The sequence below is a fragment of the Flaviaestuariibacter flavus genome (genome assembly GCF_004337505.1).
GTDB lineage: Bacteria > Bacteroidota > Bacteroidia > Chitinophagales > Chitinophagaceae > Flavisolibacter > Flavisolibacter flavus.
Genome location: NZ_SJZI01000042.1, coordinates 544,388 through 602,058 on the forward strand (window position 1 = coordinate 544,388; position 57,671 = coordinate 602,058).

42 protein-coding genes and 1 tRNA gene (1 of these 43 cut by a window edge) are annotated in these 57,671 nt (G+C 59.1%); 24 read left to right on the forward strand and 19 right to left on the reverse strand.

Annotated features, from left to right (window positions below; translation table 11 throughout):
• Positions 1-164: 164 nt before the first annotated feature.
• Positions 165-1,535: a trigger factor gene (gene tig / locus EPD60_RS10205; protein ID WP_131449350.1), complete on the reverse strand. Its 1,371-nt coding sequence runs from the start codon at positions 1,533-1,535 to the stop codon at positions 165-167.
• 144 nt (positions 1,536-1,679) lie between these two features.
• A tRNA-Leu gene (locus tag EPD60_RS10210) sits at positions 1,680-1,761 on the reverse strand.
• 388 nt (positions 1,762-2,149) lie between these two features.
• Between EPD60_RS10210 and EPD60_RS10215 the strand changes: the two genes are divergently transcribed.
• From EPD60_RS10215 to EPD60_RS10235, 5 genes are all read left to right on the forward strand, one after another.
• A complete protein-coding gene (locus tag EPD60_RS10215) occupies positions 2,150-4,378 on the forward strand; it encodes a RelA/SpoT family protein (RefSeq protein ID WP_131449351.1) in 2,229 nt (742 codons plus the stop codon).
• 92 nt (positions 4,379-4,470) lie between these two features.
• Positions 4,471-9,606: a T9SS type B sorting domain-containing protein gene (locus EPD60_RS10220; protein WP_131449352.1), complete on the forward strand. Its 5,136-nt coding sequence runs from the start codon at positions 4,471-4,473 to the stop codon at positions 9,604-9,606.
• Between the two features lie 201 nt (positions 9,607-9,807).
• Entirely contained in the window at positions 9,808-11,076 is a 1,269-nt protein-coding gene (locus tag EPD60_RS10225) for an adenylosuccinate synthase (RefSeq protein WP_131449353.1), read from the forward strand.
• A gap of 85 nt (positions 11,077-11,161) precedes the next feature.
• A complete protein-coding gene (locus EPD60_RS16975; protein ID WP_165871501.1) occupies positions 11,162-11,500 on the forward strand; it encodes a hypothetical protein in 339 nt (112 codons plus the stop codon).
• Between the two features lie 9 nt (positions 11,501-11,509).
• Positions 11,510-12,766: an anthranilate synthase component I family protein gene (locus EPD60_RS10235; protein WP_243647806.1), complete on the forward strand. Its 1,257-nt coding sequence runs from the start codon at positions 11,510-11,512 to the stop codon at positions 12,764-12,766.
• A gap of 91 nt (positions 12,767-12,857) precedes the next feature.
• On the opposite strand, the gene EPD60_RS10240 is transcribed toward EPD60_RS10235, so the two are convergent.
• From EPD60_RS10240 to rny, 4 genes are all read right to left on the reverse strand, one after another.
• A complete protein-coding gene (locus EPD60_RS10240) occupies positions 12,858-13,865 on the reverse strand; it encodes a lytic transglycosylase domain-containing protein (RefSeq protein ID WP_131449354.1) in 1,008 nt (335 codons plus the stop codon).
• 220 nt (positions 13,866-14,085) lie between these two features.
• Positions 14,086-14,316: a Sec-independent protein translocase subunit TatA/TatB gene (locus EPD60_RS10245; protein WP_131449355.1), complete on the reverse strand. Its 231-nt coding sequence runs from the start codon at positions 14,314-14,316 to the stop codon at positions 14,086-14,088.
• A 153-nt stretch (positions 14,317-14,469) separates the two neighbouring features.
• The gene (gene rplS, locus EPD60_RS10250) at positions 14,470-14,847 is read right to left on the reverse strand and encodes a 50S ribosomal protein L19 (RefSeq protein ID WP_131449356.1); all 378 of its coding nucleotides are present in this window, start codon (positions 14,845-14,847) and stop codon (positions 14,470-14,472) included.
• Between the two features lie 206 nt (positions 14,848-15,053).
• Positions 15,054-16,613: a ribonuclease Y gene (gene rny / locus EPD60_RS10255; protein ID WP_131449357.1), complete on the reverse strand. Its 1,560-nt coding sequence runs from the start codon at positions 16,611-16,613 to the stop codon at positions 15,054-15,056.
• Positions 16,614-16,813: 200 nt separating this feature from the next.
• Between rny and EPD60_RS10260 the strand changes: the two genes are divergently transcribed.
• A complete protein-coding gene (locus EPD60_RS10260; protein ID WP_207896602.1) occupies positions 16,814-17,953 on the forward strand; it encodes a TlpA disulfide reductase family protein in 1,140 nt (379 codons plus the stop codon).
• A 167-nt stretch (positions 17,954-18,120) separates the two neighbouring features.
• On the forward strand, positions 18,121-19,245 hold the full coding sequence (locus EPD60_RS10265) for a TlpA disulfide reductase family protein (RefSeq protein ID WP_165871502.1): 1,125 nt from the start codon (positions 18,121-18,123) through the stop codon (positions 19,243-19,245).
• A 225-nt stretch (positions 19,246-19,470) separates the two neighbouring features.
• On the opposite strand, the gene EPD60_RS10270 is transcribed toward EPD60_RS10265, so the two are convergent.
• The 3 genes from EPD60_RS10270 to pheT are packed head-to-tail and all read right to left on the reverse strand — an operon-like array spanning position 19,471 to position 22,481.
• On the reverse strand, positions 19,471-19,764 hold the full coding sequence (locus tag EPD60_RS10270; RefSeq protein ID WP_131449360.1) for a cell division protein ZapA: 294 nt from the start codon (positions 19,762-19,764) through the stop codon (positions 19,471-19,473).
• A gap of 6 nt (positions 19,765-19,770) precedes the next feature.
• Positions 19,771-20,058 (reverse strand): hypothetical protein, encoded by a 288-nt coding sequence (locus tag EPD60_RS10275; protein ID WP_131449361.1) that lies wholly within the window; start codon positions 20,056-20,058, stop codon positions 19,771-19,773.
• The gene (pheT, locus tag EPD60_RS10280) at positions 20,058-22,481 is read right to left on the reverse strand and encodes a phenylalanine--tRNA ligase subunit beta (protein WP_131449362.1); all 2,424 of its coding nucleotides are present in this window, start codon (positions 22,479-22,481) and stop codon (positions 20,058-20,060) included. Before pheT ends, EPD60_RS10275 begins: the two co-directional genes overlap by 1 nt.
• Positions 22,482-22,657: 176 nt before the next feature.
• On the opposite strand from pheT, the gene EPD60_RS10285 reads away from it, so the two are divergent.
• From EPD60_RS10285 to EPD60_RS10325, 9 genes are all read left to right on the forward strand, one after another.
• Entirely contained in the window at positions 22,658-24,115 is a 1,458-nt protein-coding gene (locus EPD60_RS10285; RefSeq protein WP_131449363.1) for a CoA-acylating methylmalonate-semialdehyde dehydrogenase, read from the forward strand.
• A 145-nt stretch (positions 24,116-24,260) separates the two neighbouring features.
• On the forward strand, positions 24,261-25,616 hold the full coding sequence (locus EPD60_RS10290) for an aminotransferase class III-fold pyridoxal phosphate-dependent enzyme (protein WP_131449364.1): 1,356 nt from the start codon (positions 24,261-24,263) through the stop codon (positions 25,614-25,616).
• Between the two features lie 133 nt (positions 25,617-25,749).
• The gene (locus EPD60_RS10295; protein WP_131449365.1) at positions 25,750-27,255 is read left to right on the forward strand and encodes an NCS1 family nucleobase:cation symporter-1; all 1,506 of its coding nucleotides are present in this window, start codon (positions 25,750-25,752) and stop codon (positions 27,253-27,255) included.
• On the forward strand, positions 27,239-28,621 hold the full coding sequence (hydA, locus tag EPD60_RS10300) for a dihydropyrimidinase (RefSeq protein ID WP_131449366.1): 1,383 nt from the start codon (positions 27,239-27,241) through the stop codon (positions 28,619-28,621). The genes EPD60_RS10295 and hydA overlap by 17 nt, the downstream gene beginning before the upstream one ends.
• A 63-nt stretch (positions 28,622-28,684) precedes the next feature.
• Positions 28,685-29,551: a nitrilase-related carbon-nitrogen hydrolase gene (locus EPD60_RS10305; protein ID WP_207896604.1), complete on the forward strand. Its 867-nt coding sequence runs from the start codon at positions 28,685-28,687 to the stop codon at positions 29,549-29,551.
• An 83-nt stretch (positions 29,552-29,634) separates the two neighbouring features.
• Entirely contained in the window at positions 29,635-31,017 is a 1,383-nt protein-coding gene (locus EPD60_RS10310; RefSeq protein WP_131449367.1) for an NAD(P)-dependent oxidoreductase, read from the forward strand.
• A 70-nt stretch (positions 31,018-31,087) separates the two neighbouring features.
• On the forward strand, positions 31,088-32,356 hold the full coding sequence (gene preA / locus EPD60_RS10315; RefSeq protein WP_131449368.1) for an NAD-dependent dihydropyrimidine dehydrogenase subunit PreA: 1,269 nt from the start codon (positions 31,088-31,090) through the stop codon (positions 32,354-32,356).
• A gap of 421 nt (positions 32,357-32,777) precedes the next feature.
• Positions 32,778-34,337 carry a replicative DNA helicase gene (gene dnaB / locus EPD60_RS10320; RefSeq protein ID WP_131449369.1) on the forward strand — a complete coding sequence of 520 codons (1,560 nt, stop codon included), beginning with the start codon at positions 32,778-32,780 and terminating at the stop codon, positions 34,335-34,337.
• A 2-nt stretch (positions 34,338-34,339) separates the two neighbouring features.
• Positions 34,340-35,032, forward strand: a complete 693-nt coding sequence (locus tag EPD60_RS10325) for an RsmE family RNA methyltransferase (protein WP_131449370.1) — start codon at positions 34,340-34,342, stop codon at positions 35,030-35,032.
• Positions 35,033-35,125: 93 nt separating this feature from the next.
• On the opposite strand, the gene EPD60_RS10330 is transcribed toward EPD60_RS10325, so the two are convergent.
• Both EPD60_RS10330 and EPD60_RS10335 read right to left on the reverse strand, forming a co-directional pair.
• Positions 35,126-35,899: a TerC family protein gene (locus EPD60_RS10330; RefSeq protein ID WP_131449371.1), complete on the reverse strand. Its 774-nt coding sequence runs from the start codon at positions 35,897-35,899 to the stop codon at positions 35,126-35,128.
• Positions 35,900-35,983: 84 nt separating this feature from the next.
• Complete coding sequence (locus EPD60_RS10335; protein ID WP_131449372.1) at positions 35,984-37,027, reverse strand: quinone-dependent dihydroorotate dehydrogenase; 1,044 nt, start codon at positions 37,025-37,027, stop codon at positions 35,984-35,986.
• Between the two features lie 207 nt (positions 37,028-37,234).
• On the opposite strand from EPD60_RS10335, the gene EPD60_RS10340 reads away from it, so the two are divergent.
• The 3 genes from EPD60_RS10340 (at position 37,235) to EPD60_RS10350 (ending at position 41,432) form a co-directional block, all read left to right on the forward strand.
• The gene (locus EPD60_RS10340; protein WP_131449373.1) at positions 37,235-38,410 is read left to right on the forward strand and encodes an acetyl-CoA C-acyltransferase; all 1,176 of its coding nucleotides are present in this window, start codon (positions 37,235-37,237) and stop codon (positions 38,408-38,410) included.
• A 144-nt stretch (positions 38,411-38,554) separates the two neighbouring features.
• Entirely contained in the window at positions 38,555-38,950 is a 396-nt protein-coding gene (locus EPD60_RS10345; protein WP_131449374.1) for a response regulator, read from the forward strand.
• A 91-nt stretch (positions 38,951-39,041) separates the two neighbouring features.
• Entirely contained in the window at positions 39,042-41,432 is a 2,391-nt protein-coding gene (locus EPD60_RS10350; RefSeq protein ID WP_131449375.1) for a TonB-dependent receptor, read from the forward strand.
• A gap of 68 nt (positions 41,433-41,500) precedes the next feature.
• Here the strand turns inward: EPD60_RS10350 and EPD60_RS10355 are convergent, their stop codons facing one another.
• The 3 genes from EPD60_RS10355 to EPD60_RS10365 all read right to left on the reverse strand — a co-directional run bounded on the left by EPD60_RS10355 (position 41,501) and on the right by EPD60_RS10365 (position 45,581).
• The gene (locus tag EPD60_RS10355; protein WP_131449376.1) at positions 41,501-41,920 is read right to left on the reverse strand and encodes a hypothetical protein; all 420 of its coding nucleotides are present in this window, start codon (positions 41,918-41,920) and stop codon (positions 41,501-41,503) included.
• An 88-nt stretch (positions 41,921-42,008) separates the two neighbouring features.
• Positions 42,009-43,838, reverse strand: coding sequence for an ABC transporter ATP-binding protein (locus EPD60_RS10360; protein ID WP_131449377.1), 1,830 nt, complete (start codon positions 43,836-43,838; stop codon positions 42,009-42,011).
• A gap of 195 nt (positions 43,839-44,033) precedes the next feature.
• Entirely contained in the window at positions 44,034-45,581 is a 1,548-nt protein-coding gene (locus EPD60_RS10365) for a YifB family Mg chelatase-like AAA ATPase (protein ID WP_131449378.1), read from the reverse strand.
• A gap of 235 nt (positions 45,582-45,816) precedes the next feature.
• On the opposite strand from EPD60_RS10365, the gene EPD60_RS10370 reads away from it, so the two are divergent.
• From EPD60_RS10370 to EPD60_RS10385, 4 genes are all read left to right on the forward strand, one after another.
• Positions 45,817-47,748 carry a T9SS type B sorting domain-containing protein gene (locus tag EPD60_RS10370; protein WP_131449379.1) on the forward strand — a complete coding sequence of 644 codons (1,932 nt, stop codon included), beginning with the start codon at positions 45,817-45,819 and terminating at the stop codon, positions 47,746-47,748.
• Positions 47,749-47,801: 53 nt separating this feature from the next.
• Positions 47,802-48,557 (forward strand): 7-carboxy-7-deazaguanine synthase QueE, encoded by a 756-nt coding sequence (locus tag EPD60_RS10375; RefSeq protein ID WP_131449380.1) that lies wholly within the window; start codon positions 47,802-47,804, stop codon positions 48,555-48,557.
• 198 nt (positions 48,558-48,755) lie between these two features.
• Positions 48,756-51,293 carry a T9SS type B sorting domain-containing protein gene (locus tag EPD60_RS10380; RefSeq protein ID WP_165871504.1) on the forward strand — a complete coding sequence of 846 codons (2,538 nt, stop codon included), beginning with the start codon at positions 48,756-48,758 and terminating at the stop codon, positions 51,291-51,293.
• Positions 51,294-51,373: 80 nt separating this feature from the next.
• Positions 51,374-54,028 carry a T9SS type B sorting domain-containing protein gene (locus tag EPD60_RS10385; RefSeq protein WP_131449382.1) on the forward strand — a complete coding sequence of 885 codons (2,655 nt, stop codon included), beginning with the start codon at positions 51,374-51,376 and terminating at the stop codon, positions 54,026-54,028.
• Positions 54,029-54,033: 5 nt separating this feature from the next.
• Here EPD60_RS10385 and EPD60_RS10390 read toward each other — a convergent pair whose 3' ends face one another.
• From EPD60_RS10390 to EPD60_RS10400, 3 genes are read right to left on the reverse strand one after another with little or no spacing between them, the layout of a single operon-like run.
• Positions 54,034-54,306: a hypothetical protein gene (locus EPD60_RS10390; protein WP_131449383.1), complete on the reverse strand. Its 273-nt coding sequence runs from the start codon at positions 54,304-54,306 to the stop codon at positions 54,034-54,036.
• Between the two features lie 35 nt (positions 54,307-54,341).
• Complete coding sequence (locus EPD60_RS10395; protein WP_131449384.1) at positions 54,342-54,968, reverse strand: CatA-like O-acetyltransferase; 627 nt, start codon at positions 54,966-54,968, stop codon at positions 54,342-54,344.
• A 26-nt stretch (positions 54,969-54,994) separates the two neighbouring features.
• The gene (locus EPD60_RS10400; protein WP_131449385.1) at positions 54,995-55,678 is read right to left on the reverse strand and encodes an HAD family hydrolase; all 684 of its coding nucleotides are present in this window, start codon (positions 55,676-55,678) and stop codon (positions 54,995-54,997) included.
• 180 nt (positions 55,679-55,858) lie between these two features.
• Between EPD60_RS10400 and EPD60_RS10405 the strand changes: the two genes are divergently transcribed.
• Positions 55,859-56,431 (forward strand): alpha-ketoglutarate-dependent dioxygenase AlkB, encoded by a 573-nt coding sequence (locus tag EPD60_RS10405; RefSeq protein ID WP_207896606.1) that lies wholly within the window; start codon positions 55,859-55,861, stop codon positions 56,429-56,431.
• Between the two features lie 47 nt (positions 56,432-56,478).
• On the opposite strand, the gene EPD60_RS10410 is transcribed toward EPD60_RS10405, so the two are convergent.
• Positions 56,479-56,880, reverse strand: a complete 402-nt coding sequence (locus EPD60_RS10410) for an energy transducer TonB (protein ID WP_131449386.1) — start codon at positions 56,878-56,880, stop codon at positions 56,479-56,481.
• 142 nt (positions 56,881-57,022) lie between these two features.
• On the reverse strand, positions 57,023-57,671 hold the 3' portion of the coding sequence (rlmN, locus tag EPD60_RS10415; protein ID WP_131449387.1) for a dual-specificity RNA methyltransferase RlmN. The gene runs 416 nt beyond the window's last position; 649 of the gene's 1,065 nt are visible here — the last part of the coding sequence; its start codon lies off the right edge, out of view; its stop codon occupies positions 57,023-57,025.

Genomic DNA, 57,671 nt, shown 5'->3' on the forward strand with positions numbered 1-57,671 from the left:
GAATCCGGACATTCTGTCCGGATTCCGCCCGCGCAATCTCAGATCTCAGATCTCAGATGTCAGATCTCGGATCGGGCTGGCGCCGGCAACAAAAAACGGAAGCCCACGGCTTCCGTTTTTTGTTATTGCAAAAGATCCGAGATCTTACATCTGAGATCGAAAGATTAATGGTGCGCGTGGTTGTGCTCCTGGTTCATCTTCACGAAGTCTTCGCGGGAGATGGGCGTATCCTGGGCATTCGAATTCGACTCGATCCACTGGAAGATCTTCTCGGTCTGGATGCGGTTCCAGGCGTCTTCCACGTACTTGCGGTCCTTCATCATGCGGTCGATATAGGTCGTAACCCATTCGGCTTCCTCGTCGATGGCGTTCACGCCCATGTAGCCGAGGAGCTGCTGCTTGGAGAAGGCGCGGAGGTCTTCCGGCTTCACCTCGATGCTGGCATCGGTGGCAATTTTGTCAGTGATCAGGCTCCACTTGAGCTGGTTGAGGAATTGGGGAAATTCGGCTTCCACCTGCTCGTCGGTCTTGGGCGTATTGTTTTCGCCCTGCGTCTTGAGCCAGCGCTTCAGGAACTCCTGCGGGAAATCCACCCGGGTGTTGTCGAGCAGCACGTGGTACAGGCTGTGGTGCAGCTGGTTACGGCTCTCGGTGGCCCACTGGCCTTCCAGCTCCGTCTTTACACGGGCGCGGAATTCTTCTTCGGTGGTGATGTTGTCGTTGGGGAACAGCTGGGCGAAGAACTCGGCGTTCAGCTCACGCTTCTCGATAAAGCCCACTTTGGTGATCTCGAGGTTGAAGAAGCGGTCCTTACCCGAGTCGATGCCCAGGTCGGAGAGGATCCACTCCGCTTCGGGTGCGCCAAAGGCTTCATCGAAGGCGATGTGGAGGGTGTCGCCTTTTTTCTTGCCCATCAGGTTGGGGCGGAACGACTCCTTGAAGTAGCGTACCAGCACCGAGTTGTCCTTCCTGATGCCGCCGGCGATGGCGTTGCCTGCCGCGTCGGTTTCGGTGAAGGTGAGGTTGAGCACGTTCTCGTCCGACTCAACAGCCTCGGGCTCGGTCATATTGCCGTAGCGCTGCTGCATGCGCTCTACTTCCTCGTTTACCATAGCGTCGTCAACGGTGATGGTATAGCGCTTTACGGCAGTCGACTTCAGGTCGGGGAGCTGGATGGCCGGCTTGAGGCCCATTTCGAATACGAATTCGTAGTCGGCGGGCTTGTTCATATCAATCTGCTGCAGGTCCATCTGCACCGGGATCGGGTTGGCGAAGATGTCGACCTTGGAGGAGGTCAGGTATTGATTCACCTGCTGGTCTACCTGGCGCAGCACTTCGTCTACGAACAGGGAGGATCCGTACATTTTCTTCACGAGGCCGGCAGGTACCATGCCCTTGCGGAAGCCGGGGATATTGGCTTTCTTGCTATGTTCTTTGAGGGCTTTCTCGAAAGCCGGCAGGTAGTCTTCTTTTTTGATGGTGACGTGCAGCTGCTGGTGCAGGGGCGCCACTTCGGATTGAGTAATCGTTGCCATTGTTTATTTAATCTGTTGAATAATGAATATCGAATATCAAATAACGAATATCGACAGGCCATCCCTGAAAGGAGGACTCCGAAGGACGCCGGGGCCTCACTTCGTTATTCGATATTCCTTGCTCGATATTCGATATTCAAGGAGTGCGGGTGGAGGGACTCGAACCCCCATGCCTCGCGGCGTCAGATCCTAAGTCTGATACGTCTACCAATTTCGCCACACCCGCGTAAGGGCGGCAAAGGTAAGGGAAACCGGACCTATTAAGGTTTTACCGGTTTTAAAAGGTTCTAAAAGGTTGGGTAGGGAAGCGGCGGGCGGAGCGGACATCCCTGACAGAAATAAGGTTTTGAAGGGGAAGAAGCGTTTTTCACCGCGAAGAAAAGGAGTAAAAGAAGCGTTACGCTAAGGATAACGGTCCGCCTGACGGCGGGGCTTTTGTTTGTGACGATACAGACAATAAAAACTTAGCGTAAACCTTAGCACCTTTTTTTCTTCGCGGTGAAAAACGCTTCTTCTACTTAATATGCCTTCCGGCGACGTACCGGCCATTACAAAACGTTTAAAACTCGCTCAAAACCTTCAAAACCAACTGCTTTCCCGTAAATTCGTGAGGTATGGAAACCGTAGCGCAGGCACCGAAATACAACCTGAACGAAGAACAGGAGAAACGGCTGATACTCAGGGAGTACCGGGCCCTGTTGCGTTGCCTTAAGGGACGCATCAAGCCGGGCGACCGCAAGATGATCCGCCAGGCCTTCGAGATGGCCGCCGAGGCCCACAAAACAATGCGCCGCAAAAGCGGTGAGCCCTATATCCTCCACCCGCTGGCCGTGGCCCGCATCTGCGTGGAGGAGATCGGCCTCGGGGTGCGCTCCACCATCTGCTCCCTTCTTCACGACACCGTGGAGGATACCGATATCACCCTCGAAGACGTACAGCGCGAGTTCGGCTCGGAGATCGCCCGCATCGTGGACGGACTTACCAAGATCTCCACCGTGGTGGACGTAAACGCCTCGCAGCAGGCCGAGAACTTCCGCAAGATCCTGCTGACCCTCACCGACGACCCGCGCGTCATCATCATCAAGCTCGCCGACCGCCTGCATAACATGCGCACGCTCGACTCGATGAAGCCCGAAAAGCAGCTCAAGATCGCCTCCGAAACCGTATACGTGTATGCGCCGCTGGCGCACCGGATGGGCCTCTACAATATCAAGACGGAGATGGAAGACCTCTCCATGAAATACCTGGAGCCCGAAACCTACCGTTCCCTTGCCCGCAAGCTTGCTGAAACGAAGCGCGAGCGCACCCGCTATATCAATGAATTCATCAAGCCGCTGCAGGACAAGCTTGAATCCTCCGGCTTCGACTTCGAGATCTTTGGCCGTCCCAAGAGCATCCACTCCATCTGGAACAAGATGAAGAAAAAGGGCGTCGCCTTCGAGGAAGTGTACGACCTGTTCGCCATCCGCGTCATCCTCAACTCGGCCCCGGAAAAGGAAAAAGAAGAGTGCTGGAAGGTATACTCGATGATCACCGACGAGTACACGCCCTCTCCCGAGCGCCTCCGCGACTGGCTCTCCAACCCCAAAAGCAACGGTTACGAGGCCCTGCACACCACGGTGATGGGCCCGCAGGGCAAGTGGGTGGAAGTGCAGATCCGCACGAAGCGGATGAACGAGATCGCCGAGAAAGGCCTCGCCGCCCACTACAAATACAAGGAAGGGCAGGCCGACGAGAGCCGCTTCGACAAGTGGTTTAACCAGATCCGCGAGGTGCTCAACTCCAACGACACCGATTCGGTGGACTTCCTCCAGGACTTCAAAACGAGCTTCCTGGCCGAGGAGATCTATATCTATACCCCGAAAGGGGAGGTGAAGATGCTGCCCACCGGCGCCACGGCCCTCGACTTCGCCTTTGCCGTGCACTCCATGGTCGGCGCCCGCACCATCGGCGCCAAGGTCAACCACAAGCTGGTGCCCATCTCGCACAAGCTCCGCTCCGGCGACCAGGTGGAGATCATTACCTCCAACAAGCAAAAGCCCAACGAGGGCTGGCTTGAATTCGTGGTGACGGCCAAGGCCCGCACCAAGATCAAGGATGCGCTCAAGGAAGAGAAGCGCACCATCGCCGAAGACGGCAAATACACGCTGCAGAAGAAGCTGGAAGGCATGGGTGCCTCGTTCCAGCCGCATAATATCGAGGAGATCACCAACTTCTATAAGCTGCCCTCTTCGCTGGAGCTTTTTTACCAGATCGCCATCAAGGCCATCGACCTCAAGGAGCTCAAAGACTTCAAGCAGACGGGCGACCGCCTCGACGCGCCCAAGCCGGTGCGGATACAGGAACTGAAACCCGAGGTGCCGTATTCGCCCAAGAAAGACACGGAACTGATCATCTTCGGGGAGAGCTCCGACAAGATCGTGTACAACCTGGCCAACTGCTGCAAGCCCATCCCGGGCGACGATGTGTTCGGCTTCGTGACCACGGGCAAAGGCCTTACGATCCACCGCACCAATTGCCCCAATGCCGCCAAGCTGATGGCCAACTACGGGCACCGCATCGTAAAGACCCGCTGGGCCAAGAACAAGGAGATCGCCTTTCTTACCGGTCTGCGCATCGTAGGCCTCGACGATGTGGGTGTCGTGTCGAAGATCACCAACCTGATCTCGGGCGAGCTGCGGATCAATATCGCCGCCATCACCATCGAGGCGCGCGAAGGCATCTTTGAAGGGTCGATCAAGCTGTTCGTGCACGACAAGGATGAGCTGGATGCGCTGGTAGACAAGCTGAAGGCTCTGCAGGGAATTCAGTCGGTAGACCGGTTCGACACCGAAAATGTGTGATCAGCCGCTGAATTGCGGTGGACCGGCCGAAAATGGCCATTCCCGGGCTTAATTATCTTAACTTGTAGCCAATTTTTCCAAACTTGGCTGCTATGAAGATGACGCGCTTACTGCTTGTCCTGGTCACTCTTGTATTCACCGTACGCGCGTCCGCGCAGGTTCCGGGATTCAGCTTTACCTGTTCCCGCGATACCACAATCCAGGATTGTGGTGCCCAGGTCTGCTTCAACCTGAAGGCGCGGGTGCCGGATGTGCGCTCCACCTCGAGCTATACGGTCAACCCGGTATCCAGCACAGGCGGCTGTTTTGCCCCCGTGGTGGCGCCGAATGATCCGGCGGGGACGCCTACGAGCATCACCGTTGATGACCGGTACTCTTCAAAAATTAATCTTCCGTTCACTTTTACCTTTTACGGGATCAACTATAGCAGCTTGGTTGCCAGTGGCAACGGCTACCTCTCATTCGACCCCAACAACAACCTGGCGGGCACCTTCAGCCATTATGGCATTATCCAGTCGGGCACGGGCCTCGGCGCCAATACCGGCACCCCCCAGGATCTGCCCAGTTCGCGTTACGACCCTTCGGTCATCATGGGCGTTTACCACGACCTCGACCCGGGCGTTTCCGCGTCGCCTACGAAAAAGATCCAATACCAGGTGTACGGGGTGGCACCTTACCGCCGTTTTGTGCTGAGCTTTTATAAGATACCGCTTTACCAGACTACCGGCAGCACCTGCAACCAGAGCTTCGAAAACACGAGCCAGATCACGCTGTACGAATCCACCAATATTATCGAAGTGTCGGTATACAGTCAGCAGATCTGTACTGCCTGGAACCAGGGCCGCGCTATGATCGGCATCCAGGACCATAATGGCGGTGCCGGTATCATGCCCCCGGGACGCCGCGCTTCAGATGCACCGTGGGGTTCTGCCAACATGAACGAAACCTGGCGCTTTGTGCCGGCCTCCGGCAGCACCAGCCTGCTGAAGCGGGTGGAAGTGCTTAACTCGGCCAACGTCGTGCTGGCCACCGGAACGCGCGGAACGGCAGTAAACGGGGTGGTCCCGGTGACCTTCCCCAACCTGTGCGTTGGCGGCGGCATCACCCGCCTCGTTGTTCGCGCGGCCTACCAGAAGTACGGCGCGCCCACCCAGGAAATCTATACGTACGACACCGTTCGGGTCATTGCCGGCTTCAACGCTACAGCCACGCCTACTCATGCCACCTGCGCCACGCCCGGCTCCATCAAGGTAGACATACCGGCCGGCGAGGGCGTACCTCCCTTCAGCTACTCGATCAACAATGGCGCCTACGGGTCGTCGAATACGTTCACCGGCCTTAACCCCGGCACCTACTCCGTTATCGCCCGCGATGCCAACTGTGCCGACACCATGACGGTAACGGTCCTGCCCCCGGCCGGCCTTTCCGGGACAACTGCTACGGTGCCTTCCGGCTGCAATCCCTCCGGCAGTATTACCGTTACGCCCACCTCCGGTACGGCCCCCTATACCTACGCCCTCGATGGAAGCCCCACGTTCCAATCGTCTAATATTTTCACCGCGGTCGCGGCCGGGGCGCATACCGTAACCATCAAGGACGCGCAAGGCTGCACGGGTACCGTGAATGTAACCGTGGGCACACGCGCCGCGCTGGGAGGCTCCGGTACAGCCCAGCCTTCGGGCTGTACCCCTTCGGGATCTGTTACGATCACCCCCGCCGGTGGCACCGCTCCCTTCAGCTTCTCCATCAACGGAGGCAGCACCTGGCAGTCTGCCGGCCAGTTCAACCTGCTTGGGGCAGGTACTTATAATGTGCGGATCAAAGACTCCACCGGTTGCACCTTCGATGTAAACGGGGTCATAGTGCCGGGTACCACGCTGACTGCTTCAGCCGTCACCACCAATTCCAATTGCACGCCTTCGGGTACCATCACGGTAAGCGTGACGCCTCCCGGCCTCGGCACACCGCCTTATACCTACCAGCTGGGTACCACGGGCACTCCTCAAAACGGCAACACGTTCGGCCCGCTGGCCGCCGGCACCTATACCGTTATTGTTCGCGATGCCACCGGTTGCCAGGTGTCGGTAACGGCTACCATCGACAGCAATCCCCCCGTAACGCTGAACGCAATTTCAACGCCTTCCGGTTGCAACCCGCCCAGCGGCACCATTACCGCAACGGCAAACGGCGTGGCCCCGTATACGTTTAAGCTTGACGGTGTGCGCACCCAGGCTTCCGGCCTTTTCACCGGTGTTACGTCGGGGCAGCATACGGTTGAGGTGACCGACGCCGGTGGCTGTGTAGCTACTTTCGATATCGTTGTAGGCGCTACACCCGCCGTGGATGCATCCGCTACCAGCACGCCTTCGGGTTGTACGCCCGCCGACGGTTCCATCACGGTCTCTGCTACCGGTGGTACCGGCACATTTACGTACAAATTATTGCCGAATACGACTCAGCCCGGCAACACCTTCACCGGGCTTGCCGCCGGCAACTATACCGTAGTGGTAGAAGACGCCGTAGGCTGTACCGATACGGTGGCCGTCAGCGTTGGCGCCACGCCGCTGCCGGCCGGCACGGCCAGCACCACGCTGTCGGGCTGCACGCCCTCGGGTACCATCACCATCAATATGAACCAGGGCACCGGGCCCTATAGCTACCGACTCGGAACCGCGGGCACGCCGCAGGCCTCCAATACCTTTAATGGCCAGGCAGCGGGCACCTACACGATTACGGTCACCGACGCCAAAGGCTGTACGGTAGACATCCAGGCTACGGTGGGGCAGCACCCGGCGCTTACGGCCATCGGTAATACGACCCCTTCCGGCTGTACGCCTCCCAGCGGCTCCATTACCATCACGGTTCCCGCCGGCGCCGGCCTTGCTCCGTTTACATATGACCTGGACGCCCTCGGCCCGGTAGCCAGCAACTCCTTTACCGGTGTCACTGCCGGTGCCCACCAGGTAGTGGTGCGCGATGCCGCCGGCTGTTCTTTCCCCGTGGATGTGGTGGTAGGCGCCCCGGCGCCGCTTACCGCAGCGGCGGCAACGACCCCGTCGGGTTGTGCACCGTCGGGAACCATCACGGTTACCGTGACACCGGGCATTGGCCAGGCACCCTTCCAGTACCGCCTTGGCGGCGCCGGAACCCCGCAGGCCTCCAACGTCTTCAATAATATCGGTGCAGGCACCTATACGGTAACCGTGCTGGATGCCGCGGGGTGTACTGTGGATGTGACCGCCGTTGTGGATCCGGCCCAGCCGCTCCTGGCAACCGTGCGTACCCACAGCCCGAGCTGCGACGCAGCTGCCAACGGCTCGGCCGTGCTGCTGCCGCAAAACGGGATCGCGCCCTTCCAGTTTCGCATCAACGGCGGCGCCTGGCAGGCTTCCGACTCCTTCCCCAACCTGGCGGCAGGCATCTATAACCTGCAGTTCCAGGATGCATCGGGTTGCATCTCGCCGCAGTTTCCCGCAACGGTAGCCGCAGGCGCGCCGATTACGGCTGTGGCCACACAAAACAATGTGGCCTGTTTCGGGGGCAGCAACGGCAGCGCCACGCTGACGCTCTCGGGCAATGCTACGGCGCCTTTCCTGTTTTCGACCGACAACTTCAGCACCTCCCAGGCCGGTAATACAATTACCGGTCTCCCGGCAGGGGCGGCCACCATCTGGTTCCGCGACGCCCAGGGCTGCAGCAACAGTATCCAGGTGACGATTACGCAGCCCGCCGCTCTGTCGGCAGGCACCACGCAGCTGGTGCAGCCGAAATGCTTCGGCGCCGCCAACGGAACGGTGACCCTTTCTGCCAGCGGTGGTACTGCACCGTACCAGTACTCCTTCAACGGAAGCGCCTTCGGCCCGGCGGCCCAGTTTACTTCGGCGGCAGGCACTTTCAATGGCGCCATCCGCGATGCGAATAACTGTAGCGTCACGGTGAACGGAATTGTGCTTACGGAGCCCGCCCGTCTCGTGATCGATTCGGTGGTGAGTGAACCGGCAACCTGCGTTGCAGACGGCCGTCTCCGCGTGTTTGCCTCGGGCGGCACTACCCCCTTCCAGTACCAGCTCAACACGGGCAGCTACGGTGCCAGCAACAGCTTCACCACGGCGGCCGGCACTTATAGTGTTTCCGTACAGGATGCCAACAACTGCGCTGCTTCCCGCCCTGGTAACGTGGTAACTCAGATCAGCAACCTGCAGTATGTTTCACCCGGCCCCGACACGATCTGCCAGGGCAGCAAGACGACGCTGGCACCAGTGACCAATGCCACCGGTTTCGTTTGGACCGGCCCGGCCATCGTGCCCAACAACACGCAGCAGTCGTCGATCGACGTGCGTCCCGTCCGCGATACATTCTACATCCTCAACTACACCCTGGGCTCCTGCTCGGGCCGCGACTCGATCCCGGTAACCGTGCGACCGGCGCCGGTGCCCGATGCCGGTACTGCTACAGAGATCTGCTTCGGCCAGGACGGACAGCTGAACGCTGCCACGGGCTTCAGCGCCTACCACTGGGCGCCGAGCACCTACCTCACCGATGCCAACATCCGCAACCCCCGCGTCATCCGCCCCAACGCCAGCATCACCTACCAGCTGCATGTGGTGGATGCCAACGGCTGTGCCTCGCTGGTTCCGGATACGGTAACCCAGCTTGTAACACCCCCGATCATTGTGCGGTTCAGCCCGCCCGATACGGTGGCTTATATCGGCGATACGCTGCGCATTATTGCGAGCGCCGCCGCCAACCATTTCGAATGGTTTACAAGCATGGGCACCACACCGGTGAACATCGTCAACCCGAACGTGCCCAATGCCCTGCTGCTGGTAGAGAAAACCGAGACCTTCCGCATCCGTGCCTGGACCGACCAGGGCTGCTCGGGTGAAGGCTTTTTCTACCTCCGTGCTTACCGCGGGCCCGAGATCTATGTGCCGGATGCCTTTACGCCCAACCGCGACGGCAAGAACGACCTGCTGCGCCCGGTATGCGTTGGCCTGCAGACACTCAACTATTTCCGCGTATTCAACCGCTGGGGCCAGCTGATGTACGAATACAAAGGCGAGCGCCGCGGCCCCGAGGTGTACAACCTGAGGCAGTCGAATATCGGCTGGGATGGCCGGCAGAACGGCAAGGAGCTCGTTACGGGAACTTATGTGTGGGTTGCCGAAGGTGTGACCAAAGAAGGCAAGCGCGTTTCCCGCAAGGGCGTAGTGACCCTGATCCAATAAATTGTATGCACCGCATAAAAAGCAAACGCCTCCAACCGGGGGCGTTTTTTTATGAATCCGCTGTATGGATCCCGACCAGGACCAGTACGGTCGGGCTCTTCACTTTGATCCGGGAAACCCGAACCACAGAACCCTAAAACCTCAGAACCTTAGAACCTTTTTTCTTCCCTTACATTTGCCGCGAACCAAGTATACATTGTTATGGTAGACGTTATCCTGGGCTTGCAATGGGGCGACGAGGGCAAGGGAAAGATCGTGGATTATTTCGCGTCGCAATATGATATCGTTGCGCGTTTCCAGGGCGGACCCAACGCGGGACATACCCTCTACGTAGGTCCTTCGAAGCAAAAGATCGTATTGCACCAGATTCCTTCCGGCGTGTTTCACCAGGGCGCCATCAACCTGATTGGCAACGGTGTCGTACTCGACCCGGTAACCCTGTCGAAGGAGTGTGCAACGGTGTCGGGCTTCGGCGTCGACCTGCGCAAGAATCTTTTTATTTCCGAGCGCACGCACCTGATCCTGCCCACGCACCGGGCCCTCGACAAGGCCGCCGAGCTGCAGAAGGGCGAAGCCAAGATCGGCTCCACGCTGAAAGGTATCGGACCCGCCTATATGGACAAGACCGGCCGCAACGGCTTGCGTGTCGGCGACCTGCTGCATAAGAGCTTTACCACATCCTATATCAAGCTGCGGCTTAAGCACCAGAAGCTGCTCGATACCTATCATTTCAACGAAGACATTACGGCCTGGGAAGAAGAATTCTTCGAAGCCATCGAGCTCCTGCGCGGACTCAACATCGTCAACGGCGAATATTTCATCAACGAGCAGATGGCGCGCGGCAAAAAAGTGCTGGCAGAGGGCGCCCAGGGCTCGATGCTCGATATCGATTTCGGCACCTTCCCCTTCGTTACTTCCAGCAGCACCACCTCGGCCGGCGTTTGCTCGGGCCTTGGTGTGGCGCCGCAGCGCATCCGCGAGGTGATCGGTGTGTCGAAGGCCTACTGCACCCGCGTGGGCAGCGGACCGTTCCCCACCGAGCTGCACGACGAAACAGGAGAGGAGCTGCGCCGCATCGGATCCGAGTTTGGCGCCACCACCGGCCGCCCGCGCCGCTGCGGCTGGATGGACCTCGTGGCCCTGCGCTATGCCTGCATGATCAACGGCGTGACGCAGGTGGTGATGACGAAGGCCGACGTGCTCGATGCCTTCCCGACCCTGCAGGTATGCACCGCCTACAAGATCGACAATGCCGCTACCGACAAGGTGCCCTTCCAGATGACGCGCGTGCCCGTGGAGCCCGTCTACCAAAGCATCCGCGGCTGGAATACCGACAGCACCGCCTGTACCACCGCCGACAGCCTGCCCGAAGAAATGCGTTCGTATATCGGCTTTATCAATGAGCAGCTGGGCACGCCGGTAAAGTATGTATCCAACGGCCCGGGACGCGAGCAGATCGTGCACTTATAAGGACTGTCCGGCACACAAAAAAATTGACAAAATTTGGCGGATTAAAAACTTCGCCGAAAATTTACAGCGTTAATCTAACCAGACTATGACCGTAGTATTAGAGAAGGAAGCGACCCTATCCGGAACCGATTGGATCGAGCAGGTACTGGCCCAGGCCAAGCGCGCCGCCACGCCTAAGGACGAGGAAGAAGAGGAGGAGGAAGACCTCGACGAAGAGCTGGATGGCGAAGAAGACGACGAAGAGTGGGATCCGGACTTCGAAGAGTTTGACCTGCCCAAATCGAAGAAGGGCGGCGGCAAAAAAGAAGAGGAAAGCGAGGAGGAAGAAGACTTTAAGATCGAAGACGACGAGGAGTTCAAAGACCTCTTCAGCGGCGGCGGTGGCGGCGGCAACGACTTCGACGATGAGGACGATGACTTCTAACCCGCACGATTGATACACCGCACGTATGCACTGGCCGCCGGCGCGGCCATCAAGGATAAAATGTTGAACTGGCTCCGGCGGTTCAACATTTTTTGTTTTCTGGACAGCCACGGCTATCCCGGGCGCAGCTTCGACTGGCTGGCGGGCGCGGGCGCACGCCACCGCGTTGGTGCCGCCGATGGCCCGGCCGCCCTCGATGCGCTTGCAGCTTCGGAGCGCTGGGCCTTTGGCCATCTTGCCTTCGAGCTGCGCCATGCGGCCTATGGCCTTGCCGGCGGTCCGCAAGATCCCATCGGGTTTCCGCCCCTGCATTTCTTTATACCGGAAGTGGTGCTTTATGCCCGCGGCGATACCTTGCATATCGAGGCGGCAGACCCCGATACGGTATGGAAGGCCTTGCAGGAAACGCCGGTTCCCGCTGCTGGCCCGGGAGCTTCCATACAGATGGAGGCAACACTCAGCCGCGCCGCTTACCTCGACCGCATCGGCGCCCTCCTGCAGCACATCCGCCGCGGCGACTGCTACGAGATCAATTTCTGCCAGGAGTTTCATGCGCAGGCCCCTGGCCTCGACCCGCTGCCGGTATACCGGAAGCTGGCGGCACTTTCGCCCACTCCTTTTGGCGGCTACTACCGGCTTGATGACCGCTACCTGCTCTGCGCTTCGCCCGAGCGCTTTTTGCGCAAGCAGGGGAGCGAGCTTATTGCCCAGCCGATCAAAGGCACCGCCCGGCGCAACCCGGGCGATAAAGCGGCCGACGCTGCGCTACGCGAGGGGCTATACCTCAGCCCGAAAGAGCGGGCCGAAAATGTGATGGTGGTAGACCTCATGCGCAACGACCTGTCGCACGTGTGCCATGATGTAGTGGTGCCCGAGCTTTTCGGGCTCTACACCTTCCCGCAGGTACACCAGATGATCTCCACCGTAAGTGGCCGCCTGCATCCCGGCACCGGCTTCTCAGCCGTGCTTGATGCTACCTTCCCGATGGGCTCGATGACCGGGGCGCCAAAGCAGCGGGTGCTGGAGCTGATCCGCCGGTACGAACCGACCGCGCGGGGGCTTTTTTCCGGCTCGCTCGGTTATTTCCACGAGGGCGATTTTGATTTCAACGTGGTCATCCGCAGCCTGCTCTACAATGCCGATACGGGGGCACTTTCCTACCAGGTTGGCTCTGGCATAACGGCTTATTGCGAAGCGGCCGCTGAGTGGGAGGAATGCCGGCTTAAGGCCCTGGCGCTCGAGCGGGCCATGCAGGATATTGAATAACGAATTCCAGGCTTCAGCAACCCAAATGAAAAATGCCCCACGATCGTGGGGCATTTTTCGGGTTATCCGTGGTGGTATCAGGGTTGGTAGGTTAACGGGCCGATCCGAGCATCATTTTCACCGACTGCTCGAGGATGGCGTTGCGGCTTTCCGTGAAACGGCTCATTTTGTCGGCCGGCAGGCGCAGTTCGTAAGAACCGTTCTGCGAAAGCTGCTTGTCGAAGTTGGGATTGAGGCGGTTGAAATCACCCAGGTCCATTTCCAGGTTGCCGGCAATGGCGATAGCGGCAAACTTGCCCGATACGGTGGCATTCTGAACACCGGGGAGGACGGGAGCCGCATCGGTGGTAGCCGCGGTATAGGTGGCGCGCTCGTTCTGGGTCATCGTGGTCACACCACCGTCGCCTTCCATGATATAATGGGTGGCGATGAACTTCTTCACGTGGTTGCGGCTTTCCGCAGGCAGGTAATACTGGAGATCCCAGAAGTTACGGCTGCCGGCCTTGCTGATGGCTTTGTTTACGTTACCCGGACCGCCGTTGTAGGCAGCAACTACCAGTAGCCAGTCGTTAAACACGCTGTACAGGTCGTTGAGGTAGCGGGCGGCGGCATTAGTGCTCTTTTTGTAATCGCGGCGCTCGTCGTTTTTCTTCGATACGCGGAGACCAAGCTCGCGGGCGGTCTGGGGCATCAGCTGCCAGGGACCGGCCGCGCCTACCCAGGAGGTAGCGGAGGTCTTCAGGTCGGACTCAATTACAGAGAGGTACTTCAGCTCGGAGGGCAGGTTATGCGCGGCCAGCACGCTTTCGATCAGGTCGAAGTAAGGCTTGCCCCAGCTCTTCATATTGTTGAGGCGGGTAGCCTGGCTTTCCATATAGTCCTGAACGAAGGAAACGGCTTTGGGGTTGAGCTTTACATTGAAAATTCCGTTTTCGGAGCTCTGGCCCTCGAAGAGGTCTTTAAAGCCGGCTTTGGTGGCGCTTACCTTTACCGTGTCGGAAAGGTCTCGGTCCAGGCCGCTCGCACCTTTCCCGATTCCCGCGAAGGAGTAGAGGAAGGCAATAAGAGGCAGGGTGGTCAACAATAACAGCTTTTTCATCGCACGTGTTTTAGGATTAATCAAATCGCACAAAGGCCTGGAAACGCTCCTTTATTGTTAGCTCTGGTAAGGGTTGACCCGTAGGTCAAATGCGAAGCAAATATACCACCCTCTGGCGAGGAAACACCCCAAAAACTGTTAGAATTGCGTTAAGGGAAACAAAAAGCCGGCGTGCCAAAAAGGCGCCACCGGCTTGTATAAAATGTTAAAAGAGAGCGGCTTAGGCCTGGCCCGATGTATTCGATGCGGGCGTGTTTGCAGCGGAAGCGGCAGTGCGGTCCTTCTCGGAAATTCCTTCTTCGATCTCCCGGCGCACATTGCTTTTTGCGTCGTTGAACTCGCGAACGCCCCGTCCGAGGCCGCGCATCAGTTCAGGAATTTTCTTGCCGCCGAACAGCAGCAGCACGATAATCAGGATCACAATGATCTCATTAAAGCCCAGGGGTCCCATATGATGGATTTATTAGTGGAAAAATCAGACTTCAAAATTAGGACAAATCAGCACCCAATCTCCGTTTCGGCCGGCTATTCGGGCAAAAGTCCCGGTCAAACCATAAAAAAAGCGGAAGAACGAGTCTTCCGCTTATAGTTACGTTGAAAAAGCTTAGGCAGATTGGGGTTGAACCACGGCGCGCTTCTTTTCCTGGATACGGGCGCTCTTACCGCTACGCTCACGCTGGTAGAACAGCTTGGCGCGACGAACACGGCCGGCCTTGTTCAGCACGATCGAGTCGATGTTGGGAGAGTTGACCGGGAAAAGACGCTCCACGCCTACGCCGTCAGAGATCTTGCGCACGGTGAACGAAGCGGTGGCACCCGTGCCCTGACGCTTGATCACATCACCCTTGAAGGACTGGATACGCTCCTTGTTACCTTCAATGATCTTGTAGTTAACGGTAATATTGTCACCCGCTTTGAACTTCGGGAATTCTTTCGTAGCCGTGAGCTGCTCGTGTACAAAGGCAATAGCGGCGGAGTTCATAACTTGAAATTTAAGGAGTGCAAAGGTAAGGGGAAAAATCTAAATATGTGTTGATTGGCGGGGATTTTTTGGATTTATGTCTGATGTCCGATGTCCGAGGTCTGATTTAGACATTGGTCTCTGTAAGATCTGACATCGGACATCTGAGATCCGAGATCGAAAAAGCCCCCGCGAACGGAGGCTTTAAGCTATTGTATGCCAGCTGATTAGCGGGCAACATTTACCGCGCGCTTCTCGCGGATCACCGTTACCTTGATCTGGCCCGGGTAGGTCATTTCGTTCTGGATCTTCTGGGCGATCTCGAAGGAAAGCTTTTCGCTTTCGTTGTCGGTCACCTTGTCGGCTTCCACGATCACGCGGAGCTCGCGGCCGGCCTGGATGGCATAAGCCTTCTCCACACCATTATAATTCTGGGCGAGATTTTCGAGCTCCTTGATCCGCTGCAGGTACTGCTGCATGATCTCGCGGCGGGCGCCGGGGCGGGCGCCGGAGATGGCGTCGCAGGCCTGAACGATGGGGGAGATCACGTACTGCATCTCCATTTCGTCGTGGTGGGCGCCGATGGCGTTCACGATGGCGGGGTTCTCACCATACTTCTCGGCCAGCTTGGCACCAAGGAGGGCGTGGCTCAGCTCGCTTTCCTCGTCGGGCACCTTGCCGATATCGTGCAGGAGGCCGGCGCGCTTGGCCAGCTTGGGATTGAGACCGAGTTCGGCGGCCATGATACCGCAAAGGTTGGCCACCTCGCGGCTATGCATCAGCAGGTTCTGGCCATAGGAGGAGCGGAAGCGCATCTTACCCACCATCCGCACCAGCTCCTTGTGGAGGCCGTGGATGCCGAGCTCGATCACGGTACGCTCACCGATCTCCATCACCTGCTCTTCGAGCTGGCGTTTGGTCTTTTCCACCACTTCCTCGATGCGGGCGGGGTGAATGCGGCCGTCGGTAACAAGGCGCTGCAGCGACAGGCGCGCGATCTCGCGGCGCAGCGGGTCGAAGCAGGAAAGGATGATGGCTTCCGGGGTGTCGTCCACGATGAGGTCGACGCCGGTGGCGGCTTCGATGGCGCGGATGTTCCGGCCTTCGCGGCCGATGATCTGGCCCTTGATCTCGTCGGTTTCGAGGCTGAATACGGTAATGGCGTTTTCGATGGCCTGCTCGGCGGCGGTACGCTGGATCGTCTGGATGATGATCTTGCGGGCTTCCTTATTCGCTTTTTGCTTTGCTTCGTCGATGATCTCCTGCTGGAGGCCGAGGGCCTGGGAGTGCGCCTCGTTCTTGAGGGTCTCGATGAGCTGGGCCTTCGCCTCTTCGGCAGTCAGGTTGGCCAGCTTTTCCAGGCGGCGGGTGTGCTCTTCCTGGTGCTTGTCGAACTCGGCCTGCTTGTTGGCCACCACCTCAAGCTGGCGGTTGAGGTTCTGCTTGATGGTGTCGTTTTCCTTGATCTGGCGCTCCAGCTGCTCGGTCTTCTGGCCCAGCTGCTGCTCTTTTTGCTTGATGCGCGATTCGGCGTCAACGAGTTTGCGGTTACGCTCGTTCACTTCCTTGTCGTGCTCCGAGCGGAGCTGCACGAAGCGCTCCTTGGCGGCTACTTCCTTTTCTTTCCGGATCGTTTCGGCCCGGAGTTCGGCTTCCTTGATGAGGCTCTGGGCATGGAGGTCGGCCTCCTGGATTTTCTTGCTCGTGTCTTTCGCAAAAATGATCTTGCCCACCACGACGCCCACAACGAGGGCGACGACGGCTGCGATGATTATGCTGAGGTCCATGGTTTTTTGTTTAGATGTAGGTGTATGTGAATGATCCCCGGCGACGGGGAGGGGGACGAAGATACGGACAGCGGTGCAATTGTAAATCAGGTCGGTGCGCACGCGCAACTGCCGCTGAAATCCGTAACTTCCGGCTGGAACAACTGCCGTTTATCCTACTTTTTTAATAGACTTTGATGTTCCCCCCTAAACTTTGCACCATGAAACCGATGAAATACTTTTTCCTGGCGCTGCTGCCGCTGTCGGCCGCCGCGCAGCCCGGAGCGCTCAAGCTCAAGGGCAGCATCGTCAACACCCCGCCGGTGAAAAAGGTGGTGGTGGCTTTCCGCACGGGCACCGAAACGGTGCGCGACACCATCCTGGTAGATAATGGCTCCTACAAGTATAAGCGCTCCCTGGCCGAGCCGGTGATGGCCAACGTATCGTACCTCTCCGACAGCCTGCTGGTGCGCCGCGGCCGCGGCGGGATGAAGGTCTATGGCTTCCCGGTATTCCTCCAGCCCGGGGCCGACATCAGCATCACCACGCGCGACTCGGTGCAGAACAACCTCATCAAAGGCTCAAAGGGGCAGGACGAATACGTGAAGCTCCAGGCGGCTATGAAACCTTACGAGCAGCAGCAGGAAGCGTTTTATGAGCAGTACAGCGAGGCGATGAAAGCGAATAACAAGGAAGCCGCTGCCCGTTTTGAAAAGAGTGCCGACTCGGTTGATGAAGTGATGCGTACCGAGGTGTACGGCAAGTTTCTCGCCCGGAACCCGCGCTCGCCGCTGGCGCTCTATGCCCTGCGCGAATATGCCGGCTATTACATGGATCCCGCGCGCGTGGGCCCGGTGTATGAAAGCCTGCCTGTAGCAACAAAAGCACTTCCCTCGGGCATGGCCTTCGCCACGGAGCTGGAGACGGCCCGCAAGTCGGCTATCGGCAGCATGGCCATGGACTTTACCCAGAACGACACCCTCGACCATCCCGTGGCCCTCTCGTCCTTCCGCGGCAAGTACGTGCTGGTCGACTTCTGGGCTTCCTGGTGCGGCCCCTGCCGCCGCGAGAATCCCAACGTGGTAAAGGCCTTCAATACCTATAAAGACAAGAACTTCACCATCCTCGGCGTGTCGCTCGACCGCCCGGGCCAGAAGGAATCCTGGCTGAAGGCCATCAACAAGGACGGGCTCACCTGGACGCATGTGAGCGACCTGAAATGGTGGGACAATGCGGCCGCCAAGCAATATGGCATCCGCGCCATCCCGGCCAACATGCTCATCGACCCCCAGGGCCGTATCATCGCCAAAAACCTGAGCGGCGAAGAGCTGCAGCAGAAGCTGGCGGAAGTGCTCCGTTAACCGCTGCCCCGAATAAGTTAAAAGCCGGTCGTCCAGACGACCGGCTTTTTTGTGCATCGAAAGATTAATTTGGCAGAACCTAAACGCGGCCGATGAAATGCTCCCGTCTGTCCCCTGCATCGCCGGATTCAGTTAACCGGGTAACTGCCGGGTTGAACCGTCTCTGGTTGCTTGCTCTGCTCCTGTTTCCCTTTGTTGCCGGCGCCCAGCGCGGCAGTGCGCATATCGAAGGCACCCTCGTCAACCTGCCCCGGGTGCGGTATGTAAGCCTGCGGACCATCAACGGGAGTTTTGTTCTGGTAAAGCCGGTGGAGGTACGCGATGGCCATTACTCGCTCCGCTATTCACTGACGCAGCCCCTGCTGGTGCTGCTCACCTTTACGGGCGACGAGCCCCTGCTGCGGCAAAACGGCGTCGGTGACCGTGTGTACAATGTGCCCGTTTTTCTTCAGCCCGGGACGATTGAGATCGAGTCGCGAGATACGCTGCCCCGTACGGTAATCCGCGGCTCCCGCGCCCATACCGACTACCTGCAGATCCGCGACGCCGGTGACGCTTATGAGGCCGCGCTCCGAAAGGTGCGCGAGTATTCGGCCGACCCGGCACGCCGCAACGATCGGCTGGTGCAGCGCCGCGCTGCCCGCCTCATCGACAGCCTCGGGCTGCAGTACCGCGACGAGGTGCTCGGCCGCTTTCTGCAGCGACATATCGATTCGCCCATCGCGCCCTGGGTGCTGACCCAATTCTGGAACAGCGAGGGCGACCCCGAAAAAGTGCTGGGCTTCCTGCTGAACCTCCCGCGAAGTGTACGCAACCGGTATCCTCTTGCCGATATGGAAGAGTATGCGCGGCACCTGGCCCGGATGCGTATTGGCGACGAGCTGCCCGACTTCAGCATGCGCGACACCGCCGGGCGGGAAGTGTCGCTTTCCTCGTTTCGTGGCAAATGGGTGCTCCTTGATTTCTGGGGTTCCTGGTGCCTGCCCTGTCGTCTCGAAAGCGGCAACCTCGTGAAAGCCTTCTCCCGCTTCAAGGAACGCAACTTCACCATTCTCAGCGTCGCCATCGAGCCGCAGAAGAGCTACCGCAAATACTGGATGGAGGCCATCCGCGACGATTCGCTCACCTGGACCCACGTGGCTGATTTCAAGTTCTGGGACAGCAAAGTGCTGAAGCGTTTCGGCGTGCAGGCGATCCCCTTCAACCTGCTCATCGACCCGCAGGGACGGGTGGTGGCGCGCTACCTGCGCGGCGAGCGCCTCTTTGCGCGGCTGGATCAATACCTCGAATGAATATCGAATAACGAATATCGAATAACGAATTACGAATAACGCATAACGGAGGCAGCATGCCCGGCAGTCCATACCCCGTGTTCAACGGGCAACACTCCGTGTTTGGAGCTGCTCCCTTGAAAATTGAATTTGGCACATTGCATATTGCATGAGCAAAGCCCCGACCAGACGTCGGGGCTTTGCCATTTCGATATTCGATATTCGATATTCGCTATTCTGTATTCGTTATTCGTTATTCCCTAGGGCGCCGTCAACGATCTTTTCCAGCGCCGCCAGCTTTTCCTGCAGGGCTTTTTGCTCCATTTCGTTGCTGGCCGAGCCGGTTTGCTGGGTGGCAAACCAGATGAGCACCATGGCCACATAATCCTGCATGTCTTTGCCGGCAAAAGCCGTTTTGAATTCAACGAGCTTGTCGTTGATGGTTTTGGCGGTATGGCGTACCACCGCTTCGTCCTTGGGCTGGATCTTGATGCGGTAGGTGTGGTCGCCGATGACGAGGTTGATGGGGATAAGTTCCATGTGTGATTATTGGCTGAGGTACGCAATGCACTTGTCAATCTCGCGAATGAACTTGTTCACCTGCTTTTCGAACTCCTTTTTCTCCCGGTCGTTCATGCTGCCGGCGGCGAGCTTCATGAGGCTGACGGCCTGCTGCAGCTCCTGCACCTGGGTGGCGAGGGCTGCCCGCTCTTCGCGGGCCTGGGCAAGCTGCTGCTGCAGGGCGCTGTTCTCCTTGCGGAGCACTCCCTGCTGCCGCGCCAGCTGCTGCAGCTTCTCCTGCAGCCTTCCCATCTGTTCGTCGGTGCCCGCCATTATTTCCGGATTTCAGCGCCCAGCTCTTTTTCCAGCGTACCCATGATCTTTTGCATCCAGCTGTCGATCTCCTTGTCGGTAAGCGTTTTCTCTTCGTCGAGGAAGGTGAAGTTGACGGCGAGCGATTTCTTGCCCGCGCCGAGCTTTTCACTTTCAAACACGTCGAAGAGACGCATGCCACGAAGACCTTTGAGGCGCAGCCTTTCCACCTGCTGCTCAATGCTGGCAAAAGGCGTAGCTGTAGGCACCACCAGCGCCAGGTCGCGCTCCACCACCGGGAAGCGGGGCACCTCGCGGTACTGTATTTTTACGGGAAGCGCCACGCTGAGCACGGCATCCCAATCCAGGTCGGCTACAAACACCGGTGCCTTCAGGTCAAAGCGCTTCGCATCCGCAGTGGTGACGCGGCCGATATGGCCCAGCACCGTTTTGTTGGCGCGCAGGGTAATGACATCGGTCATGCCCGCCACCGCCTCGTCCACGCTCAGCTCGGCGCGCACGCCGGCGAGGCGGAGCAGGGCCTGCACCGTTCCTTTCAGGAAATAGATGTCGGCCGGTACGGCCTTGCCCTTCCAGCTCTGCGGACCCAGGTTACCGGTAACATAAAGGCACAGGTGGTTGCGCTCGGCATACTGGCCCGGGCCGGAGGTGCTGTAGGTCTTGCCGTATTCAAAGAAGCGCAGGTCGCTTTGCTTGCGGTTGCTGTTGAAGGCGATCACCTCCAGCGCCGTCGGCAGCATCGAGGGGCGCATGATATCGAGCTCCGAGCTCAGGTTATTGAGCAGGCGCACCGCCGTGGCCAGCTGCTCCTCGCTGAAGTAGGCCGAGTTGGTGATCGAGTTGGTGAGGATTTCGGTGAAGCCGGCGCCCACCAGCGCATCCGCCAGCTTTGTCTTGAAGCTTTCAGCGCGGTAATTCTCTTCAACCGAAGGCGTGATGGTAATGGCTGTGGGAATTGCGATATTGTCGAGCCCGTCGATGCGCAGGATCTCCTCCACCACGTCGGCGGGAAGGCTCACGTCGCGCTTGTGATACGGCACCTCCACCGACAGGGCGTCCATGCTGTCTTTGATGATGCGGAAGCCGAGGCTTTCGAGGATGCCCTTGACGGTCTCGGGATGATAGTTTTTGCCGCTCAGCTTTTTCAGGTACTGGTTCTTCAGGATCACTTCCTTCTTCGGCTCCGGCTTCGGGTACACGTCGATAATGTCGGAGGCGATGCTGCCTCCGGCAAGCTCCTGCACAAGGGCAGCGGCGCGCTTCAGCACGTTGACCGTATTGGAGATGTCGACGCCTTTTTCAAAGCGGGTGGCCGCATCGGTGCGGAGGCCGTGGCGGAACGAAGTTTTGCGGATGGTGCCGGGGTCGAAGAAGGCGCTTTCGAGGAACACGTTTTTCGTGCCGTCGGTAACGCCGCTCTCGATGCCTCCGAATACGCCGGCGATGCACATCCCGCCTTCGGCATTGCAGATCATCAGGTCTTCGGCGCTCAGCTTGCGCTCTTTTTCATCCAGCGTTTTGAAGAGCGTTCCCTCGGGCTCGTTCTTTATGATCACCTGGCGGCCCTTGATGGCGTCGTAGTCGAAGGCATGCAGGGGCTGGCCGGTTTCGTGCTGGATATAGTTGGTGATGTCGACAATATTATTGATGGGCCGCAGGCCGATGGCTTTGAGACGGTCCTGCATCCACTTCGGTGAAGGCTTCACGCTGATGCCGGCGATGGACACGCCGCTGTAGCGCGGGCAGGCGGCCGTATTCTCGATAGTGACCGTGACGGGCAGGCTGTTGTTCTCGGCCTTGATATTGGCCGAGGGCAGCACCGGCTTCAGGTCTTTCTTGTCGTGATGCGACAGGTAGGCACATACGTCGCGGGCCACGCCCCAGTGGCTCATGGCGTCGGCGCGGTTGGGTGTGAGGCCGATCTCGTAAATGATATCGGTATATGGCTTGAAATATTCAGCTGCGGGCGAGCCGATGGGCGCGTCGGCGGGAAGCACCATGATGCCGGCATGCGAGTCGCCGAGGCCGATCTCGTCTTCGGCGCAGATCATACCGTGGCTTTCCTCGCCGCGGATTTTGGCCACCTTCATCGTCAGGGGCTCACCGCTCGCCGGGTAGATGGTGGTGCCGACGGTGGCAACCACCACACGCTGGCCCGGGGCCACGTTGGGCGCGCCGCAAACGATCTTCAGCGGCTCCGGACCGCCGACAGTAACGCGGGTAAGCCGCAGCTTGTCGGCATTGGGGTGCTGCGCCGTTTCGATCACCTCGCCGATGACGAGGCCGGCGAGCCCGCCCTTCACTTCTTCAAAACGCTCCATCGATTCCACTTCGAGGCCGATGGCCGTGAGGATGCGCGAGAGGCGTTCGGGTTCCACTTTAACGGGAAGGTATTCGGAGAGCCAGTTGTAGGAGATGGTCATAATCAATAATGTAGCGGCGGCAAAGATAAGGAAGCGGGGGCGGCGACCCGGTGGGCACGGGGCGAATAATGCGTCGGGCGCCCGGGGATCGTACCGGGATTTTTTTTGATAATATCAAAAAACAGTATATTGTAGGAGTCGATTGCACCCACCTACGTCTCCCAAAAGTCTGCTTTATGAAATATTCCCCGATACAGAACTTTATCGATGGCGGCTTTGTACCCGCTACTTCCGGAAGAAGCATGACCGTCGTGTCGCCCCTCGACGGCAGCCTCCTGTCTACAGTGCCGCTATCTGATGCCGATGCGCTGGAAAGCGCTGTCGCTGCCGCCAGAAAAGCGTTCCCTGCCTGGTCACGCACGCCCATCAAAGAACGGGTCCAGGTGTTCTTCCGCTACAAGACCCTGCTGGAAAAACACCTCGACGAGTTGTCGACCCTGGTGATGGAAGAGAACGGCAAGACCTACGATGAGGCAAAGGCCGAGATGGAGAAGTGCATTGAGCTGACCGAGTTCGCCACCTCGCTGCCGCAGCTGGTGACCGGTGAGGTGCTCGAAGTAAGCCGCGGTGTGGAATGCCGTACCGAGCACGTGCCGCTGGGCGTGGTGGCCTCCATCGTGCCCTTCAACTTCCCGAGCATGGTGCCGCACTGGAGCATTCCCAACGCCCTTGCGCTCGGCAACTGCATGATCCTGAAGCCGAGTGAAAAAGTGCCGCTTTCTTCGGGGCGCATCGCGGAGCTGCTGAAAGAAGCCGGGCTCCCCGATGGCGTATTTAATGTGGTGCATGGCGATACTTCTATAGTAGAGGCCATTTGCGATCACCCGCATATAGAAGCCGTATCCTTCGTGGGCTCTACCCGCGTGGCCCGCATCGTATACCAGCGCGCTACCGCGAACTACAAGCGCTGCCTCGCACTTGGCGGCGCCAAGAACCACCTGATGGTGATGCCCGACGCCCTTCCCGACATGACTGCGCAGAATGTGGCCGCCTCCATGAGTGGCTGCGCCGGGCAGCGCTGCATGGCCGCGTCGGCCATGGTGGCCGTTGGCGAGGTGGATCATATCGTGCAGCGCATCGTGGAAGAGGCGAAGAAGATCGTGCCCGGGCAAAATCTCGGCGCAGTGATCAACAAAGAAAGCAAGGAACGCATCGAGCGCTATATCACCGAAGCCGAGGCCCAGGGCGCCAAAGTGCTGCTCGACGGCCGCAACGCCGTGGTTGCCGGCAAGGAAGAAGGTACCTATGTCGGGCCTACCGTCATCGACGGGGTGCGCCCCGATATGGCCGTGGCCACGGAGGAGATCTTCGGACCCGTCATCTCCATCATGCGTACAAAAACCGTAGACGAAGCACTCAAGATCGAGAATGCCAATCCTTATGGCAATGCGGCTTCCGTATTCACGCAAAACGGCGGCGTAGCCCGCTACGTAATGGAGCGCGCTTCGGCCGGGATGGTCGGCGTGAACGTGGGTGTACCCGTGCCACGTGAGCCTTTCTCTTTCGGCGGCTGGAACGAATCGAAGTTCGGCGTCGGCGACATCACCGGCAAGAGCTCGATCGCCTTCTGGACAAAGCTCAAAAAGACTACCATCAAGTGGAACCCCGAGGCGGGTGTGAACTGGATGTCGTAGGAGAAAGAACGCAGATCTTTTATGATCTGTTATGATTTGCGCAGATACCGTTACCAGCATCAGCATAGGTCATAACCAATCTGCGTATCCCGCTTGCGGATCAGCGTTCCTTCTCTCTTTTCTCTTCAACATAAAAACGAAACGGATGGATACTACACTCTCCTCCCGCACCGAAACCGAATCGATCGTGCAGGACAACCTCGACTACACCCTTTTTTCGTGGAGCAAGCAGAAGGGCATCAGCCCCATCGCGGTTAAATATGCCGAAGGCGTATACCTGTATGACTACGAGGACAAGCGCTACCTCGATTTTTCGTCGGGCCTGATGAATGTCAATATCGGCCATGGCAACCAGCGGATCACGCAGGCCGTGGTGAAGCAAATGCAGGAGGTGGCCTACGTGACGCCGAGCTGCGCTACCAGGGCGAGGGGAGAGCTGGGCAAGAAGCTCGCAGAGATCTGCCCGGGTGATCTCAACAAAGCGTTCTTCACGCTCTGCGGCGCTACCTCCATCGACAACGCCCTGAAGCTCGCCCGTATTTATACGGGGCGGCACAAGATTCTATCCCGCTACCAGTCGTACCACGGCGCATCTTATGGTGCGCTTTCGGCCGGCGGCGACCCGCGCAAGCTGCCCGCCGACGCGCAGCAGGCACCCAACTTCGTGCACGTTGACCTGCCCTATGCCTATCGCTGGGAATATGGTGAGGAAAACCTTTTGAAAGAATGCCTGCAGCGATTCGAGCGCACCATCGCCTTTGAAGGGCCGGGAAATATCGCGGCCATCCTGCTTGAAGGCGCATCCGGCTCGTCGGGCTGCTTCACGTACCCGAAAGGATTTCTCAAAGGCATCCGCTCACTTTGCGACAAGCACGGCATCCTCCTGATCATCGACGAGGTGATGAGCGGTTTTGGCCGTACCGGGAAGTGGTTTGGCTTTATGCACGAAGACATAGTGCCCGATATGGTGGCGATGGCGAAGGGTCTTACCTGCGGCTACCTGCCCTTTGGTTGCCTTATGGTCACCGACCGCATTGCCGCGAAGTTTGATGAGGCCATGCTGCCGCTTGGTCTTACCTATTCGGCGCACCCGGTTTGCTGCGCCGCCGCGCTGGAGACGCTGCAGGTTTATGAAGACGAAGGCCTCATCGAAAACACGGTGGCCATGGAAGCTTACCTGAATAGCCGGATCGAAGAGCTGCGGGCGAAGCATCCCAGCATCGGCGACTGGCGCAACCAGGGATTGCTTGGCTGCCTCGAGATCGTGAAAGACCGTGGCACACGCGAGCCGATGGCGCCCTTCAATGCAAAGCCGGAGGAGATGACCGTGATGAACAAAGTAGCGGCGAAGATCAAGGAGCTGGGCATGTACACCTTCGTGCGCTGGAATTACGTCTTCATCGCACCGCCGCTCTGTGTCACCAAAGAGCAGATCGATGAAGGCCTGGCCATCATCAGCGAAGCGCTGCAGATCGCAGACAGTAATGTGCTGATGGGGTAATAGGGCAATGGGGGTAATAAGCCACAAGAAGGATTACTGGGATGCTGGCTTTGCAAGGCTGCTTCTTCATTACCCCATTAGCCCATTAGCCCATTACCCGATTCTTCCATTCGATTGAACCCAAGACTATCCAATGGCAAACGATCACATCAAGCATTCGGAACTGTACAACGAGGACCTGGCGCCGATTCCGCAGGAGAAGCGCACCTGGGGCACCGGCAACTACGCCGCCCTGTGGATATCGATGAGCCTGTGTATTCCTACGTACACGATGGCGTCTTCGATGATCGATCACGGAATGAGCTGGTGGCAGGCGATCCTGACGATCTTCATCGGTAATGCCATTGTTCTGGTGCCGATGCTGCTCAACGGTCATGCAGGGGCGAAGTACGGTATTCCCTTCCCGGTGCTGGCGCGGGCTTCCTTTGGCACGCGCGGCGCCAATATTCCCGCCATGCTCCGTGCAGTGGTGGCCTGTGGCTGGTTCGGCATCCAGACCTGGATCGGCGGCGAGTCCATTTACCACGGCATCCGCGCCTGGAAGCCGGAGCTCGCCGAGATCAATATGCAGGGACTTTTCCCCCAGCCATTGCCACTTGCCTGCTTCGCCGCTTTCTGGCTGCTTAATATGCTGGTGGTATACAAAGGCGTCGAATCGATCCGCAAGCTCCTCGTCTTTAAAGCCATCTTCCTGCCCGTAGCGGCGCTGGCGCTTTTTGCCTGGGCCATCCTGGCCGCGAAGGGGCTCGGACCCATGCTGGAGAAACCTTCTTCTTTCAGCGACAGCGCCGCCTTTTTCAGATTTTTCTTCCCGGCGCTAACCGCTGTGATCGGCTTCTGGGCTACGCTTTCGCTTAATATTCCCGACTTTACCCGCTACGCGAAAAGCCAGAAGGCGCAGATCCGCGGACAAGCGATCGGGTTGCCGCCATCGATGACGCTGTTTGCGTTTGTAGGAGTGATGGTTACCTCGGCTACCGCCATCCTTTATGGAAAGCCGGAATGGGACCCGGTGAAGCTTGCCGGACATTTTGAAAACAGGCTGGTGGTGAGCTTCGCGATGCTCGGCATCATCATCTCCACACTGGCCACCAATATCGCGGCCAATATCGTGAGCCCGGCCAACGATTTCGCCAACCTGGCCCCGAAGAAAATCTCCTTCCGAACCGGCGGTTTCATCACGGGGCTCATCGGGCTGTTCATCTTCCCGTGGAAGCTCGTGGCCGACCCGAGCGGCTACATTTTTACCTGGCTGATCGGCTACTCGGGATTGCTTGGACCTGTAGGCGGCATCATGATCGCCGACTACTATTTCGTACGCCGCCAAAAGCTCGCGGTGGCCGAGCTCTACGATCATAAAGGACGCTATGGCTATCACCGCGGCTTCAACGAAAAAGCCCTGGTGGCGCTCGTTTGCGGCATTCTTCCCAATATTCCCGGCTTCCTTGTTACCATCGGGGCCGTGCCCCCGGAGCGCGTTACGCCCTGGGTGGCCGGCTTGTACAACTACGCCTGGTTCGTCGGCTTTGTCCTGTCCGGCGCGCTATACCTGTTGCTGATGCGGCGCAGCCATGTGCCGACGCGCGATCCTGAACCCATTATTACCGAAGACCCTAACGCTTATGTCCCTACTCATTAAGAACGGAAGAATCATCACGGCCTCCGATGATATGGTGGCCGATATCCGCGTCGACGGCGAAACCATTACGGCCATCGGGCGCAACCTGCCGACTGATGGTGCCCGCGTGATCGACGCCGAAGGCCTGCTTGTATTCCCTGGTGGCATCGATCCGCATGTGCATCTCGACATGCCTTTCATGGGCACGTTCTCCAGCGATTCCTACGAAACCGGCACGCGTGCGGCCCTGCATGGCGGCACCACTACGGTCATTGATTTCATTCTGCAAAAGCAGGGCAGCTCCCTGAAAAGCGCCCTGGAAGAGTGGCAGTCGCGCGCCACCGGCACCGCGGTGGGCGATTACAGCTTTCATATGGCAGTGACCGATTTCAATGAAGAGACAAAAAAAGAAATCAGCCACTTTGTGGAAAATGAAGGTATCACCTCGTTCAAAACCTTCATGGCCTACAAGGGCGCCCTCATGATCGACGACCGGCAGATGGTGGGCCTCATGGAGGAAGTAAAGCGCTGCGGCGGCCTCGTGACCGTGCATGCCACCAACGGCGATATGATCGACTACCTCGTGGCAAAGCACCGCGCCGAGGGAAAGCTGGCGCCATTGTACCACTACCTGTCGCAGCCCGAGGTGACCGAAGCCGAAGCCTCCGAGCGATTTGCTTCCATGAGCCGTTATACCGGTTGCCCCGGCTATATCGTTCACCTTACCTGCGAAGGTGCGCTCAACGCGATCCGCGAAGCAGCCAAGTGCAACCAGCATGTGTTTGTGGAAACCTGCATCCAATACCTGCTGCTCGATGCTTCCTTGTATGAAAAGGACTTCGAGGGCGCCAAGTGGGTGATGAGCCCGCCGCTGCGCGAAAAGAAAGACCAGGAAACACTCTGGGCCGGCATCAACCAGGGCCTTGTGAATGTGGTGGCCACAGATCATTGTCCGTTTAAGTGGGAGCAGAAGCTGATGGGCAAGGAGGATTTTTCCAAGATCCCCAACGGCCACCCGGCCATCGAGCACCGCTTCGAGTTGCTTTTCAGCGAAGGTGTGCAGCAGGGAAGGATCACCCTCAACAAATTCGTGGAGGTGGCCAGCACCAACGCGGCGAAGATCTTCGGCATGTTCCCCCGCAAGGGCACCATCGGCATCGGCTCCGACGCCGACATTGTGCTGCTTGATCCTGATGAAGAGCACACGATCTCCGCCGACCGGCACAACATGAATGTCGACTACTCCGCCTACGAAGGCTGGAAACTGAAAGGGAAGGTGAAGACCGTAATTCTACGGGGGCAGGTGGCCGTGGACAACGGCACCTGCAGCGTACAAAAGGGTTATGGCCAGTTTATCAAACGCAACAAAGTCACCGATCATATCTAGCAACCAGAACTACTAAAACCTCTAAAACCTTTAGAACCTACAAGAACCTTTTAAAACCTGACTATGCCCAGAATTATCAAATCCGGCCTCATCCAGATGAGCCTGCCGAAGACCGAAGGAGAGGGGACGATCCCCGAGATCATGGAAGCGATGGTGCAGAAGCACATCCCCCTTATTGAAAAAGCCGGCGAGCAGGGTGTTCAGATCCTGTGCATGCAGGAGATCTTTAATACGCCCTATTTCTGTCCGGGGCAGAACAAAGACTGGTATGCTTCCGCCGAGCCCGTGCCCGGCCCTACCGTATGGCGCATGGCCGAGTACGCAAAAAAGTACCAGATGGTGATGATCGTACCGATCTATGAGCGCGAGCAGGCCGGCGTGCTGTACAACACCGCCGCCGTGATCGACGCCGACGGCACCTACCTGGGCAAGTACCGTAAGAACCACATTCCGCACACCTCCGGTTTCTGGGAGAAATTCTTCTTCAAGCCCGGCAACCTCGGCTACCCGGTGTTCCAGACGCGTTATGCCAAGGTGGGCGTGTATATCTGTTACGACCGGCACTTCCCCGACGGCGCGCGGGTGCTGGGGCTTAATGGCGCCGAGATCGTGTATAATCCTTCCGCAACGGTAGCGGGTCTTTCGCAATACCTCTGGAAGCTGGAACAGCCGGCGCATGCCGCCGCCAACGGCTATTTCATGGGCTGCATCAACCGCGTGGGCACCGAAGCGCCCTGGAACCTCGGTAAGTTCTACGGCTCCTCCTATTTCGTGGATCCGCGCGGGCAGATTTTCGCGCAGGCATCGGAAGACCAGGACGAGTTGCTGGTAGCTGAATTCGACCTCGACATGATCGAGGAAGTGCGCGCCACCTGGCAGTTCTTCCGCGACCGCCGGCCCGAAACCTACGAGAAGCTCGTGGAGTTATAATCTGATTATCTACAATCTGGAAATCTGGAATTTGTTATCACAGCAGAATCCAGATTCAAAGATTCCAGATCAAAACAGTCTTTATGGCCATATCCAACAATCGGCTCACCGCAGCTGAATATGAACGCAACTTTTCCGATGTGCACCCGCCCTTCGACGGCCGCGAGTCCGCGCTGGTGGAAGCCAACCGCTGCCTGATGTGCTACGATGCGCCCTGCATGAAGAGTTGTCCCACCAGTATCGATATCCCGAAGTTCATTCACCAGATCACCACCGATAACGTAAAGGGTTCGGCGCATACGATCCTGCAAAGCAATATCATGGGCGCCGGCTGCTCGCGTGTGTGCCCGGTGGAAAAGCTCTGCGAAGGTTCCTGTGTCTATAATTTCCTCCACGAGGCACCGATTCCGATCGCGAAGCTGCAACGCTACTCCACCGAAATGGCGATGCAGCGACAGTGGCAGCTGTTTACCCGCAAGCCCGAAACCGGCAAGCGGGTCGCTATTGTAGGTGCGGGGCCGGCGGGTCTTTCCTGTGCCCACGTGCTGGCGCGCGAGGGTGTGGACGTTACCATTTTTGAAAAGGAAGAAAGCGGCGGCGGCCTTATGACCTATGGCATCGCTGCTTATAAAGTGACGCCTGAATTCTGCCGGGAGGAAGTGGAATACATCACCTCCATCGGTGGCATTACGATCCGTTACGGCCAGGAGCTGGGCCGCTCCATCAGCCTTACACAACTGCGTGCGGAATACGATGCGGTTTTCCTTGGCTTCGGTGTCGGCCTTGCCCGCCGCCTCGATATTCCCGGCGAGGACCTGGAAGGCGTGGTGGATGCGATCTCGTTCATTTACGGGCTCCGTACGCAACCCCTGGCGCAGACGCCGGTCGGCGACCGGGTGATTGTGATCGGCCTCGGTATGACCGCCATCGACGCGGCCACCCAGGCAAAGCGGCTTGGCGCCAAAGAGGTAACGATCGTTTACCGCCGCACGCGCGCCGAAATGCCCTGCACGCAGGTAGAGCTCGACCTGGCTTTACTGGATGGCTGCAAGGTGCTTTGGCTGGCCGCGCCGGAGGAAGTGCTCGGAACTGACGGTGCCGTTACGGGGTTGCGCTGCAGCCAGATGCGGCTGGGCGAGCCGGATGCCTCCGGCCGCCGCGCGCCCGTTCACTCGGGCGAGGAGTTCGTGCTCGAAGCCGATATGGTGATCAAGGCCGCGGGGCAAACACCTTTCGAGGAAATGGTGGAAGCCTGCGACCTGCAGCATACCGGCGGCAAAGTTGCCGTTAGCGGCAACGTAACGAGCATCGGCGGCGTCTTCGCCGGCGGCGACTGCGTCAATGGCGGGCGCGAGGTGGTGGATGCGGTGCAGGCCGGCAAGGACGGTGCCGCCGCGATCATGGAATTCCTCGGCCTTCATGCTGAAGTAAAGAAAAATGTACCCACACCCGAAGCGATCATCTGAAGGGATGACCGTATTTATACTGTAGGTATTAGCGTTTTAAATCAGACATCCGACATCAAAAGATATTTTTATGGCCGATATATCCGCAAACTTCCTGGGCATCAAGTCGCCCAATCCCTTCTGGCTCGCATCGGCGCCGCCTACCGATAAGCTCACCAACGTGCTCCGGGCCTTTGAGGCCGGCTGGGGCGGCGTGGTGTGGAAGACGCTGGGCTCGCAGGTGAAGAACGTTTCCTCGCGCTATTCGGCCGTCAACTACGGCGGCCACAAGGTAATGGGCTTCAACAACATCGAGCTTATTTCCGACCGCCCGCTGGAGCTGAATCTCCGCGAAATCCGCGAAGCCATCCGCCTCTTCCCCGACCGCGCTATGATCGTGTCGCTGATGGCCGACAACGACCGCGAAAGCTGGCACGAGCTGATCAAAAAAGTAGAAGACACCGGCGCGCACGGCTTCGAGCTCAACTTCGGCTGCCCGCACGGCATGACCGAGCGCGGTATGGGTGCCTCGGTAGGGCAGGATCCCGAGATTGCGCGCATGGTGGTGGAATGGGTGATGGAGAAAGCCACCATACCTGTCATTACCAAGCTCACACCAAACGTGCATTCAGTGGTGCCCACCGGCAAAGCCTGCGTGGAAGCGGGCACCAACGCACTCTCACTGATCAATACCATCCAGTCGGTGACCGGCATTGACCTCGACACCTTTGTGCCCAATCCGTACGTGGCGGGGCATTCGGTGTTCGGCGGTTATTGCGGTCCTGCGGTGAAGCCCATCGCACTCAAGTTCCTGGCCACCATTTCGCAAAACCCGGTCACGCGCACCGTGCCTATCTCAGGCATCGGCGGCATCAGCACCTGGAAGGACGCGGTGGAATTCATGCTCCTGGGTGCCACCACCGTGCAGGTGTGCACAGCCGCCATGACCCATGGCTTCCGCATCGTGGAAGATCTCTGCGAAGGCCTGAGCAACTGGATGGACGAGAAAGGCTTCGGCACCATCGAAGATTTTATCGGGAAGTCGGTGCCCACGCTTACCCGCTGGGAGGAGCTCGACATCAACTACCACCACATTGCCAGCATCGACCCTGATAAGTGCATTCACTGCGGCCTTTGCTACATCACCTGCGAGGACACCTCGCACCAGGCCATCAACCTGGAATACGGCAAGCCATTCAACAACTACTCGGTGAAGAAAGACGATTGCGTGGGCTGCAACCTGTGCCAGCTCGTGTGCCCGGTAGACGGCTGCATCACCATGAAGGTGGAGCGCAAGGCGCCGGAGTATGTCAACTGGACGGACTTCCAGCGCCTGGGGATGCCCCTTAACGACCATTAGGGGGGCGCCGGCGGGATCGTTGTTCATGAATTTAAAGGGAAGCTTGCTTCCCTTTTGTTTGCCCGATGCGCCGGTGCGCCGCCGGCCGGGAGACCGGTTATGCCTCCCTGCGAGTTTTCCACAAGGCGCTTTTTTGTGCTGTCCGGGCGCCATCGGTTTGCCTGCAAAGGCCGCCCAAAACGGGAGCGGGAGAACTGGATTTTCCAAAAAACCGGGGCAGAATAGTTACGAACAAAAGTTGTGCACAACCGGGGTGCGGCTGGGGAAAAAAGGGGAATTTTGTGGGTTAGCTGCCCAAACCCGTGAATAGAGCCGGTTAGCCGGTGGAAAACGTGGTGCATTGCCTGTGCATGATTATTTATGTATGTGGACTGTTACCGCCCCTTCCGGCCCCGCTATATTCGTTGACTGACATTAACACATGGATCTGACCAACCGCAATATAGACCGCAAGAATCGCCGCAAAGCCCCACTTGATCTCAGTACCATGGTATACGGTAAGGTGCCGCCCCAGGCCAAAGAGCTGGAGGAGGCCGTGCTCGGTGCCGTTATGCTGGAGAAGGGCGCCTTTGACGCCGTAGTTGAAATTCTGAAGCCGGAGTGCTTTTACGTAGATGCACACCAGAAAATCTTCCGCGCCATGAAATCGCTGGCCAATAAAAGCCAGCCCATCGATATCCTGACCGTTGTTGAGGAACTCCGTTCGATGGAGGAGCTCGACCTCGTAGGCGGCCCGTACTATATCACCAAGCTGACCAATATGGTGGTGTCTTCGGCTAACATCGAGGCGCATGCGCGGATCATCCTGCAAAAATTCATTCAGCGCGAGCTGATCCGCATTTCCGGAGAGATCATCGGTGAGGCCTACGAGGATTCGGCCGACGTATTCGACCTGCTCGACCAGGCCGAGAGCCGCATCTACGAAGTGACCTCGACCCACCTGCGCAACTCCTACGAGTCGATCGATTCGGTGCTGGTGAAAACCATCCAGCGCATCGAGGACCTGCGCCACCAGAACGCTGATATCACGGGTGTTCCCAGCGGTTTCCCGTCGATCGACAAGGTGACCTACGGCTGGCAGAACACCGACCTGATCATCCTCGCCGCCCGACCGGCCGTGGGTAAAACGGCCTTCGCCCTCAACCTGGCGCGCAATGCCGCCCTCGACCCGCGCAAGCAGACGCCGGTAGCCGTGTTCTCGCTTGAAATGGGCGCGGCCCAGCTGGTACAGCGTATCCTCTCGGCCGAAAGCGAGATCTTCCTCGAGAAGATCTCCCGCGGTAAACTCGAAGAGCACGAGATGAAGCAGCTTTATGCCAAGGGCATCCAGCGCCTCGCACAGGCGCCCATCTTCATCGACGACACGCCGGCCCTCAACATTTTCGAACTGCGCGCCAAGTGCCGCCGCCTGAAGAACATCAACAAGATCGGCTTTATCATCATCGACTACCTGCAGCTGATGAGCGGTGGCGGTGAAGGAAAAAATACCAACCGCGAACAGGAGATCTCGACCATCTCGCGCTCGCTCAAAGGCCTCGCCAAGGAACTGCAGGTGCCGATCATCGCCCTGTCGCAGCTCTCCCGTGAAGTGGAAAAGCGGAAAGACGGCAACAAGATGCCGCAGCTCTCCGACCTTCGCGAATCGGGTGCCATCGAACAGGATGCCGACATGGTGTGCTTTATTTACCGACCCGAATACTACGATGTGACGCAGAACGAAATGGGCGAAAGCAATAAAGGCGAGACCCACATCCGGATTGCCAAGCACCGTAACGGCTCGCTTGAAACCATCGTATTGCACGCCCGTCTCGAGATCCAGCGTTTCTACGACAATAACGACGGTGGAATGGGCGGACCGCAACTCCCCGGCGCCTGGAAGCCCGTTTCCGGCGACGATGCCGGCGGCGCGGGTGCCCGCATGTTCATCCAGACCGGCTCCAAGATGAACCAGTTCAGCGACGATGACGACGCGCCCTTCTAGACATGGCTTTACCGTATTTCTACATAGAGACGCTTGACAGTAACGACGTGCAGCTCGACGAACCAACGTCGAAGCACGTCGTTTCCGTTTTGCGGATGACGAAAGGGGAGGAGCTACTGCTTACCGATGGCAAAGGCCTAAAGGCCCGCGCGGTGATTGAAGACGACAACCGAAAGCGCTGCGCGGTGCGGATCGTGGAGCGGCACACCGAAGCGCCGCTGCGCCCGCATATAACCGTCGCTATTTCGCTGGTGAAGAATGCCGCCCGCTTCGAGTGGTTCCTGGAAAAAGCCACCGAGATCGGCGTCAGCGAAATCATCCCGCTGGTCTGCGCCCGCACCGAGAAGGAAAAGTTTCGCGCCGATCGCCTGCAGGGAATATTACAGTCGGCCATGCTGCAGTCGCAACAATGCTGGATGCCGCTGCTCCGTGAGCCGCTGCCCTTCAGCCAGGTGCTTGCTGCGCCAGTTGCCCAGCGCTTTATCGCACACTGCGCGGAAAATGAAAAGCGTCCGCTGCAAGGCGCCCTCACCTCCGGAGATCGACTGATCCTGGTGGGGCCGGAGGGCGATTTTACCCACAGGGAAATCGACGATGCGCTTGCTGCCGGCTTCGTTCCCGTGAGCCTCGGCGAAACGCGCCTGCGTACCGAAACCGCCGGAATGGTGGCGGCGGTGCTGCTGCGCAACCTGTAAAAAAGAACGCAGATCATAAGGATCTGCGTTCAAAGTCTTCTTAATATTTATCGTATCAGATCACGCGGATCTGCACTATCTGCGTTCCTGTGCTTAGTGCGCCGTATCATCCACGCGCTCCTCGCGGTGGTAGGCTTCCCGTAGTTCTACGGGGCGCTTGGTCCGCTTGCGCATCGCCATGTTCAGCATTTCCACCCCGAAGGAGAAGGCCATACCGAAATAGATATAATTTTTCAGGTGCAGGTCCTCTGCTTTTTCGTGGTTCCAGCCTTCGATCACGAGGCTCAGGCCGATCATCACCAGGAAGGAGAGCGCCAGCATCTTGAGCGTGGGATGTTTGTGAATGAATGCCGAGATCGCCGGTGAGAACAGGAACATGATGGTCATTGCGACCACCACGGCGGCGATCATCACTTCCACGTGCTTGGCGGTGCCGCCGGCGGTGATGACGCTGTCGAAGGAGAATACCGCGTCGATCAGCATGATCTGCAGGATGGCCTTGCCCAGCGACAGGTAGTTATTGCCTTTGATATGCGCTTCGGGGTCTTCGCCCTCGAGCTTGCCATGAATCTCTTTTACCGACTTGTAAATGAGGAAAAGTCCGCCGGCAAGCATGACCAGAGAGGCGATGTCGAAGCCGTGGCCGCCGATGGAGAAGAGCGCTTTTCCGCGTTGTTCCAGCAGCCAGCTAAGGCCCAGCAGCAGCAGGCTGCGCACCAGGATACCGGTGATCATCCACGCGCGCCGCGCCTTTTTCTTGTTTTCGTCGCTCACCCGGTTGAGAATGAGGCTCACGAAAATAACGTTATCGATGCCCAGCACCACTTCCAGGATGGTCAGTACCAGGAAGGAGATGAGGTTTTCCATTGAAAAAATTTCGCTCATGGCTGCAAAGTAAGGGGTGTGCGGGGGTAATTAGTTAACGGGCCTGCTGGTTAATTGGTCAGGGCGTCAGAGTGCGCGGCAGATCTTTTTCACGATCGACGGGCCCTCATAGATAAAGCCCGTCCATACCTCCGTGAGCGCCGCGCCGGCAGCCAGCTTTTCGCGGGCATCGGTGGCCGTGAAGATGCCGCCGGAGCCGATGATGGGGAGGCGCCCGCCCGAGCGGGTGGCCAGGTGGCGGATCACCTCGGTGGCGCGTACCCGCACGGGGCGGCCGCTCAATCCGCCGGCACCCAAAGCCGTTACCGTGGCAGCATCGGTTTGCAGCCCCTCTCGGCTGATGGTGGTGTTGGTGGCCACGAGGCCGTCGAGGCCGATCTCCACGGCGAGGTCCACCACTTCGTCGAGTTGCGTATTGGTAAGGTCGGGGGCGATCTTGAGCAGGATGGGGCGCGGGGTAGCCGTTGCGCGGTTCAGCTCCTGCAGCCGGGTGAGGATGCCGTGAAGCGCGTCGCGTTCCTGCAGGGCGCGCAGGCCGGGCGTATTGGGCGAGCTCACATTTACTACAAAGAAATCGACATAGGGATGCAGGGCGCTGAAGCAGGTTACATAGTCCTTCCACGCGTCTTCGTTGGCGGTCGATTTGTTCTTGCCGATGTTGCCGCCGATCACGAATGGAGCTTGATGCGCCGCACGGCGGGCTTCGCGTTTCCGCCATTCTTTAAGCCGTTCTGCCACTGCTTCCACCCCGTCGTTATTGAAGCCCATCCGGTTGATAAGTGCGCCGTCTTTCGGCAGGCGGAAGAGGCGGGGCTTGTCGTTGCCGGCCTGCGGCTTCGGCGTTACCGTACCGATCTCCACGAAGCCAAAGCCGAGGGTCTGCAGCGCGCGCAGGTAGCGGGCGTTTTTGTCAAAGCCGGCGCCCAGGCCGACCGGATTCGGAAAATGCAGTCCGAAGGCCTCGACGGGAAGCGCTTTGGGGCGGAAGGCACGCACAAGGAGGGCGCGGACCGGGGCGATGCCGCAGGCGGCACGCAGCAGGTTCATGGAAAAATAGTGGGCCGTCTCGGCCGGCAGCCGGAACAGCAGGGAGCGCAGCAGGGAATACATAACGCGGGCGAAGATACAGAGCAGGGCCTTGGCGGTCCGGTGAATTGCCGCAACTTTCCGTCAATGAAAGGCAAGTGCAAAAAACAAAAGCAGCTCATCGAGGCGATCTTCCTGCCGGAAACCATCGCGTATTATCAGCTGCTTTAAGATAGTTGTTTGAACAACTAAATGAGTACGTGCTGTATCTTTAGGGTATAAATCTTTTTTATGCAGGAAGCATATATCGTGGCCGGTTACCGCACGGCTGTGGGCAAGGCAAAGCGGGGCGGGTTCCGGTTCTTTCGTCCCGACGATCTCGCCATCGAGGTGATCCGCAAGCTGCTCGCCGATGTGCCCGGGCTGGACCCGAAGCGCGTGGACGATGTCATCGTGGGCAATGCGGTGCCGGAGGCCGAGCAGGGCCTGCAGGTGGGCCGCATCATTGCCGCCCGCGCCGTAGGCTACGACACACCGGGAATGGTGGTGAACCGCTATTGCGCGTCCGGCCTTGAGACCATTGCAATTGCTACTGCCAAGATCCGCATGGGTATGGCCGACTGCATCATTGCCGGCGGCACGGAAAGTATGAGCCTCGTGCCTACCGCCGGCTGGAAAACGGTACCGGCCTACAGCATCGCCAAAGACGATCCGGATTATTACCTCTCGATGGGCCTTACCGCCGAAGCGGTGGCCAAAGAATACAATGTGAGCCGCGAAGCGCAGGATGAATTTTCCTACCATTCGCACCGCAAGGCACTCGCAGCCATTGAAAAAGGCTATCTCAGGGAAGGCGTGCTCCCCATCACCGTAGAGGAGGTTTTTGTAAATGAAAAAGGCAAGCGCGGCACCCGCCAGTTTGTAGTGGATACCGACGAAGGACCGCGTGCCGATACCTCGATAGAAGCCCTCGCGAAGCTGAAGCCCGTATTTGCCCAGGGCGGCACGGTAACGGCCGGCAACTCTTCGCAGACCTCCGACGGAGCGGCCTTTGTGCTGGTGGTCAGCGAACGCATTGTGAAAGAATTCAACCTGCAACCCATCGGGCGCCTCGTGGCCTGCGCCTCGGCCGGGGTGCATCCCCGCATCATGGGCATCGGTCCGGTGGCTGCTATTCCGAAAGTGTTGCGGCAGGCGGGTATGAACCTGGGGCAGATCGATACGGTGGAACTGAATGAAGCCTTTGCATCGCAGGCGATCGCCGTCATCCGCGAGGCGGGCCTCGACCCGGAAAAGGTGAACCCGAACGGCGGCGCCATTGCACTCGGACACCCGCTCGGCTGCACCGGCGCCAAGCTCACCATCCAGGCCCTCAACGACCTGAAGCGCACCGGGGGCAAGTACGGAATGATCACCGCCTGCGTTGGCGGCGGCCAGGGTATTGCAGGCATTATCGAGCGCTTGTAAGCAGGAAAAACGACCCGCGGCCGTGACCGTAATTTTACGGATCGGCCGCCGGTTTTTACGGCATTTTCATACCGGCAAACAAGGCTGATTGAATTTGCCTCATATTTGCAGGGAAGAGCTTAAAACCTTAAATCAACACACGGGGTGACCCAGCCAAAACTTGTACTATACGCCGACGACGACACCGATGATCGCTCCTGGGTGAGTGAGGCATGTCGTATTGTAGGTTCCAGCCTGGAACTGCATTTCGTAGAGAACGGCCGGCAGGTACTTGATTTCCTGAAAAAGCCCGGTGCCCCGCAACCAGCACTCATTGTGCTCGACCTCAATATGCCGGAGATGGACGGGCGCCAGACGCTCCAGCAACTGAAGAACAGTCCGGAGCTCCGTCATATTCCCGTGGCCATCGTCACCACTTCCAACAACAAGCTCGACCGCGACGTATGCAAGCGGCTCGGAGCTGCCATCTACCTTACCAAGCCGGATACGCATTCCGAGTGGCAGAGCGTTATCCGCCAGCTCGAGCCGATCGCCGGCTAAGACATTTCCTGCCCTGCAGCAGGCTTTCCAAGGCCAAAAAATTAATTGCATCGGTGTTGCAAACGGGTATCTTTGAACAAATTCAAGGATCATGAGCATTCGTTACCTGCTCGGCAGCCTGCTTTTCGTTGCCGTTTCAGCTTCGGCCCAGACAAAGGCCTACACGCTTCGTGGCCGTATTACCGATGCCAGTACCGGTCTCCCGATCCCGGGGGCTTCGCTTTATTTCACGGAAGCCCGCACCGGCACCAGCGCCGACAGCAACGGGTATTATTCCCTGTCGCGGCTCGTAGCCGGCCACTACCTGGCGGAAGTCTCCTCGGCCGGGTATACGCCCACCGTGGAGCATATCGACATCGACCGCGACACGGATCGTGATTTCAGCCTGCGTCCTTCCGTGGTTGAAAACCGCGGGGTGGTCGTTACCGGCGTTGCGTCGGCGGCGTCGTCGCGCAATACCCCGGTGGCGGTGACCCTGGTGCGCAAGACGCAACTGCTCGAGGCCGCATCCACCAATATTGTAGATGCACTGACGCGGCAGCCGGGCGTGGCGCAGATCAGCACAGGGCCGGCGGTATCCAAGCCGGTGATCCGGGGTCTTGGCTACAACCGCGTGGTGGTGATGAACGACGGGCAGCGCCAGGAAGGGCAGCAGTGGGGCGATGAGCACGGTGTGGAGGTGGACGAGCTGAGTGTCAACCGCGTGGAGCTGCTGAAGGGCGCTTCTTCGCTGATGTACGGCTCCGACGCCATCGGCGGCGTGCTGCACCTGATCACCAACGTGCCGGCGCCGGAAGGCACCGTGCGGGCCAACGTTCTTACTTCCTATGCTACCAATAACGGGCAGCTGGGGCTGCACGCGTCGTTTGGCGGCAATGCACATGGCTTCAGCTGGGGCGGCTACGGTTCGTACAAATCGGCCGCCGACTACCGCAACCGCTTCGACGGCCGCGTGCTCAACTCACGCTTCAACGAACGCAACTTCGGCGGCTTCCTGGGGCTCAACCGGCAGTGGGGCTTCAGCCACCTGATCGTCAGCTCGTTCAACCAGAATATCGGCCTCGTGGAAGGTGTGCGTGATGAAAACAACGGCCGCTTTCTGCTTTACCCGGCGACGGCCCTTGAGCACGAAGCCACGGATGCCGAGCTGCGTTCCCGCACGCTCACCACGCCCTACCAGGGAGTGCGGCACTACCGCGTTGTGTCGGACAACAGCTTCCGCGCGGGCCGCGGCCGGGTGAAGGTGAACCTCGGTTACCAGCAGAACCTGCGCAGCGAATATGGTAATGCGGAAGCGCCGGACGAGGCAGGCCTGCGTTTCGACCTGCGCACCGGCACCTACAACCTGCAGTGGCATCTTCCGGAGCAAAATGGCCTGCAGACAACGCTTGGCGCCAGCGGCATGCTCCAGCAAAACCGCAACCTCGGCGCAGAGGTCATTATCCCGGAATACAACCTGTTTGATATCGGCGGCTACGTGTTCCTGCAGAAAAATTTTACGCAGACAACGGTTTCCGGCGGGCTTCGTTTCGACAACCGGAACATTCATTCGCTCGCCTTCGAAGAAGGCGGCGCGCAGAAGTTCGCGCCTTTCACCCGCAGCTTCGCCAACGTGTCGGGAAGCCTCGGCCTCGCCTGGCACCCGAGCAGTATTTATACGGTACGCGCCAACGTGGCCCGCGGCTTTCGTGCCCCGACGATTTCGGAGCTTGCCTCTAACGGTGCCCACGAAGGCACCAACCGCTTCGAGTATGGCCGGCAGGATCTTAGCTCGGAGCGCAGTGTGCAATTTGACGCCGGCGTTGAGGCCGACTACGACCACCTGAGCTTCTCGGCGAGCGCCTTTGCCAACCGGATCAACGGCTATATTTTTTACAGTCGCCTTGCCGGTGTTAACGGCGGCGACTCCATTGTCAATGTCAATGGCGAAGAACTGCAGGCGTTCCAATACGGGCAGCACAATGCCTGGCTGGCGGGCTTCGAGCTTTCCTCGGACCTGCATCCGCACCCGCTCGACTGGCTGCACTTCGAAAACTCGTTTTCGGTGGTGCGCGGTCGCTTTACCGAGCCGGTGGGCGGCGCTTCGTGCCTTCCTTCGATCCCGGCGGCCCACCTGCTCAACGAGCTGCGTGTGGCTTTCCCGAAAGCGGGCAAGCGCTTCCGCAACCTGTACGCGCGGGTAGAGCTGGATAATTACCTGCGGCAAACGCAGGTGTTCACCGGCTTCAACACCGAAACGCCCACGCCCGGGTATTCACTGCTCAATGCCGGCCTGGGTGCCGACGTCACCCGCAAGGGCCGCACCCTGTTTACCCTGCACTTTACGGGCACCAACCTCACGGATGTGGCCTACCAGAACCACCTGAGCCGCCTTAAATACACCGATGTGAATGTGCTCACCGGCCGGCGGGGCGTGTTTGGCATGGGACGTAATTTTCAGTTCCGGCTGAATGTGCCGCTGGAGTGGAAGATTGGTAAGTAGCGGGCCTGAAATAATTGCAAACGCCTGACGCTATGCGTCAGGCGTTTGCAATTGGATAGGACGTGATCTCAGCGCACGCGTATCCGGTCGCTGAATGGAGTACCATTGATCAGCACATAGCGGCTGACGGCTTCTTCGTCGATTACGCCATCCTTGAAAAGCTTCGCCTTGACTACCACTTCGGCCATCTTGTTAATGCGGTGATATAGATCTTTCGATTCTGCTTTCTGTTTCGAGTTCAGAAAGATGAATTCGGCATAGAATACAATAGGCTGGCTGTAGCTGGTGGTGGGGTCTTGAAACCGAACGGAACGAATGATGATAGCTTCGTTGCCGGAAAGGTCGCGTACCGTAAAGTCTCCGTGGCTGCGTTCGATTAGTGCGTATTCTTTTCCGTCCACAAGGATCTTTCCGTCCTTCACGTCAACTTTCTGTGCCGATGCAAAAATGGGCAGGGCGACAAGAAATGCCATCATGATTTTTTTCATGCAGGTGGGTTTTGGTTATGGCAGGTAATATAGATAAAAATGTAGCGGCGACCATGTTTAAGTACAGTTCGAGCTGGTGTTTGGTGCCTTATGCTTTCGCCATCACCTTTCTTTCCCCGATCTGCTGGCGCCACATGGCGTAGTAAAGCCCTTTCTCCGCCAGCAGCGATTCATGGTTGCCGGTTTCGGCCACCACGCCGCGCTCCAGCACATAGATGCGGTCGGCGTGCATGATGGTGGAAAGTCGGTGGGCGATGAGGATCGTGATCTGCTCGCGCTGCGAGGAGAGCTCGCGGATCGTTTCGGTGATCTCTTCCTCGGTGATGGAGTCGAGGGCCGAGGTGGCTTCGTCGAACAGCATCACGCGGGGCTTGCGCAGGAGGGCGCGGGCGATGGAGAGGCGTTGCTTCTCGCCGCCGGAAAGCTTCAGTCCGCCTTCGCCGATAACGGTGTCGATGCCTTTTTCGGCGCGCGACAGCAGGTAGTCGCAGGCCGCTTTGTGCAGGGCTTCCTGGAGATCGGCTTCGGTAGCCGCAGGGTTGACGAACATCAGGTTTTCGCGGATGGTGCCGGCGAAGAGCTGCGTGTCCTGCGTTACAAAACCGATCTGGTTGCGCAGGTCGTCGAACACGATCGAGTTTTCGTCCATGCCGTTATAGTAGATGCCGCCTTCCTGCGGGCGGTACAGTCCCACCAGCAGCTTCATCAGCGTGCTCTTGCCCGAGCCGGACGGTCCGACGAACGCGACCGTTTCACCATTGCGGGCGTCGAAGGAAATACCGTCGATGGCCTTGTGCTGTGCGGTGCGGTGCTGGAAACCGACGTTCCGGAACTCGAGCTCGCGGATCGCGCCCAGGGGTCGCGGGTTGTCGGGCTGCTTTTCCGATTCTTTCTGCATCAGCGTCTGGAAGTTGTGAAGCGAAGTTTCCGCCTCGCGGTAGCTGACGATGATGTTACCGATATCCTGTAGCGGCCCGAAAATGAAGAACGAGAAGATCTGCATCGTTACCAGGTCGCCTTCGTCCATCTTGTTGCGGAAGATGAGCCACATCAGCAGGAACAGGATCACCTGGCGAAGCGTATTCACGAAAGTACCCTGGATAAACCCGATAGAGCGGATCCGCTTAACCTTGGTGAGCTCGAGCCCGAGGATCTTGTAGGTGTTGTTGTTGAGGCGGTCCACCTCCTGGTTGGTGAGGCCGAGGCTTTTCACCAGCTCGATGTTGCGCAGCGATTCCGTGGTGGATCCCGCCAGCGCGGTTGTTTGCGATACGATCGTTTTCTGGATGGTCTTGATCTTTTTACTCAGTTTGTTGGAGATGAACATCAGGATGGCAACACCGCCGAAATAAACCACCGGCAGCCAGCCGGAGAGGTGCGCCGCGAAGGTGGCCACGATGACGATACCAACCACCACTGTAAAAAGTATGTTGACGAAGTTGGAGATGAACTTTTCCGTATCGGTCCGCACCTTCTGCAGGATCGAAAGTGTCTCGCCCGAGCGCTGGTCTTCGAATTCCGCGTAAGGCAATTTCATCGAATGTTTCAATCCGTCGGTGAACACCTTGGCGCCGAACTTCTGGATGATGACCTGCAGGAAATAGTCCTGGAAATTCTTCGCGATCCGGCTGATCATGGCTACGGTGATCGAGGCGCCAAGCAGCCATACCACGCCATAGATAATAATCGGGTCGCCGCCCGCCTTAAGGGGCGGCAGCTCCGTTCGTGTAAACAGGAAGTCGTGCCAGCTGAAAGCCGTGTGCCCGGTGGGCGGCTTGTGCTGGTAAGAGGCCAGTTTGATCAGCTTACCGAAGATGATGGGATCCAGGAGCGAAAAACTGATATTGACAGCCGCCAGGAACAACACGACGGCGACCATCCATTTATAGGGTTTGAGGTAATGTAAGAGGATCTTCATGGAATAAAGATACCGAGGTGAATATCGAATATCGATTATCGAATATCGGCAAGGGGAATGTCGAATAATTAGCCTGGTTTAAAGCCGCGTATTGGACTGCCTGATGCAAACCAAATGTCAGTGCAGGTGGCACCTGTAAAATTCGAGCATACCTGCTCCGATATTCATTAGTCGATATCCGTTATTCGAAATTCATCACCCCGCCCATCCTTCCCGGTCCAGGCTCCGGTAGTGGATCGCCTCCGCGAGGTGCTCGGTGCGGATGTCTTCGCTGCCGGCGAGGTCGGCGATGGTGCGGCTTACCTTGAGAATGCGGTCGTAGGCGCGTGCCGAGAGATTGAGCTTCTCCATCGAGCGTTTCAGGAGCTCCTGCCCCGCGGTGCCGACGACGCACACTTCCTTGAGCAGGCGGCTGCCCATCTGTGCATTGCAGTAAAGCCCCGGCTTTCCGGCAAAGCGCTCCGCCTGCCGCAGGCGCGCCGCGATGACGCGCTCGCGGATGGCGCGCGAGGGCTCCGTGGCGGGTGTCGCCGACAGCTCGCCGAAAGACACCGGTGTTACCTCCACGTGCAGGTCTATGCGGTCGAGCAGGGGCCCCGATACTTTGTTGAGATAGCGCTGCACCAGTACGGTGCCGCAACTGCAGGCCCGGTCGGGGTGGTTGTAATAGCCGCAGGGACAGGGGTTCATGGAGGCGATGAGCATAAAGGATGCGGGGAAGTCGACCGCCACCCGCGCCCTCGAAATGGTGACGCGTCGTTCTTCCATCGGCTGCCGCATCACTTCGAGCACGGTGCGCTTGAATTCGGGCAGCTCGTCGAGAAAGAGCACGCCGTTGTGGGCCAGCGAGATCTCGCCGGGCTGGGGCATGCCGCCGCCGCCCACCAGTGCCACGTCGGAGATGGTATGGTGCGGGCTCCGGAAAGGCCGCGCAGCCACCAGCGTGGCGCCTTCGGGCAGCTTGCCGGCCACTGAGTGGATCTTGGTGGTCTCCAGCGCCTCGGCGAGGCTCAGTGGCGGCAGGATGGTGGGCAGGCGCCGGGCCAGCATCGTTTTGCCTGCGCCGGGCGGGCCGATGAGGATGGCGTTGTGGCCGCCGGCGGCGGCGATCTCGAGGGCGCGCTTGATATTCTCCTGCCCTTTTACCTCGGCAAAGTCGATGTCGCACTGCTCCTGCGCCGCGCGGAAGGCCGCCTGCAGGTCTACCTCGGTGGGAGGGATGCCGGCTTCGTCGTTGCTGAAGAATTCGAGTACTTCGCGGATGTGCTCTACACCCAGCACCTGGAGGCCTTCCACGATGCCCGCCTCGCGGGCGTTGACGGCGGGAAGGATGAGTCCTTTGAAGCCCTCGCGGCGTGCCATCAGTGCCATGGGCAAGGCGCCGCGCACGGGGCGGAGGGCGCCGTCGAGGGCCAGCTCGCCCATGATGATATAGCGTTCCAGCCGCTCCGGCCCGGGCACCTGGTCGGAGGCGGCGAGGATGCCGAGCGCGATGGGCAGGTCGAAGGCCGACCCGCTTTTGCGCAGGTCGGCCGGCGCCAGGTTGACCACGATGCGGGTGCGGGGCAGCTCGTGGCCGATGGCGCCAAGCGCGCTCTCCACCCGCTGCAGGCTTTCCTTTACCGCGCCGTCGGGAAGGCCCACCAGCAGCAGGCCCACATTGCTTTCCATCCAGTTGACCTCGATGGTGATGGTGAGCGCATCCACGCCATGGACGGCGGCTCCGAAGATTTTGACCAGCATAAGTTTTTTCCAAAGCTGCCTCCGCCACCCCGTGCGGCAAGGGGTGGAAAAACACCGCAGAATGTTTTTTTTCACCCAAAAACGGTGAAAAAAACCGAGGCGGCCAACGCCGCCTTCCTTTTTGCCGTATTCCTTCGGTAACGGCATCCGCCTGGTACCATTCGTACAGCTTTATTTGCCCGGCAAGCGGCGAAGGTTTAAGTTCGGAAGCCCTTTCTACCCGCTTCGCGCCTGCATGATGATCCCCTGCGCCCGCACCATATTTTTCCTCCTGCTGCTGCTGGCGAACGCCGGTCGGGCGGCCGCCCAATGCCCGCCCAATATCGGCTTCGAGGCCGGCGATTTTTCTAATTGGAAAGCCTATACCGGCACGGTCGACGTCGCAACCGGCATCCGTCTTTCTGAGGTTACCCCGACCAATAACCGCCACACGCTCATGCGGGGCATCAACCCGGGATTGGACCCTTACGGGCACTTTCCACGACGCTGTCCCAACGGCGGCGGCGTGTCGGTGCAGCTGGGTAACCGGCTGCGGGGCGCACAGGCTGAAGGTCTTTCCTATACCTTCCAGGTGCCGGCCAACCAGGATACCTTCACCCTGACCTATTTCTACGCGGTGGTGTTCCAGAACCCCGATCATATGGCCGCCGAGCAGCCGCGCTTCCAGGTTTGGGCTACTGACGTTTCAGTGGCCCAGCGGATGACCTGCGCGTCCTTTGATTTTGTGGCCTCCGGCAGTATTCCCGGCTTTCACCAGTCCAGCGTCGACTCCATGGTTTTTTACAAGGACTGGACGCCCGCTTCCCTGCAGTTTCTCGGCCGGGCCGGCCATACCATCCGCCTCGACTTCAGGACGGCCGACTGCACACGGGGCGGCCATTTCGGGTATGCCTACGTGGATGTCGCCAACAGCTGCAGCAATGTAGCGGCGGCTGCGCCCATCTGCGGCAACGATAGTGTGCTCGTGCTGAATGCCCCTTTCGGCTTTGAATCCTATACCTGGTTCGACAGCAGCTTTGGTCGAACGGTTGGCACAGGCCAGACGGTATCCGTCAGCCCGGTGCCCGCCGGCGTGCGGTATTATTGGGTGGATGTGGTGCCTTACCCCGGCTATGGCTGCCGCGATACGATGAAAGCGCTGGTGACCCGCGAGCCGGTGCCCGACACACCGCGCGGGCCGCGGGACCTGTATTTCTGCGTAAACCAGCCGCCGACTTCGCTCCGTGCGCAGTCCGACGACGGGGCCGTGCTGATTTGGTACGTATCGCCAACAGCGACGGTGGGGAGCCCGGTGCCACCTGCTCCCAACACCACGGTGCTGGGTGCCGACACCTTCTGGGTATCTCAGAAAGTCCTTTTCGGCTGCGAAAGTGCCCGGCGGATGATCGTGGTGCACGTGGTGCCGCCACCGCAGATCGATTTGCAGTGGGACGACTCCTGCGCCCGCCGGACGATCACTTTCCGCGCCGCGGAGGTAAACGGCGGGCCGATCAGCAGCTGGGAGTGGCTGAATGATGACCGCGAGCGCGAAGAAGGTCCGCCGGAGCGGCGCTTCAACTTTGCGCGGGGCGGCAGCTATGCGGTGACGCTCGTGGCGACCTCGCCGAATGGCTGCGAGGTGACGCGCTCGGAGCTGGTACAGATCTACGATATTCTGCCGATGCGCCCGGTGGATACGCTTGCCGCGATCGGGCAGGAGGTGCGCCTCAACGGCAGCGGCGGCGGCGGCCCCGGCACCCGCTACCAGTGGAGCCCTGCCACCGGCCTGCTCAGCGATACCGCGGCGTTGGCGGTGGCGCTCGCACCCGATGACCAGTCGTATACGCTTTATGCAAGGACGCCGGAGGGCTGCGAGGCCCGCTCGCAGGCGCGGATCCGCCGCATGGCCGGCCCCGAGCTCTACGTGCCCAACGCCTTCACGCCCAACCGCGACCGGCGCAATGACCTGCTCCGCGTGATCCCGGTGGGCATCAGCGCCTTTCATTATTTCTCCATCTACGACCGCAATGGCGTCCTGGTCTTCCAGACCACCGATCCGAATGTGGGCTGGGACGGCCGCTTTAAAGGCCGGGAATTCGGCACGGCTACTTTCGTTTACGTGGCTGAGGCCACCGACTACCTGGGGCGCCTGCTCTTCCGCAAAGGCACCGTAGCGCTGATTCGTTAATACCGGCAGCGACAGCGCTTACTTCCCGCCATGCGGCCTAACTTTGCGCCGCCATGCTCAAGCTCGCCAGACTTAACGGACAACCCGAGATCTTTCACTCCATACAAGGGGAGGGGAAAAGCATTGGCCGTCCCTCGGTCTTCATAAGACTCTCGCTCTGCAATCTCTATTGCGCCTGGTGCGATACCGACTACACCTGGAACTGGGAAGGCACCGCCTTCACCCACAACAACGACGTGCGTCCCGGTTATCGCAAGTACCGGAAAGAGGAGTACCAGCAGCTGATCTCCAATGAGGAGATCCGTGACCGGCTGGCCGTTATTTCCTGCAGCAACCTCATTTTTACCGGCGGCGAACCGCTGGTGCAGCAAAAAGACCTGCGCAGCCTCTTTCGTTTGCTGAAGGAAAACAATCCCGACTATCACATCGAGTTTGAAACAAACGGCACCCTGAAGCCGCTGCCGGAGATTGATGCGCTGACCGATCAGTACAATGTTTCGGTGAAGCTGGCCAACTCTAAGGTGGCACCCGAAGACCGGCTGAATCCCGAAGCCATCCGCTTCTTTGCCGCCTCGCCGAAGGCTAATTTCAAGTTCGTAGTTGACAGCCGCGCCGACCTGGACGAGGTGCTCGCGCTGGTGCAGGGTTACGGCATCCGGCCCGAAGCGGTTTACCTGATGCCGCAGGGGACCTCGGCTGCCGCGCTTCGCGAAAAGCAGGCCTGGGTGGCCGAGCTTTGCAAGCAGTATAACTACAACTACACCGACCGCCTGCACATCCACATCTGGGGCGACAAGCGCGGGGTGTAACAATTCATACAGCTTTTCTTGCGGTGCGCGCGGCAATAGGTTAAATTAGGAACCGCCAAGGCTTCCGCTATGACCGCCCGCACCGTAACCATACTGCTGTTCCTTCTTTGCGTTTTCGGTAGAAAAGGCGCGGCACAATGGTGTCCGCCCAATATCGGTTTGGAGAACGGAACTTTTGATAATTGGGGTGGAAGCCCGATGACCCAATCGCCGCGGCGGCCGGAGGTGCGCCTCGTTTCGGCAGCTTCCGGCAACGATTCAATCGGCGGGTTCCCGAAGCTCTGTCCCTACGGGGGGCGGTACTCCGCCCTTATGACGAAACCGGGCGTCCTGCTCGAATATGTGGTGGACGTCCCCCGGGGAGTAGACACCTTCACCGTCAATTGTTTCTATGCCCTGGTGATGCAGCATTGCGAGCACCTCCAGTTTATGCCGCCGCGTTTTCTCATCCGGGCTTTCGACATGGTTACCGGCCGGGATATCGCCTGTACGCCCATTAATCTCGATACCCGCAAGATGGATCTTTTCGAGTCGTCGGATTACAACGACCCCATGGGCGGCTCCTATTATTTCCGCCGGTGGACGCCCTTGTCACTGCGGCTTGAAGGAGTGTCGGGCCATCTTGTGTCCATTAACTTCACTACACAGCCCTCTACCTGCGACGAAAAACATGGAAAGCTGGTTTACGCCTACGTAGATATGAAAGAGCCCTGCGATGAGATCAGCGCTGCGGCACCCTATTGCAGCGACCAGGGCGTTCAGTCACTGCTCGGTCCGTTCGGATACCGGGCGTACACCTGGTACAATGAAAACTTTTCCCAGGTTCTCGGCCACACGCAAAACGTGACGCTTACCCCGAGCCAGCCCGTTGCGAGCGGGAATTATTGGGTGGTCGTTGAGCCTTTCGACAGCGTCGGCTGCCGCGATACCATCAAGGCGCCGGTGTCGGTGATGGAAAGTCCGCCGCCGCCCCGTACTTCCGATACCGCCGTATACTGCAAAATGCAGGTGTCGGTGGCCCTGGCGTCCGTGAAGCCGGATCCCGGATGCTACCTGGTATGGTATCGCGACTCCACCGGCGGTCTTCCGCTGCCGGGGCCGCCGGTTCCCTCAACGCTCAGCACCGGGATGCAGGTATTCTGGGTGGCGCAACAGCGGCTTTTCGGCTGTGAAAGCAAACGATCGGCTGCCTGCGTCCGGGTGGTGGACAGCTGGACGATATCCTATACGATCAACACCCTCCAGGCCTGCCTTGTCGGCAACCGGTTTTTCCTGACCAACACCACCCCTCCGCTCACCGAGGCCATAGGCTTCTGGCAAACGACCAATGGTACCCCCACCCGCGTTCCTTTCGGAGCCACCGTGTCGCATGTTTTCGATCATGCCGGCACCTTTTCCGGTCTTTTCATGTTGCGCAACGCCGGGAATTGCGATGCGGAATTGCCGGTAATCATCAAGGTGCTGCCGGCGCCGGTTGCCCGCATCGAACCCAGTGGGGAAAACTGCATCGGCGTATTCGGTTCACCGGTACGGGATGCATCCGTGGCCGCTACCGGCGACCCGATCGCATCGTGGTGGTGGAAGGTGCAGGGAACCGTATCGACAACGCAGGTGCCGCAGTCCGTGACGCTGGTGGCAGGATTGATGCCAGCAAAGCTTTGCGTTGTGTCGGCCGCGGGCTGCCGCTCCGACACGGCCCGCAGCACCGTAACGATTGGCGCCCGCCCCATTGCCGCTTTCTCCGTAACCACAGCCTGCTCGAACGACAGCACGCCACTTAGCGACCACTCTTACATGCCTGCCGGCTTTCTCGGGCAGCCCGTCTCGGCCTGGCAGTGGAGCGTAGACGGCGCCCCGCTTAGTAATGTGCAGTCGCCGCGTGTGCTGCTGCCGCCCGGCCGGCGCCGCCTGCAGCTTGTCGTGGCGTCTAACATTGGTTGCCGCAGCCTGCCGCACGACAGCCTCATTGATGTCAGGCCGGCGCCCGGTACTACACTCAGCTGGTCGGATTCCTGTGCCGGGAGAAACATCTTTTTTTCGGTGCGCGACAGTAATAATACAGGTGTGACGCAGTGGTGGTGGTCGTTCGGGAACGGACCGTTTGTGCGCGGTATGGCCGCGCAACAACACCGTTATAGCGTGGCCGGAAACTACGGGGTGCGGATAGCCTCGGTCAGCGGGAGCGGATGCCGCGATACGCTGCGTGCTCCGCTACAGATCTATGACATAGGTGCTCCGTCCTTTCAGGATACGCTGGCTGTAATCGGCGGCCCGGTGCCGCTGTCCGGCGGCGGGCCGCCGGGGACGCGGTACCAGTGGTCGCCGGCATTTGGTCTTAACTCTGATACGGCTGCGGCACCGGTGGCAGTGGCCGACCGGGACCAGTCCTATTGGGTGTACGCCCTGAGTCCGAAAGGCTGTGACCGCAGGTCCTTTGTTACGGTGCGGCGGATGCGGGGTGCGGACATTTATATTCCCGATGCCTTTACCCCGAATAATGACGGGAAGAACGACCTGCTGCGCCCCGTGGTTGTAGGAATACGTGAGCTGCGTTACTTCTCCGTATTTGACCGCAACGGCGAGCGCGTCTTCCACAGCACCGACACGCGCTCGGGCTGGGATGGGCGAATCAAGGGAACACCTGCCGGCACCGCCACTTTCGTGTACGTGGCCGAAGGCATCGCTTCCGATGGAAGACGCGTCTTCAAAAAAGGAACGGTAACGCTGATCCGGTAAACGTCCTTCCTATCCGGTATTTCCAAGGTGTTCTGCTGTTTTATTGATAAATTTCACCTCACATCGAAAACCACCAGCCATTGCGACTGCTCCTCCTCACCATATTTCTTGTGCTTTTCCGTAGTCTTTTCCAGGGCGCAGCGGCTCAGGGTTGTCCGCCGAACATCGGCTTCGAGGACGGTAATTTTTCGAACTGGGAGCTGGATCCGGGCAATGGTGCCACCACGCCCTTTCCCCGGCACCAGATCGTTTCGGCCGCTTCGGGCAATGACCGCTATGGCCACTTTCCGAAGCTTTGTCCCTACGGCGGCACTTACTCGGCGCGGCTGGGTAACGAGCGTACGGGCGCCGAAAGCGAACACCTTTCCTACACCTTCCGCGTACCGGCCAACCAGTCGGCCTTTACCATCACTTATTTCTATGCGATCGTGCTGCAAAACCCGGATCACACCGCAGCGGAGCAGCCGCGCTTTACGGTGAGGGCGGTCGACGCGGTGAGCGGCGCCGTCATTGGCTGTTCTACGTTCGACTACGTGGCCAGCGGCACGCTACCGGGCTTCGAGTCTTCTGATGACGATGCGTCGGTCGTTTACCGGAAATGGACGCCGGGCTCGATCCAGATCGACGGGATGGCCGGCCGCGATGTGCTGCTCGAATTCGGCACCTACGATTGTACACGCGGCGGGCATTTCGGCTATGCGTACGTAGATGTTGATGCGTCCTGCGCCAACATTCTTGCCACGGCACCTTATTGTATCGAGTCGAACGCACTCACGCTCAACGCGCCTTTCGGCTATGAATCGTATACCTGGTATAACAGTACCTATTCACAGGTGGTTGGCACGGGGCAAACGATTACCCTTTCGCCCGCGCCGGTCACCAGTGGCTTCTTCTGGGTAGACGTGGTGCCTTATCCCGGATACGGCTGCCGCGATACCTTCAAGGCAACCGTGACGGTGCTGCAAAATCCGCCGCCGCCGCGGCAGCCCGATACGCTGACCTATTGCCAGAACCAGTTTCCCTCGCCGGTAAGCGGGGTGGTGCAAAGCCCGGGCTGCCTGCTGCATTGGTATTCCGATTCTACCGGCGGGCTGGCGGCGCTGGATCCGCCACGTCCCTCAACGCTTGCCCCCGGGCTGGATACGGTATGGGTATCGCAAAAGGCGCTCTATGGTTGTGAAAGCAAACGAGTGCCGATCATCATCCGCGTTGTGAGCAGCTGGCCGCTAACCTTTTCGGTTAACAGTTCGCGCCAATGCCTGACGGGCAACCAGTTTGTATTTACCAACACCAGCCCGCCGCTTGCCGGCGCCACCTTTACGTGGCGGCCGGAGGGTAGCGGGGTTCAGGTGTTGCCGGGCGTGCCCTTTTCGTACAGCTATCCCGCCGCCGGCACGCACAGCGGACTGTTCATACTGAGCAATGCCGGCGCCTGCAGCCGGTCGGTTCCTGTCGACCTGGTTGTGTTGCCCGGCCCGGCTGCGGCCATTACGCCCAGTGGTGAAAACTGCGCGGGCCTTGTGGCGGCGCCGGTGCGCGACGCATCCGTTACCGCGCCCGGCGATCCGATTGTCGCCTGGTGGTGGGAAATCAATGGTGTGGTGTCAACAACGCCGGTGCCCGCAGCCCTTCCGCTGACGTCTGGTTTCATCAACGCGCGTCTTGCGGTACGCAGTGCCGAAGGGTGCCGTTCCGATACCGTAAGCCGCCGCATCGAGATCGGTGACCGCCCGGTGGCCGCCTTCAGCCTGCAGACGGCCTGCTCTAACGACAGCGCCAGCCTGCGCGATGCGTCCTATGTGCCGGGCACTGGCGGGCAGACCGTTACGGGCTGGAAGTGGAGCGTCGACGGCAATCCTCTCAGCAATGACCAGCATCCGCGGGTGCTGCTGGCCGGCGGCGCCCACCGGCTGCAGCTAGTAGCCGAAAGTAACCTGGGCTGCCGGAGCGCGGCGCACGACAGCCTGATCGATGTGCGCGGCGCGCCCCGCATCGGGCTGCAGTGGAGCGATTCCTGCGCCGGTACGCCTCTCACGTTTACTGTTACGGACACTTCGGCGGGCGTGCAGCAATGGTATTGGAACATCGGGAGCACCGCATTCAGCGCCGGCCCCGCGCAGCGCGACGGGCGCTATGCCCGTGCCGGCCGCTATCCGGTTGCCGTAACCGGAACCAATGCCGCCGGTTGCACCGACACACTGCGTGGCTTTATCACCATCTATGACGTAGCGCCACCTGCCTTCACGGATACACTTGCCGCCATTGCCGGCCCGGTCCGGCTCGACGGCGGCGGTAGTCCCGGCTCGCGCTACCAGTGGCAGCCGGCCCTCGGGCTCGACAGCGATACGGCGGCCCGCCCGCTTGCTTTCTGGGACCGCGACCAGCGCTATACTTTACGCGTGGAAACCCCGCAGGGCTGCATCCTGCATTCGCAGGTGCTGGTGCGGCGGATGCTGGGACCGGACATCTATATCCCCGATGCGTTTACACCAAACAATGACGGGAAGAATGACCTGCTGCGCCCCGTGGTTGTAGGAATACGGGAACTGCACTACTTCTCGGTCTTTGATCGCAATGGGCAACGTGTCTTTCACAGCACCGACACCCGCTCGGGCTGGGATGGCAGGATCAAAGGCTTGCCTGCCGGCACCGCCACTTTTGTGTACATAGCCGAAGGCATCGCTTACGATGGGAAACGCATCTTCAAAAAAGGTACAGTAACGTTGATCCGCTAGAACATTCAGAGCTGGAGCAGGGAGGCCTCTCCCCATATTTTGCAGCCCGGCTGTCGGGCGGCGTCGCGCAGTTCTTCGGGCGGGATGATGTGAAAGGATTCCGGCGAAAATTCGTTGCAGAAATATTCCGCGATCTCGCTGCCGGGGAAAAGCCCGTAGAGGCTGCCATCGGCTGTAGCCACGAACACGTACTGGCCGGCCGGCGTCTGCGCCAGGAACCGGAGCAGGTCGCGCTGCGGCAGGGTGGCGCGGAAACGGTATGCTTCGATATAGGCCATGGCCGCGAAGATAGCGCCGGGGCGTTCTGCCGCGATCAGCCTTCGCGCATGCCGGTTTCGAGGCGCTCTACGAACCGGCCCACATCGGATCCATCCATCAGCGCATGGTGCACGTGCACCGAGAGCGGCATCGTGCGCCGCCCGTTGCTTTCCGTCATTTTGCCGTAGGAGATCTTCGGGCAGCTATCCGGAAAAGAAAAGGCGCGGGCGTGCGACAGACCGCTGAAGCGCAGCCAGGGCAGGGAGGAGCAATGCAGTACGTTTTCGCCCGAAATGGCTGGAACCAGCCCGGTTGCGGCCCGCACGCGTGTCGCCTCTGCCTGTGCTTCCTGTATAAATACGGTAAGCTCCGGGTGCCAGTCCATATAAGCGAAGCCGAAAGTGCCGTCGGGGCGATTGATGGTCGGGGAGGCGTGCACTTCATCGTATACGCGCACCTCGTCGCCGCTGATACGGTAGCGGAACGGCTCCGTGGCATTGGCCGCGCGCAGCGTATGCCAGAGTGTATACAGGAAGAAGGAGTGCCCGTTGGCTTTTGCACAGGCATAGGCTTCTGTGCAATCCAGTTCCACGGTCACACCGAAAAAAGGTTCTTCGAAGCGGCGGAAAAAGTGGAAATGATCGCGGCGGTTCCAGGTGCTGAGGTCGAGGGGCGTGAACATGCCACGAAAATAAGCCGCTGTGCCTGCTACAACAGGGGCAGGATATCGCGGATGGTGCTTACCGCGCGGAAGTTGGGATGTTCGATGTCATGATCAACCACTTCGTGCGCCCAGGTAGTATGATACGGCACGTGAATGGCGTGGCCGCCAAGCTCCAGCACCGGCAGCACGTCCGACTTCAGCGAGTTGCCGATCATCAGGAACTGCTCCGGGGCGATGTCGAGGTGACGTACCAATTTGGCATAATCGGATACGCCTTTATCCGACATGATCTCGATGTGGTGGAAGTGGTGGATGACCCCCGAGTTCTTCATTTTGCGCTCCTGGTCGAGCAGGTCGCCCTTGGTGGCCACCACGAGGCGGTAGCGCTCTTTCAGGGAAGCCACCACTTCTTCCACGCCCTCGAGCAGCTCGATGGGGCGGGCCAGCAGTTCCTTGCCCAGCTCCAGGATGCGGGCAATGGCGGATGCCCTGATATTGCCTTCGGAAATGGTCAGGGCCGTTTCCACCATCGACAGGGTAAAGCCCTTGATGCCGTAGCCATAAAGCGGCAGGTTCTTGATCTCCGTTTGCAGCAGTTCCCGCTCGGCGCTGTGCAGGGGCATGAAGTCCTCCAGCAGCTGGCAGAACAGGGTTTCTGTTTCGCGGAAATAAGGCTCGTTCACCCACAAGGTGTCGTCGGCGTCGAAGGCAATGACTTTGATGTCCATAATCGTAGTTCCCGCGGAATGCGGGGCCGCAAAGCTAGGAGAAGATCTCAGATCTCAGATGTCAGATCTCGGATCTTGGTTTGAAACACCTGATGGAAACGTTGTCCAATAGGCCGTTTGCATTTATTACATCTGAGATCTGCCATTCCCTCTTGGCATGTTTTTGTCGGCAGCAACGCCGTGCAGACGCTTTTTCCGCTGGATGACCTGTTGCCGCAAGGGTTTCGTTACCTGCCGGATTTTCTTTCCGTGGAGGAGGAAGCGGACCTGCTCCGCGGTGTGGAGGGGCTCGACCTGCATCCTTTTCTCTTCCAGGGCTATACGGCGAAGCGGCTGGTCGCTTCCTTCGGCCGGGACTGGCATTTCGATACCCGCACCCTGGCGCCGGGGCGCCCGGTGCCGCCCTTCCTGGAGCCGGTGGCGGAGAAGGTAGCGGCCCACCTGGGGCTGCGGCGCGAAGATTTCGCCGAGCTGCTGGTGACGGCCTACCCACCCGGGGCGGTCATCAACTGGCACCGCGATGCGCCGCCTTTTGCCCTCATCGCCGGCTTGTCGCTGGGTTCGGACTGCACCTTCCGCCTGCGGCCACAGGAAAAAAAACTGCAGACGCGGGGTGCCACCCGCTCGCTGGTGGTGGCGCGGCGCTCGCTCTATATCATGGAAGGGGCGGCGCGCAGCGACTGGCAGCACAGCACGGCCCCGGTGGCCGCCTGGCGCTGGTCGGTGACGCTGCGGACGCTCTACGCGAAATAGAAATCCCGGCGCGGGGCCGGGGTTGCTCATAGGGGACGGGGAACGATTTATAACACATCAAAACGAAACGACTGTACCTGGGTCGCCTTCACCTTGCGGCCTTCGGTGCGGGCGGGTGTCCAGCGGCCGGACCTGGCGAACTGGCTGAGGGCTTCCTGCTCCAGGCCGTAGCCGATGGTGCTGAGCGCGTGGATATTGCCCACGTTGCCCTGGGCATCGATGTCAAAACGGATCTGTACTTCGTAGCTGCCGGCGGGGAGGCCCTGGGCGATGCCGGTGCGGATCACCCTGGTGAGGATGGCCGACTTGAAACCGTTGAGGGCTACGTCGCCACCCGGGAAGGTAGCGGCCGCGATGGCAGCCTTGCTCTTAGGAGCTTTTTCGGTAGCGGGAGCAGCGAGGGCCGAGAGGGAGAGCAGGAGGGCGAAGCAGAGTACAGCAGCTTTCATAAAGTACGTTTTGCGTTTGACAAGTCAAAAGTACCTGTGGAGCATTAGGTGGATCGCCTTAGTTCGCCTAAGTGGTCGTTTTAATCGTTAAAACCGTGCAAATTGACTTTAGTGTTTCTACTTATTTTTGCAGACCGGCAAGTTAACGGGTCATTCCTTCCTTATTGGCCAGCTGTCCGCAGGCGGCATCGATGTCCTTGCCGCGGCTCCGGCGGAGGCGGGCATTGACCTTGTTTTTGGCAAGGTGCGCCATAAACGCCTCGGTGCGCTCCTCGGTCGGCTTTTCAAACTTTGCGAGATCAATGGGATTGTACTCGATAATATTGACCAGGTCGGCGGGAATCTGGCGGTAGAGCTTTACCAGCTCATCGGCATCTTTGGGCCCGTCGTTGAGGTCTTTAAAAAGGATGTATTCGAGGGTGATCTCGTTTTTGGTTTTCTGGTAGAAATAGTTGAGCGCCTCCACAAGCGATTTCAGATCGTTGGAAGCATTGATGTTCATGATCTGGTCGCGCTTGGCATCGTTGGGGGCATGCAGTGAAAGCGCCAGCTTGAACTTAACGCCATCGTCGCCAAGCTGGCGGATGGCTTTGGCCACACCGGCGGTGGAAACGGTGATGCGCCGGGGGCTCATGCCCAGTCCGTCCGGGGAGGTGATCCGCTCGATAGCTTTGAGCACGTTTTTGTAATTCAGGAGCGGTTCGCCCATGCCCATGAACACGATATTGGTGAGCTTGTGTCCGTAAACCTTTTCGCTCTGTTCGTTGAGCAGCACCACCTCGTCATAGATC

What these genes read in the sequence shown, in the direction of transcription:
- tig (WP_131449350.1), bottom strand. Translation starts at nt 1,535, where the DNA reads ATGGCAACGATTACTCAATCCGAAGTGGCGCCCCTGCACCAGCAGCTG.
- EPD60_RS10215 (WP_131449351.1), top strand. Translation starts at nt 2,150, where the DNA reads ATGGAAACCGTAGCGCAGGCACCGAAATACAACCTGAACGAAGAACAG.
- EPD60_RS10220 (WP_131449352.1), top strand. Translation starts at nt 4,471, where the DNA reads ATGAAGATGACGCGCTTACTGCTTGTCCTGGTCACTCTTGTATTCACC.
- EPD60_RS10225 (WP_131449353.1), top strand. Translation starts at nt 9,808, where the DNA reads ATGGTAGACGTTATCCTGGGCTTGCAATGGGGCGACGAGGGCAAGGGA.
- EPD60_RS16975 (WP_165871501.1), top strand. Translation starts at nt 11,162, where the DNA reads ATGACCGTAGTATTAGAGAAGGAAGCGACCCTATCCGGAACCGATTGG.
- EPD60_RS10240 (WP_131449354.1), bottom strand. Translation starts at nt 13,865, where the DNA reads ATGAAAAAGCTGTTATTGTTGACCACCCTGCCTCTTATTGCCTTCCTC.
- EPD60_RS10245 (WP_131449355.1), bottom strand. Translation starts at nt 14,316, where the DNA reads ATGGGACCCCTGGGCTTTAATGAGATCATTGTGATCCTGATTATCGTG.
- rplS (WP_131449356.1), bottom strand. Translation starts at nt 14,847, where the DNA reads ATGAACTCCGCCGCTATTGCCTTTGTACACGAGCAGCTCACGGCTACG.
- rny (WP_131449357.1), bottom strand. Translation starts at nt 16,613, where the DNA reads ATGGACCTCAGCATAATCATCGCAGCCGTCGTCGCCCTCGTTGTGGGC.
- EPD60_RS10260 (WP_207896602.1), top strand. Translation starts at nt 16,814, where the DNA reads ATGAAACCGATGAAATACTTTTTCCTGGCGCTGCTGCCGCTGTCGGCC.
- EPD60_RS10270 (WP_131449360.1), bottom strand. Translation starts at nt 19,764, where the DNA reads ATGGAACTTATCCCCATCAACCTCGTCATCGGCGACCACACCTACCGC.
- EPD60_RS10275 (WP_131449361.1), bottom strand. Translation starts at nt 20,058, where the DNA reads ATGGCGGGCACCGACGAACAGATGGGAAGGCTGCAGGAGAAGCTGCAG.
- pheT (WP_131449362.1), bottom strand. Translation starts at nt 22,481, where the DNA reads ATGACCATCTCCTACAACTGGCTCTCCGAATACCTTCCCGTTAAAGTG.
- EPD60_RS10285 (WP_131449363.1), top strand. Translation starts at nt 22,658, where the DNA reads ATGAAATATTCCCCGATACAGAACTTTATCGATGGCGGCTTTGTACCC.
- EPD60_RS10290 (WP_131449364.1), top strand. Translation starts at nt 24,261, where the DNA reads ATGGATACTACACTCTCCTCCCGCACCGAAACCGAATCGATCGTGCAG.
- EPD60_RS10295 (WP_131449365.1), top strand. Translation starts at nt 25,750, where the DNA reads ATGGCAAACGATCACATCAAGCATTCGGAACTGTACAACGAGGACCTG.
- hydA (WP_131449366.1), top strand. Translation starts at nt 27,239, where the DNA reads ATGTCCCTACTCATTAAGAACGGAAGAATCATCACGGCCTCCGATGAT.
- EPD60_RS10305 (WP_207896604.1), top strand. Translation starts at nt 28,685, where the DNA reads ATGCCCAGAATTATCAAATCCGGCCTCATCCAGATGAGCCTGCCGAAG.
- EPD60_RS10310 (WP_131449367.1), top strand. Translation starts at nt 29,635, where the DNA reads ATGGCCATATCCAACAATCGGCTCACCGCAGCTGAATATGAACGCAAC.
- preA (WP_131449368.1), top strand. Translation starts at nt 31,088, where the DNA reads ATGGCCGATATATCCGCAAACTTCCTGGGCATCAAGTCGCCCAATCCC.
- dnaB (WP_131449369.1), top strand. Translation starts at nt 32,778, where the DNA reads ATGGATCTGACCAACCGCAATATAGACCGCAAGAATCGCCGCAAAGCC.
- EPD60_RS10325 (WP_131449370.1), top strand. Translation starts at nt 34,340, where the DNA reads ATGGCTTTACCGTATTTCTACATAGAGACGCTTGACAGTAACGACGTG.
- EPD60_RS10330 (WP_131449371.1), bottom strand. Translation starts at nt 35,899, where the DNA reads ATGGAAAACCTCATCTCCTTCCTGGTACTGACCATCCTGGAAGTGGTG.
- EPD60_RS10335 (WP_131449372.1), bottom strand. Translation starts at nt 37,027, where the DNA reads ATGTATTCCCTGCTGCGCTCCCTGCTGTTCCGGCTGCCGGCCGAGACG.
- EPD60_RS10340 (WP_131449373.1), top strand. Translation starts at nt 37,235, where the DNA reads ATGCAGGAAGCATATATCGTGGCCGGTTACCGCACGGCTGTGGGCAAG.
- EPD60_RS10350 (WP_131449375.1), top strand. Translation starts at nt 39,042, where the DNA reads ATGAGCATTCGTTACCTGCTCGGCAGCCTGCTTTTCGTTGCCGTTTCA.
- EPD60_RS10355 (WP_131449376.1), bottom strand. Translation starts at nt 41,920, where the DNA reads ATGAAAAAAATCATGATGGCATTTCTTGTCGCCCTGCCCATTTTTGCA.
- EPD60_RS10360 (WP_131449377.1), bottom strand. Translation starts at nt 43,838, where the DNA reads ATGAAGATCCTCTTACATTACCTCAAACCCTATAAATGGATGGTCGCC.
- EPD60_RS10365 (WP_131449378.1), bottom strand. Translation starts at nt 45,581, where the DNA reads ATGCTGGTCAAAATCTTCGGAGCCGCCGTCCATGGCGTGGATGCGCTC.
- EPD60_RS10370 (WP_131449379.1), top strand. Translation starts at nt 45,817, where the DNA reads ATGATGATCCCCTGCGCCCGCACCATATTTTTCCTCCTGCTGCTGCTG.
- EPD60_RS10375 (WP_131449380.1), top strand. Translation starts at nt 47,802, where the DNA reads ATGCTCAAGCTCGCCAGACTTAACGGACAACCCGAGATCTTTCACTCC.
- EPD60_RS10380 (WP_165871504.1), top strand. Translation starts at nt 48,756, where the DNA reads ATGACCCAATCGCCGCGGCGGCCGGAGGTGCGCCTCGTTTCGGCAGCT.
- EPD60_RS10390 (WP_131449383.1), bottom strand. Translation starts at nt 54,306, where the DNA reads ATGGCCTATATCGAAGCATACCGTTTCCGCGCCACCCTGCCGCAGCGC.
- EPD60_RS10395 (WP_131449384.1), bottom strand. Translation starts at nt 54,968, where the DNA reads ATGTTCACGCCCCTCGACCTCAGCACCTGGAACCGCCGCGATCATTTC.
- EPD60_RS10400 (WP_131449385.1), bottom strand. Translation starts at nt 55,678, where the DNA reads ATGGACATCAAAGTCATTGCCTTCGACGCCGACGACACCTTGTGGGTG.
- EPD60_RS10410 (WP_131449386.1), bottom strand. Translation starts at nt 56,880, where the DNA reads ATGAAAGCTGCTGTACTCTGCTTCGCCCTCCTGCTCTCCCTCTCGGCC.